The organism is Serratia sp. HNCC26DJ206 (assembly GCF_057180605.1).
In genome coordinates this window covers 1-56,115 of the sequence record NZ_JBXUGP010000017.1, presented here as the reverse complement: position 1 = coordinate 56,115, position 56,115 = coordinate 1, and the positions used below count along the sequence as shown (strand labels likewise).

59 protein-coding genes (1 of these 59 only partly in view) are annotated in these 56,115 nt (G+C 54.3%); 33 read left to right on the top strand and 26 right to left on the bottom strand.

Going from position 1 to position 56,115, the window contains the following annotated elements; all coding sequences use genetic code 11:
• From AC2A1E_RS12965 to AC2A1E_RS12940, 6 genes are all read left to right on the top strand, one after another.
• Window positions 1–652, top strand: the 3' portion of a protein-coding gene (locus tag AC2A1E_RS12965) for a class I SAM-dependent methyltransferase (RefSeq protein ID WP_484384090.1). Its footprint begins 578 nt before the window's first position; only the last 652 of its 1,230 coding nucleotides appear in the window; its start codon lies beyond the left edge, outside the window; it ends in the stop codon at window positions 650–652.
• Entirely contained in the window at window positions 649–1,140 is a 492-nt protein-coding gene (locus AC2A1E_RS12960) for a DUF2878 domain-containing protein (protein ID WP_484384089.1), read from the top strand. The genes AC2A1E_RS12965 and AC2A1E_RS12960 overlap by 4 nt, the downstream gene beginning before the upstream one ends.
• Window positions 1,137–1,652, top strand: coding sequence for a hypothetical protein (locus tag AC2A1E_RS12955; RefSeq protein WP_484384088.1), 516 nt, complete (start codon window positions 1,137–1,139; stop codon window positions 1,650–1,652). The genes AC2A1E_RS12960 and AC2A1E_RS12955 overlap by 4 nt, the downstream gene beginning before the upstream one ends.
• On the top strand, window positions 1,652–2,173 hold the full coding sequence (locus AC2A1E_RS12950) for a DUF3833 domain-containing protein (protein ID WP_484384147.1): 522 nt from the start codon (window positions 1,652–1,654) through the stop codon (window positions 2,171–2,173). The genes AC2A1E_RS12955 and AC2A1E_RS12950 overlap by 1 nt, the downstream gene beginning before the upstream one ends.
• Window positions 2,174–2,340: 167 nt before the next feature.
• On the top strand, window positions 2,341–3,270 hold the full coding sequence (yedA, locus tag AC2A1E_RS12945; RefSeq protein ID WP_484384087.1) for a drug/metabolite exporter YedA: 930 nt from the start codon (window positions 2,341–2,343) through the stop codon (window positions 3,268–3,270).
• Window positions 3,271–3,341: 71 nt separating this feature from the next.
• Complete coding sequence (locus AC2A1E_RS12940; RefSeq protein ID WP_484384086.1) at window positions 3,342–3,518, top strand: hypothetical protein; 177 nt, start codon at window positions 3,342–3,344, stop codon at window positions 3,516–3,518.
• Between the two features lie 5 nt (window positions 3,519–3,523).
• Here AC2A1E_RS12940 and AC2A1E_RS12935 read toward each other — a convergent pair whose 3' ends face one another.
• The 7 genes from AC2A1E_RS12935 to AC2A1E_RS12905 all read right to left on the bottom strand — a co-directional run bounded on the left by AC2A1E_RS12935 (window position 3,524) and on the right by AC2A1E_RS12905 (window position 10,239).
• Window positions 3,524–4,306, bottom strand: a complete 783-nt coding sequence (locus AC2A1E_RS12935) for a phosphate/phosphite/phosphonate ABC transporter substrate-binding protein (RefSeq protein WP_484384085.1) — start codon at window positions 4,304–4,306, stop codon at window positions 3,524–3,526.
• Window positions 4,307–4,311: 5 nt separating this feature from the next.
• The gene (locus AC2A1E_RS12930) at window positions 4,312–5,064 is read right to left on the bottom strand and encodes an ABC transporter permease (protein WP_484384084.1); all 753 of its coding nucleotides are present in this window, start codon (window positions 5,062–5,064) and stop codon (window positions 4,312–4,314) included.
• A complete protein-coding gene (locus AC2A1E_RS12925; protein WP_484384083.1) occupies window positions 5,061–5,996 on the bottom strand; it encodes an ABC transporter ATP-binding protein in 936 nt (311 codons plus the stop codon). Before AC2A1E_RS12925 ends, AC2A1E_RS12930 begins: the two co-directional genes overlap by 4 nt.
• Entirely contained in the window at window positions 5,996–7,144 is a 1,149-nt protein-coding gene (locus tag AC2A1E_RS12920) for an ABC transporter permease (RefSeq protein ID WP_484384082.1), read from the bottom strand. Before AC2A1E_RS12920 ends, AC2A1E_RS12925 begins: the two co-directional genes overlap by 1 nt.
• 62 nt (window positions 7,145–7,206) lie before the next feature.
• Window positions 7,207–8,130 carry a glycine betaine ABC transporter substrate-binding protein OsmF gene (gene osmF / locus AC2A1E_RS12915; protein ID WP_484384081.1) on the bottom strand — a complete coding sequence of 308 codons (924 nt, stop codon included), beginning with the start codon at window positions 8,128–8,130 and terminating at the stop codon, window positions 7,207–7,209.
• 29 nt (window positions 8,131–8,159) lie between these two features.
• Window positions 8,160–9,215: a fatty acid desaturase gene (locus AC2A1E_RS12910; protein WP_484384080.1), complete on the bottom strand. Its 1,056-nt coding sequence runs from the start codon at window positions 9,213–9,215 to the stop codon at window positions 8,160–8,162.
• 118 nt (window positions 9,216–9,333) lie between these two features.
• Complete coding sequence (locus AC2A1E_RS12905) at window positions 9,334–10,239, bottom strand: LysR substrate-binding domain-containing protein (protein ID WP_484384079.1); 906 nt, start codon at window positions 10,237–10,239, stop codon at window positions 9,334–9,336.
• A 140-nt stretch (window positions 10,240–10,379) separates the two neighbouring features.
• Here AC2A1E_RS12905 and AC2A1E_RS12900 point away from each other — a divergent pair, with 140 nt between their 5' ends.
• The 3 genes from AC2A1E_RS12900 to AC2A1E_RS12890 are packed head-to-tail and all read left to right on the top strand — an operon-like array spanning window position 10,380 to window position 13,498.
• Entirely contained in the window at window positions 10,380–11,024 is a 645-nt protein-coding gene (locus tag AC2A1E_RS12900) for a hydrolase (protein ID WP_484384078.1), read from the top strand.
• Window positions 11,025–11,069: 45 nt separating this feature from the next.
• On the top strand, window positions 11,070–11,615 hold the full coding sequence (locus AC2A1E_RS12895; protein WP_484384077.1) for an antibiotic biosynthesis monooxygenase: 546 nt from the start codon (window positions 11,070–11,072) through the stop codon (window positions 11,613–11,615).
• 11 nt (window positions 11,616–11,626) lie between these two features.
• Entirely contained in the window at window positions 11,627–13,498 is a 1,872-nt protein-coding gene (locus tag AC2A1E_RS12890; protein WP_484384076.1) for an amidohydrolase, read from the top strand.
• Window positions 13,499–13,533: 35 nt separating this feature from the next.
• Here AC2A1E_RS12890 and AC2A1E_RS12885 read toward each other — a convergent pair whose 3' ends face one another.
• The 3 genes from AC2A1E_RS12885 to AC2A1E_RS12875 all read right to left on the bottom strand — a co-directional run bounded on the left by AC2A1E_RS12885 (window position 13,534) and on the right by AC2A1E_RS12875 (window position 15,714).
• On the bottom strand, window positions 13,534–14,664 hold the full coding sequence (locus tag AC2A1E_RS12885; RefSeq protein WP_484384075.1) for a Gfo/Idh/MocA family protein: 1,131 nt from the start codon (window positions 14,662–14,664) through the stop codon (window positions 13,534–13,536).
• Window positions 14,665–14,892: 228 nt separating this feature from the next.
• Window positions 14,893–15,516 (bottom strand): glutathione S-transferase family protein, encoded by a 624-nt coding sequence (locus AC2A1E_RS12880; RefSeq protein WP_484384074.1) that lies wholly within the window; start codon window positions 15,514–15,516, stop codon window positions 14,893–14,895.
• 9 nt (window positions 15,517–15,525) lie between these two features.
• A complete protein-coding gene (locus AC2A1E_RS12875; protein ID WP_473190597.1) occupies window positions 15,526–15,714 on the bottom strand; it encodes a DUF1127 domain-containing protein in 189 nt (62 codons plus the stop codon).
• Window positions 15,715–15,889: 175 nt separating this feature from the next.
• Here AC2A1E_RS12875 and AC2A1E_RS12870 point away from each other — a divergent pair, with 175 nt between their 5' ends.
• Complete coding sequence (locus AC2A1E_RS12870; RefSeq protein WP_484384073.1) at window positions 15,890–17,347, top strand: aminotransferase-like domain-containing protein; 1,458 nt, start codon at window positions 15,890–15,892, stop codon at window positions 17,345–17,347.
• Between the two features lie 34 nt (window positions 17,348–17,381).
• Window positions 17,382–17,882, top strand: a complete 501-nt coding sequence (locus AC2A1E_RS12865; protein WP_484384072.1) for a 2-thiouracil desulfurase family protein — start codon at window positions 17,382–17,384, stop codon at window positions 17,880–17,882.
• On the opposite strand, the gene AC2A1E_RS12860 is transcribed toward AC2A1E_RS12865, so the two are convergent.
• Window positions 17,879–18,298, bottom strand: coding sequence for an NUDIX hydrolase (locus AC2A1E_RS12860; RefSeq protein WP_484384071.1), 420 nt, complete (start codon window positions 18,296–18,298; stop codon window positions 17,879–17,881). The two genes, AC2A1E_RS12865 and AC2A1E_RS12860, sit on opposite strands and share 4 nt — an antisense overlap.
• Window positions 18,299–18,413: 115 nt before the next feature.
• Between AC2A1E_RS12860 and sseA the strand changes: the two genes are divergently transcribed.
• A complete protein-coding gene (sseA, locus tag AC2A1E_RS12855; RefSeq protein ID WP_484384070.1) occupies window positions 18,414–19,259 on the top strand; it encodes a 3-mercaptopyruvate sulfurtransferase in 846 nt (281 codons plus the stop codon).
• A gap of 12 nt (window positions 19,260–19,271) precedes the next feature.
• On the opposite strand, the gene AC2A1E_RS12850 is transcribed toward sseA, so the two are convergent.
• Window positions 19,272–20,141, bottom strand: coding sequence for a LysR substrate-binding domain-containing protein (locus AC2A1E_RS12850; protein ID WP_484384069.1), 870 nt, complete (start codon window positions 20,139–20,141; stop codon window positions 19,272–19,274).
• Window positions 20,142–20,246: 105 nt separating this feature from the next.
• Between AC2A1E_RS12850 and AC2A1E_RS12845 the strand changes: the two genes are divergently transcribed.
• The gene (locus tag AC2A1E_RS12845) at window positions 20,247–20,810 is read left to right on the top strand and encodes a DUF4865 family protein (RefSeq protein ID WP_484384068.1); all 564 of its coding nucleotides are present in this window, start codon (window positions 20,247–20,249) and stop codon (window positions 20,808–20,810) included.
• A 32-nt stretch (window positions 20,811–20,842) separates the two neighbouring features.
• Window positions 20,843–21,382 carry an N-acetyltransferase family protein gene (locus tag AC2A1E_RS12840; protein WP_484384067.1) on the top strand — a complete coding sequence of 180 codons (540 nt, stop codon included), beginning with the start codon at window positions 20,843–20,845 and terminating at the stop codon, window positions 21,380–21,382.
• Here AC2A1E_RS12840 and AC2A1E_RS12835 read toward each other — a convergent pair.
• The 3 genes from AC2A1E_RS12835 to AC2A1E_RS12825 form a co-directional block, all read right to left on the bottom strand.
• Complete coding sequence (locus AC2A1E_RS12835; RefSeq protein WP_484384066.1) at window positions 21,357–22,295, bottom strand: cation diffusion facilitator family transporter; 939 nt, start codon at window positions 22,293–22,295, stop codon at window positions 21,357–21,359. The two genes, AC2A1E_RS12840 and AC2A1E_RS12835, sit on opposite strands and share 26 nt — an antisense overlap.
• A gap of 189 nt (window positions 22,296–22,484) precedes the next feature.
• Window positions 22,485–22,949: a YehS family protein gene (locus AC2A1E_RS12830; protein ID WP_484384065.1), complete on the bottom strand. Its 465-nt coding sequence runs from the start codon at window positions 22,947–22,949 to the stop codon at window positions 22,485–22,487.
• The gene (locus AC2A1E_RS12825; RefSeq protein WP_484384064.1) at window positions 22,946–23,221 is read right to left on the bottom strand and encodes a hypothetical protein; all 276 of its coding nucleotides are present in this window, start codon (window positions 23,219–23,221) and stop codon (window positions 22,946–22,948) included. The genes AC2A1E_RS12830 and AC2A1E_RS12825 overlap by 4 nt, the downstream gene beginning before the upstream one ends.
• Before the next feature lie 363 nt (window positions 23,222–23,584).
• On the opposite strand from AC2A1E_RS12825, the gene AC2A1E_RS12820 reads away from it, so the two are divergent.
• Window positions 23,585–24,943, top strand: coding sequence for a pectate lyase family protein (locus AC2A1E_RS12820; protein WP_484384063.1), 1,359 nt, complete (start codon window positions 23,585–23,587; stop codon window positions 24,941–24,943).
• Window positions 24,944–25,054: 111 nt separating this feature from the next.
• Here AC2A1E_RS12820 and AC2A1E_RS12815 read toward each other — a convergent pair whose 3' ends face one another.
• Complete coding sequence (locus tag AC2A1E_RS12815; protein ID WP_484384062.1) at window positions 25,055–26,512, bottom strand: tagaturonate reductase; 1,458 nt, start codon at window positions 26,510–26,512, stop codon at window positions 25,055–25,057.
• 193 nt (window positions 26,513–26,705) lie between these two features.
• Between AC2A1E_RS12815 and AC2A1E_RS12810 the strand changes: the two genes are divergently transcribed.
• Window positions 26,706–27,611, top strand: a complete 906-nt coding sequence (locus tag AC2A1E_RS12810; protein WP_484384061.1) for a GntR family transcriptional regulator — start codon at window positions 26,706–26,708, stop codon at window positions 27,609–27,611.
• A 102-nt stretch (window positions 27,612–27,713) separates the two neighbouring features.
• Here AC2A1E_RS12810 and AC2A1E_RS12805 read toward each other — a convergent pair whose 3' ends face one another.
• The 4 genes from AC2A1E_RS12805 to AC2A1E_RS12790 form a co-directional block, all read right to left on the bottom strand.
• Window positions 27,714–28,241, bottom strand: a complete 528-nt coding sequence (locus tag AC2A1E_RS12805; protein WP_484384060.1) for a cysteine hydrolase family protein — start codon at window positions 28,239–28,241, stop codon at window positions 27,714–27,716.
• Window positions 28,242–28,361: 120 nt separating this feature from the next.
• Window positions 28,362–29,465 (bottom strand): suppressor of fused domain protein, encoded by a 1,104-nt coding sequence (locus tag AC2A1E_RS12800; RefSeq protein ID WP_484384059.1) that lies wholly within the window; start codon window positions 29,463–29,465, stop codon window positions 28,362–28,364.
• A 92-nt stretch (window positions 29,466–29,557) separates the two neighbouring features.
• Complete coding sequence (locus AC2A1E_RS12795) at window positions 29,558–30,433, bottom strand: oxygenase MpaB family protein (RefSeq protein WP_484384058.1); 876 nt, start codon at window positions 30,431–30,433, stop codon at window positions 29,558–29,560.
• Window positions 30,434–30,451: 18 nt separating this feature from the next.
• Window positions 30,452–31,750, bottom strand: a complete 1,299-nt coding sequence (locus tag AC2A1E_RS12790) for an SLC13 family permease (protein WP_484384057.1) — start codon at window positions 31,748–31,750, stop codon at window positions 30,452–30,454.
• Window positions 31,751–32,233: 483 nt separating this feature from the next.
• Between AC2A1E_RS12790 and AC2A1E_RS12785 the strand changes: the two genes are divergently transcribed.
• The 3 genes from AC2A1E_RS12785 (at window position 32,234) to AC2A1E_RS12775 (ending at window position 35,599) form a co-directional block, all read left to right on the top strand.
• A complete protein-coding gene (locus AC2A1E_RS12785) occupies window positions 32,234–32,818 on the top strand; it encodes a hypothetical protein (protein WP_484384056.1) in 585 nt (194 codons plus the stop codon).
• Window positions 32,819–33,051: 233 nt separating this feature from the next.
• Complete coding sequence (gene amyA, locus AC2A1E_RS12780; RefSeq protein WP_484384055.1) at window positions 33,052–34,542, top strand: alpha-amylase; 1,491 nt, start codon at window positions 33,052–33,054, stop codon at window positions 34,540–34,542.
• A gap of 205 nt (window positions 34,543–34,747) precedes the next feature.
• Window positions 34,748–35,599, top strand: coding sequence for a PA4780 family RIO1-like protein kinase (locus AC2A1E_RS12775; protein WP_484384054.1), 852 nt, complete (start codon window positions 34,748–34,750; stop codon window positions 35,597–35,599).
• 46 nt (window positions 35,600–35,645) lie between these two features.
• Here AC2A1E_RS12775 and AC2A1E_RS12770 read toward each other — a convergent pair whose 3' ends face one another.
• The gene (locus AC2A1E_RS12770) at window positions 35,646–36,110 is read right to left on the bottom strand and encodes a methyltransferase family protein (protein WP_484384053.1); all 465 of its coding nucleotides are present in this window, start codon (window positions 36,108–36,110) and stop codon (window positions 35,646–35,648) included.
• A 140-nt stretch (window positions 36,111–36,250) separates the two neighbouring features.
• On the opposite strand from AC2A1E_RS12770, the gene AC2A1E_RS12765 reads away from it, so the two are divergent.
• A complete protein-coding gene (locus AC2A1E_RS12765) occupies window positions 36,251–37,078 on the top strand; it encodes an AraC family transcriptional regulator (RefSeq protein WP_484384052.1) in 828 nt (275 codons plus the stop codon).
• On the opposite strand, the gene AC2A1E_RS12760 is transcribed toward AC2A1E_RS12765, so the two are convergent.
• The 3 genes from AC2A1E_RS12760 to lsrG all read right to left on the bottom strand — a co-directional run bounded on the left by AC2A1E_RS12760 (window position 37,054) and on the right by lsrG (window position 38,983).
• A complete protein-coding gene (locus AC2A1E_RS12760) occupies window positions 37,054–37,647 on the bottom strand; it encodes a LysE family translocator (protein ID WP_484384051.1) in 594 nt (197 codons plus the stop codon). The two genes, AC2A1E_RS12765 and AC2A1E_RS12760, sit on opposite strands and share 25 nt — an antisense overlap.
• Window positions 37,648–37,730: 83 nt before the next feature.
• On the bottom strand, window positions 37,731–38,636 hold the full coding sequence (locus AC2A1E_RS12755) for an EamA family transporter (RefSeq protein WP_484384050.1): 906 nt from the start codon (window positions 38,634–38,636) through the stop codon (window positions 37,731–37,733).
• 50 nt (window positions 38,637–38,686) lie between these two features.
• A complete protein-coding gene (gene lsrG / locus AC2A1E_RS12750) occupies window positions 38,687–38,983 on the bottom strand; it encodes a (4S)-4-hydroxy-5-phosphonooxypentane-2,3-dione isomerase (RefSeq protein ID WP_484384049.1) in 297 nt (98 codons plus the stop codon).
• 173 nt (window positions 38,984–39,156) lie between these two features.
• On the opposite strand from lsrG, the gene lsrK reads away from it, so the two are divergent.
• Both lsrK and yajD read left to right on the top strand, forming a co-directional pair.
• On the top strand, window positions 39,157–40,722 hold the full coding sequence (lsrK, locus tag AC2A1E_RS12745; RefSeq protein ID WP_484384048.1) for an autoinducer-2 kinase: 1,566 nt from the start codon (window positions 39,157–39,159) through the stop codon (window positions 40,720–40,722).
• Window positions 40,723–40,804: 82 nt separating this feature from the next.
• The gene (gene yajD, locus AC2A1E_RS12740; protein ID WP_076941033.1) at window positions 40,805–41,146 is read left to right on the top strand and encodes an HNH nuclease YajD; all 342 of its coding nucleotides are present in this window, start codon (window positions 40,805–40,807) and stop codon (window positions 41,144–41,146) included.
• A gap of 24 nt (window positions 41,147–41,170) precedes the next feature.
• Here yajD and AC2A1E_RS12735 read toward each other — a convergent pair whose 3' ends face one another.
• Complete coding sequence (locus tag AC2A1E_RS12735; protein WP_484384047.1) at window positions 41,171–42,097, bottom strand: LysR substrate-binding domain-containing protein; 927 nt, start codon at window positions 42,095–42,097, stop codon at window positions 41,171–41,173.
• Between the two features lie 139 nt (window positions 42,098–42,236).
• On the opposite strand from AC2A1E_RS12735, the gene AC2A1E_RS12730 reads away from it, so the two are divergent.
• Together AC2A1E_RS12730 and AC2A1E_RS12725 are read left to right on the top strand one after the other, a co-directional pair.
• Window positions 42,237–43,391 (top strand): methionine aminotransferase, encoded by a 1,155-nt coding sequence (locus AC2A1E_RS12730; RefSeq protein WP_484384046.1) that lies wholly within the window; start codon window positions 42,237–42,239, stop codon window positions 43,389–43,391.
• 34 nt (window positions 43,392–43,425) lie between these two features.
• A complete protein-coding gene (locus AC2A1E_RS12725) occupies window positions 43,426–44,208 on the top strand; it encodes an ABC transporter substrate-binding protein (protein ID WP_484384045.1) in 783 nt (260 codons plus the stop codon).
• A gap of 197 nt (window positions 44,209–44,405) precedes the next feature.
• On the opposite strand, the gene AC2A1E_RS12720 is transcribed toward AC2A1E_RS12725, so the two are convergent.
• The gene (locus AC2A1E_RS12720; protein WP_484384044.1) at window positions 44,406–45,155 is read right to left on the bottom strand and encodes a DNA -binding domain-containing protein; all 750 of its coding nucleotides are present in this window, start codon (window positions 45,153–45,155) and stop codon (window positions 44,406–44,408) included.
• 263 nt (window positions 45,156–45,418) lie between these two features.
• On the opposite strand from AC2A1E_RS12720, the gene AC2A1E_RS12715 reads away from it, so the two are divergent.
• From AC2A1E_RS12715 to vgrG, 9 genes are all read left to right on the top strand, one after another.
• Window positions 45,419–46,396 carry a type VI secretion system protein TssA gene (locus AC2A1E_RS12715; RefSeq protein WP_484384043.1) on the top strand — a complete coding sequence of 326 codons (978 nt, stop codon included), beginning with the start codon at window positions 45,419–45,421 and terminating at the stop codon, window positions 46,394–46,396.
• Window positions 46,397–46,409: 13 nt separating this feature from the next.
• Complete coding sequence (gene tssB, locus AC2A1E_RS12710; protein WP_459399319.1) at window positions 46,410–46,964, top strand: type VI secretion system contractile sheath small subunit; 555 nt, start codon at window positions 46,410–46,412, stop codon at window positions 46,962–46,964.
• An 8-nt stretch (window positions 46,965–46,972) separates the two neighbouring features.
• A complete protein-coding gene (gene tssC, locus AC2A1E_RS12705) occupies window positions 46,973–48,475 on the top strand; it encodes a type VI secretion system contractile sheath large subunit (protein WP_459402837.1) in 1,503 nt (500 codons plus the stop codon).
• A 175-nt stretch (window positions 48,476–48,650) separates the two neighbouring features.
• Entirely contained in the window at window positions 48,651–49,169 is a 519-nt protein-coding gene (locus AC2A1E_RS12700) for an Hcp family type VI secretion system effector (protein ID WP_484384042.1), read from the top strand.
• 64 nt (window positions 49,170–49,233) lie between these two features.
• Window positions 49,234–49,677, top strand: a complete 444-nt coding sequence (locus AC2A1E_RS12695) for a type VI secretion system baseplate subunit TssE (RefSeq protein ID WP_459399321.1) — start codon at window positions 49,234–49,236, stop codon at window positions 49,675–49,677.
• Between the two features lie 32 nt (window positions 49,678–49,709).
• Window positions 49,710–51,554, top strand: a complete 1,845-nt coding sequence (tssF, locus tag AC2A1E_RS12690; RefSeq protein WP_484384041.1) for a type VI secretion system baseplate subunit TssF — start codon at window positions 49,710–49,712, stop codon at window positions 51,552–51,554.
• The gene (gene tssG, locus AC2A1E_RS12685; RefSeq protein ID WP_484384040.1) at window positions 51,547–52,518 is read left to right on the top strand and encodes a type VI secretion system baseplate subunit TssG; all 972 of its coding nucleotides are present in this window, start codon (window positions 51,547–51,549) and stop codon (window positions 52,516–52,518) included. Before tssF ends, tssG begins: the two co-directional genes overlap by 8 nt.
• A gap of 17 nt (window positions 52,519–52,535) precedes the next feature.
• A complete protein-coding gene (tssH, locus tag AC2A1E_RS12680; protein WP_484384039.1) occupies window positions 52,536–55,124 on the top strand; it encodes a type VI secretion system ATPase TssH in 2,589 nt (862 codons plus the stop codon).
• 48 nt (window positions 55,125–55,172) lie between these two features.
• The coding region (gene vgrG / locus AC2A1E_RS12675) for a type VI secretion system tip protein VgrG (protein ID WP_484384038.1) at window positions 55,173–56,115 on the top strand (943 nt) is incomplete at its 3' end.

Below are 56,115 nucleotides of genomic sequence, written 5' to 3'. Positions count from 1 at the left end.
AGATCACCTGCTGGAGATTGGCACCGGTTGGGGGGCGCTGGCAGAATTTGCCGCCCGCGAGTACGGTTGCCGGGTTACCACTACGACCATCTCACAGGCGCAGTACGATTATGCCTGTCAGCGCATCGAGCAGGCCGGGCTGAAAGATCGCGTCACTTTGCTGTTTGAGGATTACCGCCAACTCACCGGCCAGTATGACAAGCTGGTATCGGTCGAGATGATCGAAGCCGTAGGTAAACGCTTTTTGCCGCTGTTTGTGAAGCGCTGCCAGCAGTTGCTCAAGCCCAAAGGCAAAATGGTGTTGCAGGCGATCACCATTACCGATCAACGCTACCAGCAATACAGCCGCAGCGTGGATTTTATCCAGCGCTACGTGTTCCCTGGCGGCTTTTTGCCCTCCGTTACCGCGTTATGCGAAACCCTGACGCACCACAGCGATCTGGTGATGTGCGATCTGCACGACATTGGCCGCGACTACGCACGCACGCTGCAAGAGTGGCGGCAGCGCTTTGAGCACCACTGGCCTTCATTGCACAGCCAAGGGTTTGATGAACGTTTTCAGCGGCTGTGGCGTTTTTACCTGTGCTACTGCGAAGCCGGTTTCCTGGCGCGCACCATCAGCACGGTACAGCTCAGCGCTGAACGCCGATGAAATTAGGAGCAGGGTTCTGGCTGACCAGCCTGGGCTTCAATGCCTACTGGACGCTGGCCATCCTCTGGGGCGAACGCGGGCTTCCTTTGCTGTTGGTCGGTGCAGCGCTGGCGCTGGCCTTCACCCCAGCCTGGCGGCGTAAATGGGTGCTGCTGGCGGCGCTGCTTGGCATTGCCATGGATGCCCTGTGGTGCCACCTCGGCCTATTCGAATTTACCGGCCAAACCGGCGTGCCGCTATGGATGTGCGCATTGTGGCTCACGTTCGCTTGCTGGTGGTCTTGGTTGCTGAGCCGGATCAGGCTGACGCTGCCAGTATTGGTGCTGTTAGGCGCAGTGAGCGGCCCACTGGCTTACACGATCGGTTGGAAACTCAACGCAATGGCACCGCTGATGGCACCGGAAATGATGATCCTCGCCCTGGCCTGCGGTTGGGCGATTTATCTGCCCGCCATCAGTTGGCTAATATTACGTAGGAGAGCACTATGAAGATACTGTTGACCCTACTGTTTTGCCTGAGCAGCCTGGCAGCACAGGCCAGCGAGTGGGCCGCGTGGCCGACGGTAGGTAGCGCCACGCTGCGCTGGGGGCCGTTTGATATCTATTTTTCGGTATTACGCACGCCAGACGGGCGTTATCGGGTAGGCAACTGGCCGCAGGCGCTGAGCATTAATTATCAGCGTAATATCAGCACCGATGAACTGGTCAAAGCCACGCAAGAACAGTGGCAGGCAATGAAAATAACGGTGCCAGTTGCGCAGCAGCAGCGTTGGCTCAGCCAGATGAGTGCCATCTGGCCCTCGGTGCAACCCGGCAGCCAACTCACCTTTGTCGGCGATCATGACGGAGGCCGCTTCTATTATCGCCCACAACCGGACCACCCGGTCCAACCGATCGGCGAACGCTTCGACGGCGCTTTCCGCGACGCTTTTCTCGCAATATGGCTGTCACCCGCGACCCAATACCCTTCCTTGCGGCAACAGTTGACTGGAGACTCATGATGAATATCAAACATCTGTTAATGGCGTTGTTGTTTTTGCTGGTAGGGTGCAGCGCAGATATCAGTGACTATCAGCACGATAAGCCCACTTTCGACCTGTTCGGCTACTTCAGCGGCGAAACCCGCGCCTGGGGTATGGTACAGGATTATCAGAACAAACAAATCCGCCGCTTTGAAGTGGTGATCCAGGGTGATGTCGTCGGCAATACCCTGACGTTGAACGAAAAGTTTGTGTATAACGACGGCGAACGTCAAACCCGCGTCTGGCGCATCATCAGAAATGAGGATGGCAGCTATCAGGGTACGGCTGGCGATATCATCGGTGTCGCGCAGGGTAACACCGCGGGCAACGCCTTCAACTGGCGTTACGATATGAACGTGAAAACCGAGAATGGCACGGTGAAATTGCACTTTGACGACTGGCTGTATCGTCAGGATGAAAAGCGTCTGTTTAACGTGACATCGCTGCGCAAGTTTGGGCTAGAAGTCGCGAAAGTGACGCTATTTTTTGAAAAACAATAGTTACTCCCAGCCCTCTCCCACCGAGAGGGCTGCCTTATGTGGCATGACTACCCAATAACGCCCCTTTCCCCACTCCTGTCGCAGGCACAAAAATGCATTGCTTATCCTCCCCACGTTAGGGTTTACTGAGTGCCCTAATAAATCACCTCCTACCGAATAAAGAACCCATGCTGAGCCAAAAAAATCGTCATCTCCTGCCATTAATTGGAGCGCTGTTCACGCTGTATATTGTCTGGGGATCGACCTATTTTGCCATTCGTGTTGGGGTTGAAAGCTGGCCACCGCTGATGATGGCGGGCATCCGCTTTCTGGTAGCGGGTATTATCCTGTTCAGTTTCCTGGCGCTGCGCGGCCACGCTTTACCAACGCTAAAACAGTGGGTTGCCGCCGGTACCATCGGCATCCTGCTGTTGGCAGTCGGTAACGGCTTGGTCACGGTGGCAGAACATCAGAACGTACCCTCCGGCATTGCCGCCGTAATGGTAGCAACGGTGCCACTGTTTACCCTGTGTTTCAGCATGTTATGGGGAATGCGCAATACCAGGCTGGAGTGGACCGGCATCGCGCTCGGCCTGGTGGGCATCGTGCTGCTCAATACCGGTAACAACCTGGTGGGTAATCCGACCGGCGCATTGCTGATTCTGCTGGCCTCGGCCAGTTGGGCCTTTGGCTCAGTGCTCAGCTCACGTATTTCACTCCCCGCAGGGCCAATGGCCGGTGCGGCAGAAATGCTGGTGGCCGGGGTAGTACTGATGGTTGCCAGCCAACTGAGCGGCGAACATCTTGATAGCATGCCCAGTCTCAGCAGCTTTTTGGCCCTCGGTTATTTGATCGTATTCGGCTCAATGCTGGCGATCAGCGCCTATATGTTCCTGCTGAAAAATGTGCGCCCGGCCGTGGCGACCAGTTACGCCTATGTGAACCCGGTGGTAGCGGTATTGCTTGGCGTCGGCTTTGCCGGTGAGACGCTGGCTGCGCGTGAATGGTTGGCTCTGGTGGTGATCGTCTCTGCGGTGGTCTTGGTCACGCTGGGCAAATACCTGTTCACCCGCTCGGCCAAAGTGCAGCGCGTTGAGGTAGCAAAAACGCCCGAGTAAGATAAACGATGATTGTTTCGCTGAAGGGGCTATAATTCTCGCTGTTCTGACTCACCTGCGAAATATAACTCATGCTGAAAAAAGCGTTCGTCATCGTCATCGCCCTATGCGCCTTTGGTTCTCTGGGCGGCGTATTCCTGGCAGGGCTAAATATCTATACCCGGTCTACTACCCCGCTTGAAACAACCCCGGCCTCCAGCGAAGCACCTGCCAGCACCGCTCCGACAGCCACTCTTCAGACCAAGTGATGGTGCTATAGCGCTATCACGCCCAGCGCTGCCGCCTGCTGTCGGTGTTCAGTGACTATCTGATAAGCCTCACGCGGCACCAGGCTGAAATCACCAATCAACAGGCTTTCGCTGGCCGGATCGCTGACCATCGCGCTGGCCGCCGCGCGCAGCAGCGCGAGTTGCTGTGGCGTTGTACCCGCTGCGGTAATCAGCGGCAATCCTGGCACCGCTGCGGTGCGGCCAATAATCTTCAGCCCTGCCACCGCCTGCGGCCGTGCGCGTTTGAGCAAAGCAAAGCTGACGCAATCGATCGCCGCAATATCCGCCTGCCCGCTGTGGATCATCTTTATTGATTCATAATGGGCACCGGAAGCGATCGCCTGCCGGAAGAACCGCCCTTGCCGCGCCAACGGCGCAATCAGCGCCAGCAGGCTGTTGTAACCGGATTGCGAATCCTGGCTGTTATAGGCCGCAACCCGGTCACGGAAATCCTCCAGCCGTTCCCCCGGTTCGTTATCTCGCACTACCAGCCAACTGCTGTAATTCGCCCCACTGCATCCTTCCACGCGATAATGGTAGGTGCCTACCAGTTGCACCTGCGGCAGCATCGCCACCAACGGATAACCGCAGGTCTGGCTCAGCAACAGATCCGGGCTCTGCCAGTGCGCCAACAGATCTTGCGGCCAGCTCAATGCCTGCGGCACCTCGGCCATCCCAAGCTGCTGCAATTTATCACGCAACGCCAGCCAGAAGGGCTCAACCTGTTGATGATTAACGCCATACATGGGCAAAGAGACTGCCAGCATTTTAGTTACCCCGCAGAAGATGACACCGCACGCCAAGTGGTCAGGTAGCGCACCCAGCGTTCGAACAGCATGTCGGTGATGATCGCCAACAGCGCCACCACCACCGCCCCTTGGATCACATAAGCCGTATTGAACCCGCTCAGCCCGATGATGATTGGCGAGCCCAGCGTTTTGGTGCCCACCGTGGAGGCGATCGTCGCCGTGCCGATATTGATGATCACCGAAGTGCGAATGCCCGCCACAATCACCGGTGCCGCCAGCGGCAGTTCAACGCGCCACAGGATCTGCCAGCGGCTCATACCCACCCCCTGCGCCACCTCGCGCGTGGCGGCCGGTACCGACTCGATCCCGGTCAGCGTTCCTTGCAGGATCGGCAACAGGCCGTACAGCACCAGAGCAATGATCGCCGGTTGTTCGCTAAAGCCCATCACCGGCACCGCAATCGCCAACACCGCCACCGGCGGAAAGGTCTGGCCGACGGCCACTACCGTTTCTACCAGCGAGCGGAACTCGCGCCCCGCCTCGCGCGTCACGGCGATGCCAGCAGTCACGCCGATCAACACCGCAATAAAACTCGATACTGCCACCAGCAGCAAATGCGCCTCGACCAGTGAGAAAAAGCTGTCCTGCTGATACACCGGCCTGTCCAGCTCGGGGAACCAGGCAGCAAACAGCCAGTGCAGATGGTTCATGCCAAACACCAGCGCCAGCAACAAGGCAAAGGTCCACGGCAGCGGATCGCGCCACACACCTTTCATAACAATGCCTTTTGCGCGATCAAGTCGCTGAAATGCAGCACGCCAAGCGCTTCACCCTGCTCGCCAATCACCGGCAGCCGTTCGCTGCCACGGGCAACAAATACCGACAGCGCGTCGCGCAGGCTCATCGCCGCCTGAATCGGCTCCCCTTCGGCGCTGCCTGGGCGCATCCGTTCGGCAACCGTTCCCAATGCTAATAGCTTGATGCCGCGATCGCTGCGGCCAAAAAAATCTCGTACAAAATCATTGACCGGCTCGGTCAGCAGCGCCAACGGCGTGCCCTGCTGCACCACCCGTCCTTGATCGAGCAACACAATGCGGTTCGCCAACCCCAGCGCCTCGTCAATATCGTGGGTCACCAGCACAATGGTGCGGCCAGATAGCTGATGAATCCGCGCGATTTCATTTTGCAAAGTCAGCCGGGTAACCGGATCGAGTGCGCCAAAAGGCTCATCCATCAGCAAGACCTCAGGATCGGCGGCTAACGCACGCGCCACGCCAACCCGCTGCTGCTGCCCGCCAGAAAGCTGATGCGGATAACGGCGACGAAAACGTTCCGGCTCTAGACTCAGCAGTTCCATCAGTTCAGTGACCCGATCGCGGATGCGCGCCCGTGGCCACTTCAAGAGCTGCGGCACGGTGGCGATATTCTCTTCCACCGTCCAGTGCGGGAACAGGCCGATCGACTGAATGGCATAGCCCATGCGGCGGCGCAGATCCTGCGGTTTGAATTTATGGATCTCTTCACCGGCGAAATAGATTTTGCCTTCATCATGCTCAATCAGCCGATTGATCATCTTTAACGTGGTGGACTTACCGGAGCCGGAGGTGCCGATCAGCACGGTAAACTCCCCCTTGGCAATATTCAGCGACAAGTCATCAACCGCCGGTTTACCCTGAAAAATCTTGCTTACCCGATCAAAGCGAATCATCAGCGTGTCACTTCCAGCAATGAAATTATGAATTTGAACAGCGAGTCCAGAATCACCGCCATGGCGATCACCGGCAGTACCCCGAGCAGCACCAGATCCAGCGCGCTGCTGAGCAACCCTTGGAACACGATGGCACCAAAACCACCGGCACCGATCAGTGCGGCCACCACCGCCATGCCCACGGTTTGTACCGCCAGAATACGCACGCCGGTGAGGAACAGCGGCAGCGCCAAGGGGAGCTGCACGCAGAAAAAAATCTGCCCACGCGTCATCCCCATCCCCCTGGCCGATTCGATCACGCTGGCGGGAACGCTTTGCAAACCCGCCACCACGCTGCGCACCAGCGGCAACAGGGCATACAGCACCAGTGCGACAATCGCCGGGGCCAGGCCGATACCGCTGATCCCCAGCCACGGCAGCGCCGCCGCCAACCCGGCCAACGGGGCGATCAGCAGGCCGAACAGCGCAATGGAAGGCACGGTCTGAATGATATTCAGCGTAGAGAAAATCGGCGTTTGCCAGCGTTCGGAGCGAAAGCACAACACGCCCAGCGGCACGCCGATCAGCAATGCCGGCACCATGGTGGCCAGCAAAATGGTCAGATGCTGCAACAGTGCCGCGTCAAACACCTCCTGCCGGTTGTGGTACTCCTTAAGCAACGAAAGCTGATCCAACTGGCCGCTGAACAGCAGCAATAGCGCAGGCAGCATCACCAACAGATTGCCCAACATGCGCCACAGGTGCGAAGGGGTAATTCGCGTCATGGCATCGGCGGCAATCAACCCGCAGAGCGCCGCCATCAGCCAGTAGCCACTGCCCCACGACGTGCGCGCCAGCGGCGAGCCCTGTTGTGCCAGCTGTTGTGCCGCATGACCACTCAGCCAAAAGATCAGCGCCAGCAATACGCTGGCCGTTAACGCCGTCAGCAACGCAGAGCGCCGCACGGGGGCCAACAGGCTGAGAGCGGCCAGTACCAATAGCGGTAACAACAGCCACAGCGCTGGGCCGTGTAACAGCGATATCAGGGAAAGACTCTTGCCAGACAGCAGGCGATTGGGGGCATAACTGAGAAACGGCAGGCCAAAGGCCGCCAGCAGCAGCATGATAAATAAGGTCAGTAGTACGCGGTTTTTTAAAGCAATAATCAAAGCGACTCCCCGCTCCATTACCCGTAGGGCCGCTTTAGCGGCCCAGTTCCTGAAAGATAAGGCTACTTAATCAGCCCTTGCTCTTTAAGGTAGTTTACCGCTACCTGTTTGGCATCCTGCCCTTCCACGGCGATCTGCGCGTTCAGTTTTTGCAGCGTTGGGCCATCCAGCGTAGCGAAAACCGGCTTCAACAGCTCGGCAATATTGGCATGCTCTTTCAACGTGGCTTCGCGAATAATCGGTGCCGGTGCGTAGATGGGTTGCACACCCTTTGGATCTTGCAGGGTTTGCAGCCCCAAAGCCGCCACCGGGCCGTCGGTGCCATACGCCATCGCCGCATTCACCCCCGAAGTCTGCTCTGCCGCCGCCTTGATGGTCACCGCCGTATCGCCACCGGCCAGCGACAGCAACTGATCCTGATTGAGCTTAAAGCCATAGGCGCTCTGGAAAGCCGGTAAAGCATCCGGGCGTTCAATAAACTCTGCCGACGCGGCCAGTTTGAATTTACCGCCAGCGTTGATCCACTGGCTGAGATCCGCCAGGGTTTTCAAATGATGCGCCTCCGCCACGTCCTGACGGACAGCAATGGTCCAGGTATTGTTCGCCGGTGCGGCATCCAGCCAGACGATATGATTTTTGTCGTAATCAAGCTTCTTCACCTTCTCAAACCCGGCGTTGGCCTCTTTCCACGCCGGATCTTTTTCGTCTGAGAAGAAGAAAGCCCCATTACCGGTATATTCCGGATAAATATCAATTTCGCCGGCGGCGATCGCCCCGCGCAGCACCTTAGTAGTGCCCAGTTGCAGTTTATTGGTGGTTTTGATGCCGTTAGCTTCCAGCACCTGCACGATGATGTTGCCGAGCAACGATCCTTCGGTATCGATCTTGGAGCCAACGCGCACCGTATCCGCCGCCTGCGCGGCACCCGCCGTCAGCATGGTCAGCGCCAAAGCCAGAAAACGTCCACGTAATGAGCTAATCGCCATGCCTGTTCCTCTTCAATTAGACTTTCCGGCTATTTCGCCGGATCGGTTGGAAAATCCTGAGCAGTACCGGCCCAGCGCGCAAGCGACAGGGTTGGCCAGCCGTTCTGCACACCCTCTGCCAAACCCACTGTAGCAAACGGATGCACCTCAACGGCAATCGGTGTAAAAGCATATTCAGCCAACCAGACGCCGTATCCCGCTACCACAAACCCCTGGCTGCGCTGGCGGTAAGCCTCTTGCTCCGCCAGATACACTTTGCGCAATCCGTACCACGGCAAGCCGGGTAAATCATGGTGCACTAAATGATAGTTCAGATTGAGGAACAGCAAGCGCCATGGCCAAGATGCTTCATTAATAACAGAACGTGCCTGCGGAGCGTCTACGGCGCGATGTTCAAAAAACGATCTGACCTTCGTCAGGCCCAGCGCCGGATAACTCACCACCAGCAGATAAAAACCAGCAGAAAGGCCGTGCGCTTGCAGCCAGAACAACATCGGTACCAGCAGCGCACCATGCACCAACCACATCGCTAATGTACGCACATTCCCCGCCAGAATGGCTCTCAGCGCGCTGATCAACGTAGATGCAATATCCAGCGCCGGGCCAAGCACCATCCGCCCAATCAGGGTATTACGTACCTTGGTCAATAGCGGCAACAATATGGGCCAGCGCTGCCACTGTGCCTGGCTGAAGTAGTAACTTTCCGGATCGTCTTCCGGCAGCGTTAAATGTTGATCGCGATGATGTTTTAGATGGGAATCGCGATACAGTCCGTAAGGGTACCACACCGCCAGCGGCAGCAGGCCAAGCAGATGATTCAGCCGCGGCCAGCGCGTCGGATGGCCGTGGATCAGCTCATGCTGTAACGACATATAGCCAGTGGTGGCGACGATCAGCAGCGGCGTACCCAACCAAGGACCCAGCAGTGGCCAGTAATGCACCACGCCAAACCAACTGCCATATACCAGCGATATGATGCCCCAGGTCGGCAATTCCAGCCGCCAGGACCATTGCCGGGCAAGCTGTTGGATCCAGGCGCGCTGTGCATCGTGCAGATAAACACTGTGTGAGTGATTTGAAGACATTTTCCGGCTCGCAGTGAGAGATTTCCCCCACTATCTGCGAACCGGTGCGACGAGCAAAATAACCAAAGTGGCAAAGCAAAGTTAAAATTTAGCAAATTGCGCCCATTATCTGTCTGCCTTACAGGCCCGAATAAATGGAGCCAACCTCGACATAAGCCTGCAAACGCTCTCGCCACCAGGCTGCCGCCAAGCCGGTCGCGCTTTCGCGCCAGCCAAAATACGCGGTATCACTGTAGCGTTCTGCCTCAACATTTTTCGCTACCAGCTGGCCCGTTTTCAGGTAAGGCTCCGCCAGATAACGCGGCAGATAACCACAGCCCAACCCGGCCAGTTGCGCCTGCAACTTGGCTTCAAAGCTGAATACCGTCAGTTGATCCTGCTCATCAAGCACATGCAGATTTTGCGGCGTATTAACACGCGAAGTGTCATGTACCACTACCGCGCGATGCTGGCGGATAGTCGTTTTTAATAACGGTTCCGGCATCGTCGCCAGCGGATGGTTCGGGGCGACGACGAAAATATATTCCAAACGCCCCAGCGGGCTGAAAGAGAAACCCGCGCGGGAAGGCGGCTCACAGATCGCACCAATAATGATATCGGCACAGCCATAAACCAGCGCTTCCCAGGAACCGGCCAGCACCTCGTGGCTGAAACGCAGCCGGGTGTGATGATGACGGTAAAACTCGTCAATCAGCGGCAATAAGCGCTCGAAGGGAAACGACGCATCCACGGCCAGGGTGAGATCGCTCTCCCAACCGCTTTCCACATAGCGCGCCTGTTGCTCCAGATCTTGCGCGGCGCGCAGCAATATCCGCCCTTTCTCCAGCATCAGCTTGCCGGTATCGGTGAATTTTGCCCGGTGCCCAGAGCGATCGAGCAACGTGATATCCAGATCGCTCTCCAGTTTCTGCACCATATAGCTCAGGGCAGACGGCGTTTTAAACAGCGCTGCCGCCGCTGCGGCAAATGAACCGTGACGCTCCAAAGCGTCCAAGATCAGCAATGCGTCCAGGTTTATTCTCACTTCGTTCCCCTGTGTATAAAAAAACTCAACAAGAAGACAAAAATTCTACGCTATCTTTGAAAACGGCATCTCCCTACCATTCATTTCACTGATACAGCATATCTGTCTTATTCACATAAATCCGATTTGGAAGGTAAATTATGTCTAAGTTTCAATTGCTTGATCCGAAAAATTCCGCACTGATTTTTATCGATCACCAACCACAGATGGCTTTTGGCGTTGCCAATATTGATCGCCAGCAACTGAAAAACAACGTGGTTGCCCTGGCAAAAGCAGGCAAGATTTTTAATGTGCCCACGATTTTCACCTCGGTCGAAAGCGAAAGCTTCAGCGGCTATATCTGGCCGGAACTGCTGGCGATTCACCCTGAAATCACGCCGATTGAGCGCTCCTCAATGAACTCCTGGGAAGATGCCGCGTTCGTGAAAGCGGTAGAAGCCACCGGCCGCAAAAAACTGGTGATCTCTGCCCTGTGGACCGAAGTCTGCCTGACCTTCCCAGCCTTAATGGCGCTGGAAGCCGGTTATGAAGTTTATGTGGTCACCGACACGTCTGGCGGCACTTCCGTCGATGCTCATGAACGTGCCATCGATCGCATGGTACAGGCTGGCGCGATCCCGGTGACCTGGCAACAAGTGCTGCTTGAGTATCAACGCGACTGGGCACGCAAAGAAACCTACGACGCCGTGATGGACTTGGTGCGCGAACACAGCGGCGCCTACGGCATGGGCGTTGACTATGCCTATACTCTGGTACATCACGCTCCGGCGCGCAGTGTGAAATAAACCTTGCCCGGCCCAAGCGGCCGGGATTTTTCAGGAGCCAGTTCCATGCCTCATCAGCAACACGTTACGCTGGTTATTACCCATCATCTGGCATTGGGTCAGGAGCAGGCCTATGAAGCCTGGCTAAAGCGCATTATGCCTGATGCGGCCACCTTTGACGGCCACCTGGGGGTAAACGTCATCCGCCCTTCCGGCAGCGAGCAGGCTTATACAATACTGGTGCGTTTCGATAATCTGGACAACTTATACCGCTGGATCCATTCCCCGCAGCGCTTGCAGTACATCGAGCAGGTCACGCCGTTGCTGCTGGGCAGCGATCATATTGAAATCCGCCCTGGTGCCGAGTTCTGGTTCACCCCTCCCAGTGCCAACGTGCGCCCACCTGCCAAGTGGAAACAGTTTTTAATCACCCTGCTGGTGATTTTCCCTTCAACCAATCTGGTGCCCTGGTTTTGGAACCAACTCTTACCCGGGTTAAGCGGCTCCCTGGCTGGGCATTTACTGAACGATGCCAGCGTGGTTGCCCTAGTGGTATTCCTGTGGATGCCGCTCGTCACGCGCCAGTTTCATCAATGGCTCACCCGCCATTAAAGGAAAACGTTATGAATCACGCAGCATCATTGATCATCATCAACGGTAAATTTCATACCGTTGATCGCGAGAACCCCACTGCTCAGGCCGTGGCGATCAAAGACGGTAAATTTGTTGCCGTCAGCAGCGCAAGCGACGTTATGCAACATGCCGGGCCAGAAACCCAGGTAATCGACTTGCACGGCCACACGGCGGTGCCAGGCCTGAACGACTCTCACCTGCACCTGATCCGCGGTGGGTTGAATTACAACCTGGAATTACGTTGGGAGGGGGTTCCCTCACTGGCCGACGCCCTGCAGATGCTGAAAGAGCAGGCGTTGCGCACGCCAAGCCCGCAGTGGGTCAGAGTGGTCGGCGGCTGGAGCGAGTTCCAGTTTGCCGAACGCCGTATGCCGACGCTGGATGAAATTAACGCCGCCGCCCCGGACACCCCGGTATTTGTTCTGCATTTGTACGATCGCGCCCTGCTGAATCGCGCAGCGCTGAAAGTGGTGGGCTATACCAAAGACACGCCAAACCCGCCTGGGGGAGAGATTCAACGTGACAGCAACGGTAACCCAACCGGCATGCTGATCGCCAAACCCAACGCCATGCTGCTCTACGCCACCTTAGCCAAAGGGCCAAGCTTGCCGCTGGAGCAACAGGTCAATTCAACCCGCCAGTTTATGCGCGAACTGAACCGCCTGGGGCTGACCAGTGCGATCGACGCAGGTGGCGGTTTCCAGAACTATCCCGAAGATTATCAGGTGATTGCGGAATTGCACCAGAAACAGCAACTGACTATTCGTATCGCCTACAACCTGTTTACCCAACGGCCCAAGCACGAACTGGAGGACTTTCAGCTCTGGACCGATATGCTCAAACCCGGCCAAGGTACGGATTTCTACCGCCATAACGGCGCGGGTGAAATGCTGGTATTTTCCGCCGCTGATTTCGAAGATTTCCTGCAACCACGGCCAGATTTACCCCAGGGTACGGAAGAGGAGTTGGAGCGTGTAGTACGCCATTTGGTAGAGCACCGTTGGCCATTCCGCCTGCACGCCACTTACGACGAATCCATCAGCCGTATGCTGAACGTGTTTGAGAAAGTTAACCGCGAGATACCGTTTGCCGGTTTGCATTGGATCTTTGACCATGCAGAAACCATATCTGAGCCTAATATCGAGCGGGTGAAAGCCCTCGGCGGCGGCATTGCCGTGCAGCACCGTATGGCGTTTCAGGGTGAATACTTTGCCGAGCGCTACGGCGCTGAAGCCACCAAGCAGACTCCGCCGGTGGCCAAAATGCTGGCGGCAGAGCTGCCGGTAGGATTAGGCACCGATGCCACCCGCGTCGCCAGCTACAACCCGTGGACCGCCTTGTACTGGCTGGTTTCTGGCCGCACGGTTGGCGGCATGGCAATGTATGACGACAGCGCACGCTTGGATCGTGAAACCGCGCTAATGCTGTGGACACAGGGTAGCGCATGGTTCTCTACCGAGCAGGGTAAGAAAGGCCAGATCAAAGTGGGCCAACTGGCCGATATGGCGGTGCTGTCACAAGATTACTTCAGCGTACCGGAAGAGCAGATCAAAGGGATTGAGTCGGTGATGACGGTGGTAGACGGTAAAATTGTCTATGCTGCTGGCAGCTTCTCCCCGTTTTCGCCACCGCCGTTACCGGTGCTGCCGGAGTGGTCACCGGTGGTCAACGTACCGGGGCATTATCGCTCGGCACCGCCAGCGGCCACCAACCGAGTGGGTATCTTGAGCCAGGCACACCAATGCTGCGGCCCTTGCGGTGTTCATGCCCATCAGCATGATATCGCCCGCCGTTCCAGCATTCCCGTGTCTGATGAGAATGCCTTCTGGGGCGCATTTGGCTGTTCCTGTTTTGCGTTTTGATGGTGTACGGGCTCAGCACGCTGGGCCCGTAGGCATCAGCCGTGATTAATCTCCAGCCAGCGGCGCTGTTCGGCAGAAGCGGCGATCGCATCCAGCACGCAAGAGACTTTCCAACCCTCGGCAAAGTCTGGCCACATTTTCTCCCCGGCAGCGATACCGTTAATCAGATCGCGGATCTCGACCGTTTTCTGATCGTTAAAGCCGATACCGTGCCCGGCACTGATGCAGAATGCGGCGTAATCCGGGTGCTGCGGCCCCACCAGAATGGTTTTGAACCCTTGGCGTTCCGCTGGCTCATCGTGCCGGTACAGTTTCAGCTCCGCCATCCGTTCCTGGGTAAAACTCAGCGTGCCTTGGGTGCCGGTGACCACATAGCTCAGGCCCATTTTACGCCCGCAGGCAATGCGCGAAGTCTCGATGGTGCCCATCGCACCGTTGGCGAAGCGCACCAGCGCACTGGCCTGATCTTCGTTCTCCACCTCACACAGCACCGCCGGGTTCTTAGGATCGGGCCGCTGTTTGATGAAGGTGTGCAGATCGCCAGAAACCGCCACAATCTCCCCCACCAGGTAATGCGCCATATTGACGATATGCGCCGCCAGATCGCCCAATGCACCCAACCCGGCGCTGGCCTTGCGGCAGTGCCAGTCGATCGGCGTACGTGGATCGGCCAAATAGTCCTCATTATGAGTCCCGTAGAAATGCACCACTTCGCCGATCTCGCCGTTGGCGATAATCTGCCGCGCCAACTGGCTGGTCGGGTTTTTCATATAGTTGAAACCAACCAGGGTTTTTACCCCTTTGGCCCGTGCTGCCTGCTCCATTTCGGCGGCATCTTGCGCATTTAACGCCAGCGGCTTTTCGCAGTACACATGTTTGCCGTGGCCAATAGCGGCCAGCGCCATCTCTTTATGCAGGAAGTTCGGCGCACAGATATCCACCACGTCAATAGCCGGATCGGCCACCAGCTCGCGCCAGTCGGCGGTTGAACGCGAAAAGCCAAACTCCGCTGCCCGTTGTGCAGCCAGTTCGGGTGTGACCTCAGCCAACATCTCCAGCACCAGTTCCCCTTTCAACGGGAACACCGTGTTTACCTGTGCATAGGCAATAGCATGGCACCGGCCAATATAGCCAGTGCCAATCAATCCAACGCGCACCTGTTTCATCACTTTCTCCTCGGCCACTCTTCGCTGACGCCACATTAATGGAATTAATTTTCTTATATTTATATATATGAAATTTAAATTTCAATAACAAGCCCACAGCAAAGTTAACCTCATATCCGTGATAGCGTTCATACAACTTGACAGGCTGCGATGTAACGGCGAACTCAATCTTGCAAAGTACATTGTAAAATAAACAGGCACCGACACTAATTGAACATTTATTTCAAATTATGCAATACCGTTGGCTCCATACAATAAAAAACCGGGCCGCTCCTGCAAACGCGCATGATAGTTCGCCAAAGCCGGATAGTCTGGCCGTTGAAATGGCGTCATCCGCCAGCGGTTCAGTGATAACCCCAGCACCACATCCGCCAATGTGAAGGTTGCGCCAGCAACGTAGGCGCGAGTCTGTGCCAACTGCTGTTCAAGGATCCCCATCAGGCGATTCCATTCCTTGCTGGCAGCAGCCAACCGTTGCGCATCCTGATATTGCGGGTCATGGCGTACCAGAGCCATAAACACATAGCGCCAGGCATTGTTAAGATCGGTAGCTTGCCAGTCCATCCACATCTCCACTCGCGCCCTGGCAGCAGGTAAAACCGGTAGCAGATCCTGCCGCCCTGCGCGCCCAGCCAGATAACGGCAGATCGTGTTGGACTCCCACAGCACCAGATCGCCATCCTTTAGCACCGGCACCAGCCCATTGGGGTTGAGTGCCAAAAATGCCGCATCCTGCGTGGAGCGAAAACCACTGCCCCAGTCCTGCCTTTCAAACGGCAGTGCCAGTTCGTGGCAGGTCCACAGCACTTTACGCACGTTAATCGATGTCGCTTTACCGAGAATTTGCAGCATATTTCCCTCTCATTTACGCCAAAAAGGTTTACGCCCTTCATGCCGCGCCTGCGCCCGGCTTAGGCCAATATCAGCCAACTGCTCATCGCTCAAGAGCAGCAGCGCTCGGCGTGTCTGGTGACGTTGCAGACAAGATTGTAACCAGCGCCATAACGCCTTGCGTTGAGCGGGTTGGCATTCGACAGATATTGTCATCATTATGATCTCCCTATGTTTATCACCTGGGTTGATGATGCAATGCCAGCCGAGAAGAATACAGATTCAACAAAGTGGTATTTTTTCCATACAAAGGCTGTTTTCAGGCCGCTGAATGGTCTAGTTTAAAACCATCTGTACCGGTTTTTTGCTGGTTAACGTAACTCTGGATATCTGTATGACACGCTACGCCACCCTGGCCGCCATTCTCAGACAACGCATCGAACAAGGGCTGTATGCCGCAGGCGAGCGCTTGCCTTCGGTACGCACGCTCAGTCTGGAGCACGGCGTCAGTATCAGCACCGTGCAGCAGGCTTATCGCCTGCTCGAAGAGCACCAGTTGGTTGAGCCACGGGCAAAATCAGGCTACTTCGTACGCAGGCCGCATCTGATCGCAGAACTGCCTGCGGTGAGCCGCCCGGCGCAGCGGCCGGTGGATATCTCGCAATGGGAGCAAGTGCTGGAGCTGATCCGTAACGAGCCGCGCAACGATCTGGTGCAACTGGGGCGCGGGATGCCAGACGTCAGCGAACCCACGCTCAAGCCACTGCTTAAGGCGCTGAGCAACACCGCCCGCCACGGCGACTTGCGCAGTTTGTATTACGACAACATTCAAGGTGTAGCCAGCCTGCGCGAGCAGATCGCCCGCCTACTGCTGGATTCCGGCTGCCAGCTTGATGCCGAACAACTGATGATCACCACCGGCTGCCAGGAAGCGATTTCCGCCGGGTTGCGCGCGATTTGCCAGGCCGGGGATATCGTCGCGGTCGACTCCCCCTGTTATCACGGCACCATGCAAACGTTGAAAGGGTTGGGTATGAAAGCGCTGGAGATCCCAACCGATCCCCTGACCGGCATCAGCCTGGAAGCCTTGGAGATGGCCTTGGAACAATGGCCGGTGAAAGTGATCCTACTGACCCCGAACTGCAACAACCCGCTGGGTTACATCATGCCGGATACCCGTAAAAGGTGCCTCTTGAGGCTGGCACAGTGTTACGACGTGGCGATTATCGAAGATGATGTGTATGGCGATATTGCCTACAGCTACCCTCGGCCGCGCACCATCAAATCTTTCGACGATGACGGGCGGGTGCTGCTGTGCAGTTCGTTTTCCAAAACGCTGGCCCCCGGTTTGCGCATTGGCTGGATCGCCCCTGGCCGCTATCTTGAACGCGTGCTGCACATGAAATATATCGGCACCGGCGCAACGGCCACTCAGCCGCAGTTGGCGATTGCCGAATTCATCCGCCACGGCCACTACATACAGCACCTGCGCCGCATGCGTATCCGCTATCAGCAAAACCGCGATCTGATGACCTGCTGGATCACCCAATACTTCCCCGCCGGTACCCGCGTCAGCCAACCGCGTGGCGGGTTTATGCTGTGGATCGAACTGCATGAAGAGTTTGATACCCTGCGTCTGAACCGCTACCTGGAAGATAAAGGGGTACAAATTGCCGTCGGCAGTATTTTTTCCGCCGCAGGCAAATACCGTAACTGCCTGCGCATCAACTACGCACAAAAACTGACCGCCGACGTTGAACGCGCAGTACAGCAGATTGGTATAGCCATTGCGCAGATTATGCTGATCCAGTCCGAGTCCGTAAAACAAGTGGACTTCAGCGCGCCAGAGTGAAAAATTATCACCATTTTCTTACCGGGAGATCGGTATGCAACCCAAGATCTTAGTCAGTGCCTGCCTGGCCGGTTTCAAGGTGCGTTATAACGCATCCCATAAAACGGTAGTCAATTCCACGCTGGAACGCTGGCAGCAGGAGGGGCGATTGGTGGTTTGCTGCCCCGAGCTGGCGGCAGGATTTTCCACACCGCGCCCACCAGCTGAAATTGCTGCCGCAGCTAACGGTGCTGAGGTGATTGCCGGTAAGGCCAGGGTGATCGACGCTGGCGGTAACGATGTGACCGAAGCCTATCTGCTTGGAGCGCATCTGGCGCTGGATACCGCACGCCTGCACAATTGCCGCTTCGCCCTGCTTAGCGATCGCAGCCCTTCCTGCGGCAGCCAGACGATTTATGACGGTTCATTCGGCGGCCAGACACAGCCCGGCAGCGGTGTTACCGCAGAATTGTTGCGCCAGAACGGCATTGAGGTTTTTTCTGAACATCAGGTTGAAAGGTTGATCGCCCGCGTAGAGGCCGCTGAACAGGCCTAGCGTTGTGCCAGATAGTCCGCCAGCCGCTGGCGCAGATGGGCAATTCCCTGTGGGTGCTGCACAAATTCAGCCACGGGCATCATTTGCCAGCGCTGCCCCTCGTCACCGAAACGGATAGCAGCAATCTGCGTTAGCGTGATTTCACCAATCATAAACCAGGTGGGTGAGTAGCCAGGGTGGATCCCGGCGTAACGTTGTTGCCACAGAATCTGGCGCGCCGGAAGCCGAATGCCGAACTCTTCCAGGGTTTCGCGCTGTACGCACTGCTGCGGTGTTTCGCCCCCTTCGCGCCCGCCACCGGGCAGATCCCAGCAGCCGGGCCACGGAATACCAGGCTTTTCGTCACGCTGGTAGACCAACACATTATCGCCGCACAGCAGTGCGATTTTCGCGCCGCCAAAGTCGTGGTCAATCATCCGCAATTACTCTCAAATTTCTATCCATCAGCATCATATCCTCTTCATCTTGCACATGTCGCCTTGGCGCTGGTGTATAGTAAAAACCCAATTTGATAACAGGCGGATAACAGCAATGAATTCTCCATTTTTGGTGACTGCGCAGTGGCTTGAACAACATATTAACGATGAAAATCTGGTGGTGGTCGACGTCCGTATGTCTCCGGTCGGCCTGGTGCCCAAAAAGGATATGCTGGCCGAATTTGAACGCGGCCACATTCCTGGCGCGGTCTATTTCGATATCGATAACGTGGCCGATAAAAATACTTCGCTACCCCATATGCTGCCAACGGCGGAAGAATTCAGCGCCGTAGCCGGTGAACTGGGCATCAGTGAACAACATACCCTGGTTTTCTATGATGAAGGCAACCAGTTCTCCGCACCGCGCGGCTGGTGGACATTCCGCAACTTTGGCGTGCAAAACGTCTACGTATTGGACCAAGGCTTAAACGGCTGGATTGCCCGTGGCAATGCGCTGGAAACCGGCGTGGCCGCTCCACAACCTGCCACCTTCAACGCCCGCTTTAACGCCGATGCAGTGGTCAATATGCAGCAGGTTGAACAAGCCATGCATGATAAGGTGCAGATCCTCGACGCCCGCGCGGCACCACGCTTTCATGCCCAAGCCCCGGAGCCCCGCCCCGGTTTGCACCGTGGGCACATTCCCGGCAGCATCAATATTCCGTATGGCGATCTGCTGGAAGATGGACGCTTCAAATCACTGGCGGCGCTTAAAAAAACCTTCCTCGAGAAAGGCGTGGATATCACCGCGCCGATCATCGTCAGTTGCGGTTCTGGCGTTACCGCCGCCGTGCTGGCATTGGGTTTACAGTCGCTGGATGCCCATCAGGTGAAATTGTATGACGGTGCCTGGAGCGAATGGGGTTTGCTGAGCGGCAACCAACCCATCGCCCAAGACTAGGTGATGCTTAGCTTACTCGCGTAATCGCTCAATAATAATCTGCGCCAATTGCCGGATGGCATCATCCGGCTGTTCCTCGGCCCGATGTAGTTTCACGCCAATCTGCTGTAGCGCGGGCAGTGCTTCAGGTGCCAATCGGGCCAACCCCGGTGGCAACCCGGCATCGGTACGCACCGTGACGCCCAATCCGGCACTGACTGCCGCCCAGATGCCGTTAAGGCTGCGGCTGGTAAAGGCAATACGCCACGGGATCCCGGCGCGATCCAACGCGGCGGTCGCCGCGCTGCGCATCAGGCAAGGCGCATCGAACACCACCAGCGGCAACGCTTCGCCGCTAGCACGCCACTGGGCCAAATCAAAGCTTGGCGCGGCGATCCACTGCATCAGGCGCTGCCCCAAATCCTGCTGAAACGGCGTACTGCTCCCGCCGTCCCAGGCCAGCGACAGATCCAACTGCCCTTTCAGCACCCAGTCGATCAGCTCCGCATTGCGAGCAATGCGCGCTTCAATACGCACCTTCGGATGCGCACGGGCAAAACTGCCCAGCACCTGCGGCAGAAAGGTTTCACCAAAATCCTCTTGCAAGCCCAAACGCACCCGGCCCTGCAAATCCAGCCCGCGCACCGCTGCCGCCGCTTCGTCATTCAGCTCCAGCAAGCGACGAGCGTAGCTCAGCAGCGTTTCGCCCGCTTCGGTCATCACCATGCCGCGCCCGGATTTACGCAAGATAGGCACACCCACCTGCTGTTCCAGCTTTTTCAAATGCGCACTGACCGCCGAGGTCGAGCGCCCTAGGCGCTCCGCCGCTTTAGCAAAGCTGCCCAGTTCAATGCCGGCCACGTAACTGCGCAAGTCGTCGAGATCGAAGGTTATTCGCCCCATGCTAACCATCCTGATTTTTCGAACCGTTTATCTTAATAATACCGATTTTATCGATAAAGATGCCGTGCCACTCTGTGACAGTCAATTGTTTTCAGGAGCACCGCCATGATCGCCATGCAATACACTTTCCCCCTGCCCGCCGACTACGATATGGGTATTATCCGCCAGCGCATCGCTGACTTTGGCCATTTGATGGACCACCATCCGCAGTTAATCATGAAAGCCTACCTTTATGCGCTGAAAGGCGAGCACGGCAACGATAATCGCTATGCGCCGTTTTATCTGTGGAACAGCAGCGACGGGATGAGTGATTTCCTCACCGGTAACGGGTTCCGGGGAGTCAGCCAGGCGTTTGGTTGGCCACAGGTGAGCCATTGGCTGCCCTGGGTGGTAAAGATGGTGCCAGAAAACCTCGCCGAAGCCCGTTACGCCACGCTGGAATGCCAGCCAATTGCTGCTTATAACGATCTCACCCTGTTACGCTCGCAGCAGCAGGCTAATCCATTGGCTTTAGCCAGCATCGTGGCGTTCGATCCGGCACACTGGCAGTTGGTCAGTTTCCATCTGTGGCAGCAACTGCCACAGCAGCGTAATGCACAGACGCAGTGCTACACGGTGGGGCATATCTCTGCGCCGCTGGATACCGCAGCGCTGAAACCGAGGGTATAATTGCCCCTCTTTCCCTTAGTATGGATACGCTTATGTTCACCGTCCGTCAGGCACAACTCGCTGATTTAACTATCGTGCGAGACGTTGGGATCGCCAGTTATATCGCCCATTTCGGTGCGCTTTGGCACAGCCAGAGCGAAATGGCGGATTTTCTCGCTAACGATTTTTCTGTCGCCGCATTGACCAAGAGTTTGCAGAGCAACCTAGTTTGCTGGTTGCTGGCTTATGAAGATGAAACTCCGGTGGGCTTCGCCCGGCTGAATCTCGACAGCCCGCTGGCGGCAACCGCCACCAGCGGCGCTGAACTGCAGAAAATCTATTTCCTGCCGGGATTTGCCGGGCACGGTTATGGCGAGCGTTTATATGCCGAAGTACAACGGCGGGCCATCGAAAGCGGGCAAACCCAGCTCTGGCTGGACGTATTGAAAACCAACGTTGCCGCTCAGCGCTTTTATCAGCGGCAAGGGATGGCGATCGTTGGTGAGAACCGTTTTACCACTGCCAGCCAATCGGTTGAACTCTGGCATATGGCGAAAACGCTGCCACTTACAGCCACTTCGGATCTTGGGTAAAAGAGATGGTCAGCCAGCGGTGAGGGCCATCTTCGCCGATGGCATCGGCAATTTTGTCGCGGATCTGATCAAACTTGTATATTCCGCTGTCTTCCATGCTCTCGGGGATCACGATGTGGATCTCAATAAACAGCCCGCGCCCCATGCGCGTAGCGTAGTTGGAATAATCCAGGAAGCCATATTCCAACGTCAGCTGCGCCATAATGGATTCGATTTTGCAATCGAGGCTGTCGGGAGCCATCTGCAAGACTTCTTTTACCGCCGCTCTGACCGTTTGTATCGGGATCGGGATCAGCACCAGGGTCAACACCGCCAGTGCAAAGGGGTCGGTATACACATTCAGGTACTCGTAGCGGGTGCCTTCCATTAGCCAGGTGAGAATAAATGCCACCAATAGCGCAGAACTGATGCACGCCGACATCAGCCAGCTTTTGGTATCCAGCGCAATCAGTTCTGACTGCACCTTTTTATTCAGCCGACGCTGCTTAAAATAGAGCATGAAACAGAAAATACTGACGGTGACGGCATACACCATCGCCCAACCCAGCTCCAATTCGCGTCCACCGTCGGCAATCCCTTTGATGGCGTTCACGAAGGCGTACAGGCACAGCAGGGTCAGCAAACTGCCGTTAAACGCCAGTACCAGCGGCTCGACATGCCAGAATCCATACTGAAAACGGCGGCTGTAGGGTTGCCCGAGCAGGCGCGATACCAGCAGTGATAATGAACACATCCCGGCATCCAGTGCAGAAAACATGCCGTCAAAAACAATCGACATGGAACCGCAGACAATGCCAAACACAATCCCAGCACTGGCAATAAATAGCGTGCAGTAGATTGAGCGTTTGAGTATTTTTTGTTCTATTTCAGTACTGTGTAGTTTTTGCTGAATATCCACTGGCGCAGTTGTCATATTATTATCTTAATTCCACAGTCATCATGCGATGTCCTACCTATTGCGCAACTAATCAAGCATAGGATTGAACCGGTATCATATGGAGTATGATCCACAAAGCCTTTACGCGCAAAAGACCAGGCAAGCGATGAACGGGCACAAAAAAAGCGCCCTCAATGAAGGCGCCTGATTCAGCAATGCGGAAAATTATGCGCCGCGGATGCGCTGGGTCAACCCTTTCAGGAAGTAACGCAGCATTTGATCGCCGCACGGGCGATAATTTTTGGAGCCTTGTTTGCGGAACAGTGCGCTCAGCTCCGGCTTGGAAATACGGAACTCCACCGCGGTGAAAATCTGGTGCAGGTCGACATCTTTCAGTTCAAACGCCACGCGCAATTTTTTCAGCACCAGATTGTTGGTGATCGGCAGTTCCACCTCAGGGGCGGGAAATTTGTCGTCCTTACCGCGCTTGAAGAACACCAGGCCATTGAGGAAATGGGCCATCACTTCGTCTGGGCATTGCTCAAAACCCGGTTCACCTTCTTTGATCAGGTAGGCCGACATGGCTGCAACACTGACGTCAAAACCGTCCAGCTTGACGATCTCAATCATCTTCGCATCGTTAATACTCAGCATGTAGCGCACGCTGCGCAGCACATCATTATTGATCATGGAATTGCCTTTAGCTTATCAACCGGGGAGGTGTAGATGTTGCCACACCTTGCATGTGCGGCAGTATAGGGATCCGGCAGGGGTTTCTCAATCGGATTTCCACCGGCCAATATCGGCTGGCCGATGAGAATTAATGTTTTTAAACCCACTCGGTCAGCGAACATGAGAGGGCGGCTTGCCGAGATCCCCCCCTGAAAGCCATAGGGTTGTTTGTAAAATAGCTTGAGTGAACACTCGTTTTTAAGCTTTTCCTCTTGACTGATCATAATCATTAATTCGTGCAGGCCCGTTTTCTGACTGAACTTAAAATAATCACTGGAGGTTTATCATTAATATCAATTAACCTGATACGCCCAAGGCTTGGTTTCATTTTTTTTGAAACAAAGCCATATTCAAAGCGAAATTAAACCTGTTCCATTCATTATTAGTCAACTATTTTCACCCTATTTACCCACCTATTTTTATTGGCTAAGAAACTTAAAAAGAAATTGGTGAAATTCATACCCATTCTTCATCGCTGACTATAATCAATTTTGGCATCGTTATCGGTAATGCAGTAATGAACAAGCATCGGTAGGCATGCCTAATAATTAGCCTGATCATATATCTTTTATTTAAATAAGGATGATTTACTAATGAATGATACTTTTGCTGGAACAAAAGAATATAACCTGACTGGCTTTGCTTATGGTAATACAGGTGGAGGAGTGATCCCAGAAACAGATCCTGCCTATATAAAAGTGTATAGCGCCCTGGATTTTGCTACGGCCATTAGAGGGCAGAACAGATATAAAGTTATCGAAATCATGAATGACCTGGATCTGGGTTGGAACGAGATCCCAGCAGAAGTGAAAGAAGTTGCTGGCAGCAAGATGGTATCACACAAAGCGCCATTGACCCATCCCGTTCTGATCCGCACTGGGGTGACTAAAATCTATATTGATGATTTTAAAAATGGCCTTACTATTTTCTCAGTCAACGGTGCCACGATAAAACATGCGGCCTTAGATATTAGACGCAGTAATAATGTGATTGTTCGAAACCTTGAATTTAACGAACTCTGGGAGTGGGATGAGAAAACCAGAGGGGATTACGATGAGCAGGATTGGGACTATATCACCCTCCAGGAAGATAATAAGGTCTGGATAGACCATTGCACATTCCACAAAGCCTACGATGGTATTGTAGACATGAAAGCGGGGACTTCCGGCGTCACAATTTCCTGGTCAATGTTCAAGAGTGACGATGGGGCTGCAAACGGTTGGGTTAGACAACAGCTCAGCGCAATGGAAGCCAACCGCTCTCAATATCCGATGTACGATTTTATTCGTAAGCAAGGTATATCTGAGGTGGATATTGCTGCTGTGGTGCAAGGGCATAAAAAAACCCACCTTGTTGGCGCTAATCCCATGGAAGCCAGCAATGCAGATCTGCAGCTGACATTGCACCACAACTACTACCACAATGCGCAGGATCGTATGCCTCGTTTACGTGCAGGTAATGCACACGCATTCAATATTATGATGGAATGCTCAAGCAACTGGGAGGTGAAGAATCTTATTCCAGCAGAGGCGGCAGCGCTCATTGCAGCCGAAGGTTTTCATTTTGATGTGATCAGCAACGGTTCACTTTCCACTGAAGGTGGTGCCCTTTTGCTTGAACAATCATATATTAATGGTGTTCGCTACCCGTTACGCAATAACCAACAGTCAGGTACTCCTCCCGCTTATACCGGCAAAATCAAAGCGGAGAACATCATGTATATATTGGGTGATCTGCGGTTTAATGGCAGCAGCGATGATCCAGATAGTCCATTGGGCCCAAATCAAGCGCCAATCATTCCATTCGCCTGGAATGGTTTCACCTCTCTGCCATACGAATATCATCCAGAATTGGTTCCTGCGATTATTAACCGGCTGAATAGCCCAACTAATGGCGCGGGTGCAGGTATCCTGATATGGGATCGTCAGGATTGGTTGCACACGAGTTATTAAACCGATCTGAAAAGCTGCTCAGCGGTGATAAAACCGGCTTTGCAGAGAAATGAGGATATAACCAACAGGAAATGACGTTAAACGCCATTTCCTGTTTCAGAAGAAAAACGCTTAATTCTTGTCGAGGCCGTACAGCGCGGTGCGCATCCCGTCTTCCAGAATCACCCGCAGATTGGCGGTCACGGCAGCGGTCAGGCCCGGCACCGCATTGAGGTTTTGCCCCCAATGATTTTCATCAGCCAACACGGTTTCCACCAGCGTGGCCAGCGGGATATCACGATGCTTCACCCCCGTCCACAGCGTGGCATAGCGTTCCAGCCAATGAGCATCATCCTGTAGCGGATAGTTACCCAGTTGCCGTTCACCACGGTAAAACGCGATCAGCGCCGCAAGCGCAAAGGTCAGGCGCTTTGGCAGCACGCCGTTCTTCTGCTGGCCAGCCAGCAATTGCGGCAGGATGCGCGTGCGGAACTTGGTCATCCCGTTCAGCGCAATGGATAACAGTTGGTGCTGAATGAACGGGTTACGGAAACGGTTCTGCACCGCTTCGGCAAACGGCAGCAGCTCTTCCTGCGGCAGATCAAGCACCGGCATGATCTCTTCAGCAATGGTGCGTGCTACAAAGTCACCCACCTGCTTATCACTCATCGCTTCACCCACGGTATTCAGCCCGGCAAGAAACGCCACCGGCACCAGCGCGGTGTGTGCGCCGTTGAGGATCGCCACTTTGCGCTCTTTGTACGGCTTGATGTCATCGACGATATGCACGTTCAAATCAAGCTGATCCAAGTGCAGCTCTTTCGCCAGCCACTGCGGGCCTTGGATCACGAACAGATAGAAATGCTCAGCGGTATCCAGGAAGCGATCCTGATAGCCCAACTGCTGTTGCAATTGCTCTTCTTCACCGCGCGGGTAACCGGTGACGATACGGTCCACCAGGGTAGAACAGAAGGTATTGCACTCATTCAACCAATCGCTGAACGCCTGTGGCAGCTCCCACTGTTGCGCATAGCGCAGCACATACTCTTTTAGCGTTTCGCCGTTATAGTCGATCAACTCGCATGGCAGCAGCACCCAACCTTTATCGGCGGCACCTGCAAAGTGGCTGAAGCGCTCATACAGCAGGCGCGTCAGTTTAGCCGGGAAACTGGCCGCAGGCGCATCCGCCAAGCGGTCTTGCGGCAGGTAAGTGATACCCGCTTCCGTGGTGTTGGAGAACACAAAGCGGATCGCCGGATCACGCGCCAGCGCCAAGTAACCCGCATAATCCTGATAAACGTTCACTTCACGGTTGACGGAGCGAATCAGGCGCGGTTCGCAAACCGCTTCGCCCTGCTCGTTCAGCCCACGAATAATAGTGGTGTACAAGCCGTCTTGGGTATTCAGCGAAGGGGGCTGATCGCTGTCGATCGGGCGAACCACCACCACGCCAGCATTCAGGCCGGTGTGCTCATTCAATAAATCAATTTGCCAGTCGATAAAGGCACGCAAAAAGTTACCTTCACCAAACTGGATAATACGATCGGGATAGTGTGCGCCAGGAAATTCTCTGCGATTCAACTGTTTCATTGTGGCTCCTTGCAACCGGTGATTATTCTCGTCCACTGGGTATTTCTGCCCCGAAGCGGCTCAGTTGGCAGCTGTTATCAATGAAAAACGGCGGGAAGGATTGCCCGATCGCCACTATTTGTGATTCAGCACAAAATAAACCGGTTTAAATAGGGTTTAAATGCGTAAAAAGTCATCCCCCGCCGAGAGCAGCGTGAGCAGAACACAAAATTTAAGACAGAACGTGGTGAATCAGATGATTGATGGCATCCTGCAAGGCCATATCCGTTCACCACTGCCTTCCCAGGCCGCGCTGGCAGAGATGTACAACATCAGCCGTACCACGGTGCGCCACACGCTGACCTATTTCTCTCAGTTGGGCGTACTGGAAAAGGTTAACGATAGCTATGTGATCCTGCGTATGCCCCAGGTTGCCGACGGCTTTGAATGCATAAACTCTTCACTGGACGATCAGGCCAAGGTCTTTGAGAGAGCCTTCTTTCAGATGATTAATCAGAAGCAGTTGCGGGCTGGCGATTCCTTTACCGAACTGCAGCTTGCTCGCACGGTTAACGTCAGCCCGGTGGTGGTCAGGGAGTTCCTGCTGCGCTTTAGCCGTTACAATCTGATCGACAACGTGCGGCGCGGCCAATGGTGCATGAAAAGGCTGGACCGGAGCTATGCCGAGCAGCTCTTTGAACTGCGCCAGATGCTCGAAACCCACGCCCTTTCACGCTTTATCAACCTGCCTGCGCATGACGAACGCTGGTTACAGGCCAAGGAGTTATTGAGCCGCCACCGCCAACTGCGCGATACCATCAGCGACAATTACCGTCTGTTCTCCCTGCTGGATCGGGATTTTCATGGGCTGATCCTGTCAGCCGCCAATAACCTGTTTTTCAATCAGTCGCTGGAAATCATCTCGATGATTTTCCATTTTCACTATCAGTGGGACGAGTCCGATCTTAAACAAAGAAATATCATTGCGATTGAAGAGCATATGGCTATTTTGAGCGCCCTGATCTGTCGCAACGATCAGGATGCGGCCCGCGAGTTACACTGCCATCTCGATACGGCCAAGCAGTCGATGATTAATTCTATTCAACAGCACATCGCCTGAACTCTTGGCGTTTTTTATCGATAAAAAACACAGTAAGTATGATCAACGGGAAACTGGGAGCAATAGCCTTACGCTACTGCTCCATAATGACCCGGCCGGGTATCAGAAACGGATCTCTTCTGCCGCAACCGCGCGGATCGGGATGCCAAAACTTTGAATATTCGACAGCGTCGCGTTGTGATGGGCGCGGATTTGCAACCCGCTGGCGTGCGGTTTGTCGTGGCTGGTGTGCGCATCCGCCGCCAGCACCACCGGATACCCCAGCCCAGCGGCGCGGCGGGTGGTGGTATCGACGCAAAACTCGGTGGAATAGCCGCAGATCACCAGTTGCGTCACGCCGTTGGCAATCAGCAGTTTGCCCAGATGAGTACGCAGGAATGAATCCGGCGTGGTTTTTTCTATGCGATGATCGCTGGCTTGCACCTGCAAATCGGGGTGAATTTGCCACGCGTCGCTGCCATGCAGCAGTTCGTCGTGCGCGGTCTGGTGCTGAATAAAAATTACCGGCACCCCGGCCTGACGGGCACGTTCACTCAATTGGTTAATTCGCCCGATAACCGCATCGGCTTCTGCCGGTGGCGGCACAAACAGCCCTTTCTGCACATCAATAATCAACAGCGCTGATTTCATGACCCTCTCCGTTAGTTTTATGCCCGCCTCATACTATGCCAAATCACGATCGGCCAGAAAGTAAAAAACCACCGGCACTCAGGCGGGTGGTTTATCCGGTGATTTTTGCACTTCAGGCGATCACGCCAGCGGCTGACGTGGGCGGAAAATGTGGTCAACCCCTTGCTCACGCAGCTTGTTCACCAGTTCGAGCCCGCCGTTTGGGGTGGCCTGCGCCCGAGCACGTTCAGTGGTAAACACCGGGCTGGCCCAGAAAATATTCACCGGATCGCCATACTGCGGCGGAAGCACCAAACGCTCATGGTCAGGGTAAAACGAGGACGAAAGCACATAACCTTCATAGCCCAGCGGAGCCACTTCAGACACCAGCGTATGCCCTTCGCCAAACCAGGTGAGCTTCGCCCAAGGCACGTGAGCAAAACCGGCCAACGCACTGGCCATCTGAATGGCATACTCTTCGGTCAGATACTGCCCATCGACGGCAATGGCCATTTCCATGCGGCGATACTGTGAGGCATCGTCATTGAACAGGATCTCCACCCACGGCATGGGCCGGATGCTGACCCCGATGGTCAGAAAATAGTAAATACCGTCGCGCTCATGCTGGGTGATGGCCATCGGCGGCCACTTGCCCTGATCGATAGCGTAATACTTCACCGAAGGGCCAAAATGCTGTGCGTAGCGCGCCTGATACTCAGTTTGCATTTTCGGCCACGGGTTGCCCTCTTCACGCTGCCAACTGCGCCAGAACTGCCGGGTATTATCCGCCAACGCATATTGGGTATTGGTCGAGGCACAACCCAGCGGGTAAACCAGCGCGCTTTCTTTGATACAACTGGCGGAATAGCACACTGAGTGATCGATATACAGGCTCCAACCGGGGATTACCGCCAGCAACTGACCGTGATACCACAATGCGGCACCATCATCGCTTTCCGCCCAGATCACCGTCAGCCCCTTTGCCTCCAGCGGCGCCTCCCCGGCCGGATTGCGGCAATACTCAGCGGCCAGCATCGGTGGCTGTCCGGCTTCCATCGCCGCGCGATCTTCCTGCAAGGGAGCAAGGCCCAGGTTACGCAGCCAGCAGGCCCGCACCTGAAAACGCTCATCCTGCTCCTCCGTAGGGTAGATATAAAAATAGGCGGCACGACTGTCTTGCTGAACCACTGCGACCAGTGTCTGGTTCTCATTACTCACTTCAGCAAGTAGGGTTGACTCGTTCATATCACCTCGATCAGATTACGGCGCAGAATAATGCTGCGCACTATACCCAAATATAGCGGTGTGGCACAGATTCTGCTGGCCGAGATGGCGCGTTAACCCGCCGTTTTCGCCATCCGCCGCATCGCCCGCGGGTAGGCGCCATTACGCACCGCCGATCGCAACACCCGCCCGACACCGCGGATCCCAACGCGTACCAGCCGCCGTTTGAGACTCCCCGGATTGTACCCCAGTTGCTGCTGCGCCCAATCAGGCAGCAGATCGATGCCCGCCTGCATCACTAAAGCACCAAACGGCCGCGCCAGCGCACTGGGAGCCGGTGCCGCCAACAGAATACGTGCCACCTCCAGGGTGCGTTCATCGCAGACCAGCTGCGGGCGCATCTGTTGCAGATAATCGGCCACCGCGGCGCAGGAAGTGGGAACCTCACGCGCGCCCAAAGCTTCGGCGACGCGGGCTGCTTCGCGGTAATACTCATCCTGTTGAGTGAGGGAAAGATGCGGGTTCCGGTAACGCAGGTGTGAAGCCAGAAAACGGCTGCTCTCGGCCACATGCACCCAGGTCAGCAAATAGGGATCGCTGGCGGCATAGGGCTCGCCACGGCTATCCGCGCCCTTGACCTGCAAATGGATGGCTTTAACCTTGGCGATCAGGCGTTCGGCCTCCGCCGTCGGGCCAAATGTGGTAACAGAGATAAACTGGCTGGTGCGGCGCAGGCGGCCCAGCATATCCTCGCGGAAATTGGAATGATCCCAGACTCCGGCCAACGCCAGCGGATGCAGCATCTGTAGCAGCAGCGCGCTGACGCCACCGCACAGCATTGAGGTAAAGTCGCTGTAAACCTGCCAAGTCACCGACTGCGGGCCAAACAGCCCTGGATCGCCGGGCGGGTGCTCAAAATCGACTCCGCCGAGTGCCAGCCCGGTCAGGCTGAGCACCTGTTTTTCAATCGCAGCGCGTAGCATTTCCATCCCACCGCCCTTCTCTGTTCAGCCCATCCAGCCCAATAATCTGAACCACAGGTAATCCAGCGGCACCAGCAGCCCAAAGGTCAATGCAGCCAGCAGCAGGCACAGCTTCAATCCTTCACGCGGCGGCACTCTGCCCATGCCCATCGCCACCACGATCGGCGATGCCTGATACGGCAGCAGCGGCGTGGCGTAACCGATCACCTGCGTCATCAGCACCGTGATCAACGGCAGGCCGCTGCCATCCGCCAGCACCTGCGCCAATGGGGTGAACAAGGCAGGTACACCGTTGGCCGTCACAACAAAATTCAGCAGGGTGGTGATGCCAATCAGTGACGCAAAAGCGACGAATGGCCGATCCGGATTTTGCGGTATCACGCCCAGCAACGCATTCCCTAACCAATCACCCAGCCCGGAATGGCTCACCAGCGCCGTCAGCCCGAGGATCCCCGCCACATAAATACAGGTGCGGATGTTGGCCCCGGCAGCAAATTGCTCACCGGTCAGGAAACCGATGCGCGGTAACAAACAAAAACAGGCAGCGGCCAGGCCAATCCAGGCCGGAGCAATACCATGCCAGCGATCGGTGAGCCACAGCAATACCGTGGCCAACAGCAACAGGATTAACCGCCACTCCGCCGTGCTGAGCGCGGTTTGCTCCGGCATTTTCTCTACTTTCTGCGGGGTAGCAGGGAACAGCCAACAGATACACAGCGTCAACAACACGCCCTTTGCGACCCCAAGTATGGGCGCATGCAGCATCAGGTAGGCAATATAGGTGAAGTGAATGCCGAAGGCGCTTTCTGCCGCCCCACTCATCACCAGATTAGGCACGTTGGCAGGCAAGATGCTGGCAGACAGCTGGAAAGTGCCAAAACCCACCGCCAACGCCAAACCAAAGCGGCCACGTGAGCCTTCCACCAGCCCGGCGCGTTCCGCCAACGCCATAATGATTGGCATCAGCAGGGTAATGCGCCCCATATTTGATGGCATGACAAATGCCAGCGCATAGCTGATCGCCACCACGCCGCCCACCAAGCGTAACCAGGAACCGGCCAGATGAGGCAAAATGCCGTTGGCGAGCCGGTCGGCCAACCCGGTTGAGCGAATGGCGGTACCCAAAACAAAGCCACTCAACACCAGCCAAAATGCCGAAGAGGCAAAGCCCGAAAACACCACACCGGCGGGTGCCAGTTGTAACAGCATGACTACGGCAAAAAACAGCAGCGCCACCAGGTATTCCGGCAGACGGGACGTCGCCCACAGCGCGATCACCACCAGGGTGACCAGCGCAGAAACTCCCATCGGGTGCCACATCATGCCCGTTACTCCCTGTTTACGTTGTTCTTTTGTTATCAATAGGTTGTATATTTACACAAGGACAACGGCCGTTCGGTGAAGGCGCTCACAGTTCGACGAGCCATACTGCTTCATATTCGGCTGTGTCCTTCGAGTGGTTATTGTAAGGAATACTTAGCTGCTGAAATCAATCAGAATGGTATTAAACACGTTACCAGGCACCGAGTAATCTTATTTTATAAACCCCATATTGACAGCACTCTATCTTTAATGCCAACGTAACTAAATAAATACGCTCATTCAGACAAGAGAGAATCGTCTTAGACAGAATTCATTAGTCAGTAATATTACTTAATGGAGAATGCCTAGCAGATTAAGTCGAAATAATATAATAGGACAGTAAAAACCAAATAGTGGAACTGGTGGTATCAAACATTCTGATTTCACCCCTTCCAAAAATTGATAAGGATTAATTAATTTTTATTATAATTATAGGATTTTATTATGAATGCGAGGTTTTTTTTAAACTCCCTTTTGCTTCTCTCTTTAAGTTACCTTTATTGTGGCGACGTAAGTGCGGTCAGTACAGGCACACTTACGGTGAAATTTGGTCAGACAACGGAGGATTCATATAAGGAAAGTCACCCTAATGCCGTAAGAATAGGCTTTAATAAAGACCTGAATGGTAATATCTACAAGGAGTCACCTAACGACAATAAGGATGTACGTAGAGACATCGTTTTTGAAGACCTCGGAAATGTTTATGTCTTGTTTGATCATAATAAGGATTTAATCGCGTTAGAAATGCAATTTAAAAGTGATTACTTTGGTATTCTCAGTACCACTCTGACTAAAAAATACACTGAGATCATAAAGAAGAAATCACTTATCGGCAGCAACTATATGGAACTGTACAACGATGGTGTTTCTATTTATCTGGTAACACCGTCTTACTTCTCAAACACCTCGTTATTCTTTGTAAGGACCAAAGAGAAACAGGAACTGTTAAAAACCATCCCCAATAAAATGCTTGAAAACGAGAATAAAATTCTGGATTTCATCGTGAAAAAATGTTTTCCTCTGCGGTAGCGCCATTAAGCAGGCCAACATACCGCCGCTAAAGCCAGATAACATTACGCGTGGGCCATATAGATAAAGAGTGCTTTACCTATGGTGCAAATGCTCTTATCTCACCCGGCGTAATAACCTGGTGCTGCCAAGTAGCCATGCGCTTATTCCCCTTTGACCTAAATTAGCTCATGCTAAAGCCTGATAGCGGTTTTTGACCGCGCTTATTTTCTGGCTAACTGGGATGCTGGCTCATGACAAAAAAAACCACGCTGCTGCAATTTTTCCACTGGTATTACCCCGGTGGCGGTAAATTGTGGCAAGAGACCGCCGAACGGGCACCCGCTCTGGCCAAGTTGGGCATCACGGATCTCTGGTTGCCACCGGCCTATAAAGGGGCTTCCGGGGGTTATTCGGTGGGTTATGACAGCTACGACCTGTTCGACTTAGGTGAGTTTGAGCAAAAAGGCACCCGTGCCACCAAATACGGTGACAAACAGGCGCTGGTTCATGCCGCCACCGTGCTGCGTGATCAGGGGATACGGGTGATTCACGACGTCGTGTTCAACCACAAAATCGGCGCCGATGAAAAAGAATTAGTGCATGTCTATAAGGTCGATCCCAATAACCGTAACAATATCGCCGACGAAGGCATCGATGCGCTGGCCTATACCCGTTTCACCTTCCCTGGGCGAAAAGGGGCTTACTCTACCTTTATCTGGGATTACAAATGCTTCAGCGGTGTCGATTACATCGAACAACCGCAAGAAAAAGGCGTGTTCAAGATCGCCAATGACTATGGCGATACCGGCTGGAACGATCAGGTTGACGGCGAGAAAGGCAATTTTGATTACCTGATGGGGGCCAACGTAGAGCTGCGCAACACCTCCGTCGCCGAGGAACTGAAATACTGGGCACGCTGGCTGATGGAAACGCTGCCCTGCGACGGGTTCCGTTTGGATGCCGCCAAACATATCCCGGCCTGGTTCTTTAAGGAGTGGGTCGATCATGTGCGCAGCGTGGCGCAGCGCGATCTCTTTATCGTGGCGGAGTACTGGTCACACGATCTGGCGACCCTGCAACAGTATTTGGATCTGATAGATGGTAAAGTCATGCTGTTCGACGTGGCGCTGCACCTGAAATTCCATCTGGCATCGAAACAGAGCGATCGGTTCGATATGACGCAGATCTTCACCGATACGCTTACCGCCGCCGATCCGACCCATGCGGTGACAATGGTCGCCAATCACGATACTCAGCCGTTGCAGGCGCTGGAAACACCGGTCGAACCCTGGTTCAAACCGCTGGCCTATGCCCTGATCCTGCTGCGTGAACAAGGCGTTCCCTGCGTGTTTTATCCGGATTTGTACGGGGCCAGTTATACTGACAAAGGTGATGACGGCGGTGATTATCATATCCAGCTCCCCGTCATCCCTGAGTTGGAGAAGCTGATCCAGGCGCGCCAGCGTTTTGCCAACGGCGCGCAGATAGACTATTTTGACGATAAAAACTGCATCGCCTTCAGCCGCAGTGGCACCGCCGAAGCCCCTGGCTGCGTGGTGATACTGACTAACGGGGTAGCAAGCAGCAAAACCATCGCCTTGGGCGAAAATTTTGCGCATAAATCCTGGCGCGACTTCCTCGGTAACCGTCAGGACAATATCATGACCGACGAACAGGGTAACGCAGCCTTCCCGGTCAACGGTGGCAGCGTCAGCCTGTGGGTATTGGCAGAATCAATGTAAACTCTGGCCGGTGTGGCAGTATTTGATATCATACCGGCAGTAAACTCACTTTTGCCTTTCTGGTCTATACCCAAAATAATTCGAGTTGCTTGTAGGCGGCAGAGCGCGGCCAACACCCAAGCAACTTGAAGTATAAAGGGTATAAATACGGTATCAGCATAAGCAAAACCATTCACACCAGAGCCTAAATAGGGTACAAGGCTGCATGAAAATTCCAAAACGACTCCAGCCATTGGTAGATGATGGTTTAATCGACGATGTCATCCGCCGTTTGAAAAGTGGCAAAGAAGCCGACGTATTTATCGTGCGTTGCGGTGAAGAGATCCGCTGCGCCAAAGTGTATAAAGAAGCCGAAAAGCGTAACTTCAAGCAGGCCGTGCACTACCAGGAAGGCCGCAAGGTACGTAACAGCCGCGATGCGCGCGCCATGAATAAAGGCTCCAAATTCGGCCGCCAGCAGCAGGAAGAAGCCTGGCAGAACACCGAAGTGGATGCGCTCTACCTGCTGGCGAAAGCCGGCGTGCGCGTGCCACAGCCGGACATCTGTCTGGACGGCGTGCTGCTGATGGAGTTGATCACCGATGACGAAGGCCTGGTGGCTCCGCGTCTGAGCGACGTGACCTTAACGCCTGAACAGGCGCTCAACGATCACGCGCTGATGATGAACTATGCGGTGCGCATGCTGTGCGCTGGCCTGGTGCACGGCGATCTCTCCGAGTTCAACGTGCTGATGGATAAAAACGGGCCGGTGATTATCGATCTGCCGCAGGTGGTGGACGCGGCTGCCAACAATCATGCCCAAAGCATGTTCGAGCGCGATATCAACAATATGACCCAGTATTACGGCCAATATGCGCCGGAACTGCTGGGCAGCAAGTACGCTAAAGAGATTTGGGCGCTGTATCAGGAAGGGAATCTGACGCCGGAAACCGAACTGACCGGTAAGTTTATCGAAAGCGACAAACGCGCCGATGTCGGCTCGGTACTGGACGAAATCCAGGCAGCCAGCGATGAACATCAGCGCCAGTTGCTGGCGCGTAACGAAAACGAAGAGTAATCCATTCCCCCCGGCAAACCGCCGGGGAGTTTCTGCCTGAGCAGCGTCACAGCCAGCGCCGCACCCGCTGGCAAAACGCCGCATACTCAGCCCCGAAACGCGTACTGAGAAACGCTTCTTCACGCGGAACTTGCACCTTGTGCAGATAGATAAAGAACAGTAACCACCACAGCCAAACGCCGATGCCTCCCAATAGCACAGCCCAAGCGGCCAACAGCAGTAACTGCCCCAGATAGATCGGATTGCGGCTGAAGCGGAAAATACCGCTGACCAGCAGTGCATTAACCTGCTGCGGTTTTTCTGGATGCAGCGTGGTTCCTGCACGGAAAAAATGCAGGCAGGCGCTGAACGTGATGGCTATAGAGGCCAGCAACAGCACAGCGGCCCCCAACAGGGTGGGAAGATGCCACTGCCACCCCTCAGCAGACAGGCTACGCGTGCCCAACATGCCCGCAGCGCAGGCCACCAGCACCACCGGCGGCAGAGTCAGCCAGTGAGTCCATTTTTTCATTGTGTCGCATTCCCTATATCCAGTGAATTTGAAGAGACTTACAGAAATACGCCTCAAAGATTAACATGATCATTCCCCTGCCCTGGCACTTTAGGCTATAACAGTTCACACCTCTCCAGCCGCCAAGGAAAACAAACTGCATGGCCGATCACTCCCCGCAATTCTGGCGCGATCCACACCTGCCATTTGTTGAAGCGCGTGCCATCGCCGATGGCCGTAAAGTTTGTTACGCAATGCACAGCCATGAGTTTTTCTCTATCGGCGCCATTACTGCTGGCACCAGTAGTTACCTCAATGGTGAACAGCGTCTGGAGGTAAAAACCGGTGACGTGGTGATCATCAACCCACAGCAAGCGCACGGCTGTAACCCGATTGGCGATCGGCGCTGGGCTTACATCATGTTTTATATCGACACCGATTGGTTCGCCAGTTTACAGCAGGAAAATGCGCGCGATACGCAACAAGGGTTTACCCCATTGACTGCCATTGCCAGCCAGGATCCGATCTTATTCACCGGCCTAAATCACCTTTATGCGTTGCTGATCGATCCGCTGCGCAGCCACTTGGAAAAACAGATCGCGTTGGTGGATTACTTCAGCGAACTGCCGCTGCGCCTGGAAAGCGCACCAGCCTTGGCGCTAGAGATCAACCCCAAGCTGGAAACGGCCGCCGCATTTATCCGCACCCACTGCACCCAATCGCTGACGCTGGAGGCGATCTGTCAGGCATCAACCTTGTCGCCCTCCTACCTGATCCGCGCATTCAAGAAGCGCTATGGCATGACGCCGCACGCCTATCTGGTCAATCAGCGCATCCAGTATGGCCACCGGCTTTTGAAGCGCGGCTTCCCCATCGCCGCTGCCGCCAGCGAAAGCGGCTTTGCCGATCAGGCGCACTTTCAGCGCACCTTCAAACAACTGCTGGCGGCCACACCCGGCCAGTATCAAACCCCTTCGGCCAATAAATAACAGGCGCTGGCCGCCAACAGCAGCGCCATCAAACGGTTGAAACGCTGCACGTTGCGCGCACTTTGCAGCAGGCCGCTGAGCATCGCACCGATATAGGCCCAACAGGCCACCGAAACGTAGCAAATCACGAAGTAGATCGCCGCAAACTGCCACAGCAACCGCAGCTCACCGTCACCGACAAACGCCCCCATGCTGGCCACCGAAGCCAACCAGGCCTTCGGATTCAGCCATTGCAACAACGCACCATGCCAATAAGAAGGCGCCTTTTGCCGATCGCCCCGCCCCAGTTGCCCACCGTCAGCCGCAAGCTGATAGGCCATATAAAACAGAAAACCCACGCCAGCCCAGAGGATCACCCGCGTCAGCCCCGGCCATAGCGCCAATAGCTCATGCAAACCGAGGCCGATCAACACCAGCAGCAAGGTAAAACCCAGCGTAGCACCGGTAACATGGCGCAGACTGGCGTTAAAGCCAAACTGTGCCCCGCTGCTGAGCGCCACGATATTCACCGGGCCGGGAGTAATGGAAGAGGCCAGAGCAAAGGCGGCCATAGAAAGATAAAGCGTCATATTCAGCACCTGTAAAAAATTCACAGGTGCCAGCGTGCCGCTTCTCAGCGAGAGAGTATTGAACGGAATTGCCCTGCTGCCGATTATTTTCTGGCAGCCACTCGCCAACGCGGCAAGCCGAAGGTATTCACCGCCATTCCCATCAATACCAGCAGTGCTCCGCCAATTTGCAAGGAAGACAGCGCCTCTCCCATCAGCAACCAGGCGCTGGCCAACCCCACCAGAGGCACTAACAGCGCCAGCGGTGCCACACGCCAGGTTTCGTAACGCGCCAACAGACTACCCCAGATGGAATAACCCAACAGGGTGGCAGCAAACGACAGATAGACGATCACCGCAACGCTGCTCATTTGTAGATGCAGCAAACTGTTAAGCACCTGCTGGCGATCGTCAAACAGCGCACTACAGACCAAGAACGGCACAATCGGGATCAGCGCGCTCCACACCACCAGCGGTAAGATCCCCTGTTGTGGAAATATCGCCATGATCTTTTTGTTGGTAAGGTTACCGATGGCCCACGAAAATGCCGCGCCCAGCGTCAACAATAATCCGGCCAAAGGCACCGCAGACGCCCCCTGATTACGCAGGCTGGCCTGTGCCAGCAACAGCATCCCCAAGGTAGCAACTACCATTCCGATAACCTGATGCACGCGCAGCCGTTCGGCAAAAACCAACATTCCTAACAGTAACGTGAAGAAAACCTGCGCTTGTAGCACCAGCGAGGCCAGCCCCGCAGGCATTCCCACCTTGATGGCACAAAAAAGAAAGGCAAATTGCCCAAAGCTCATGGTCAGGCCATAGAGTGCTAACCATTTCCATGGCAGTTTGGGTTTGGGCACAAAGAATATCGCGGGAAACGCCACCAGTAAGAAGCGCAAGCCAGCCAACAAAAACGGCGGCATCCCCTGCAAGCCGTATTTGATAATGACAAAATTCATCCCCCAGATAATCACTACCAGCAACGCCAACAACCGATCGCGCAATGTCATCCCTACCTCACACCTTAAAGATCGTAGCGTATTCTTATGTTTTTCCTGGCTTAAGTCACCGGCATTATGCCAATAAAGCTGGTTTTCTTACGCGGGCCGGTCATCAAGGCCTCCAGCTTTTCCACGCACAACAGATAATGTGGCGTTTGCTTGTGAGCGGCCACCGCCTGTTCATCCTTATAGGCTTCGTAGATATAAAACCGCGTCGGCACCTGTTCATCGCGCAATACGTCAAAGCGCAGGTTACCCGGCTCATTGATAGCACCAAGATGATTGGCGCGGAACACCTCAAGAAACTCGTCAACCTTATCCTGCTTAACGTTAATCTCCACCAACGTAACGTGCATAACTGCTCCTTTTCTCAACCTTGCCGATAAACCAACCCTAGGGCGGATTTACACCCGTTGCCTCTCTCTGGCGGCAATTTTGCAGCACAGCTCACAGATCGTTGCCACGCAGCCACCGCATCCCTGAGGAGCGGCATCTATAGTTAAGATCTGAACCCCTGAGAGTGTGAACTATGCAGAACTATTTGATGGCACTGGACGCAGGAACAGGCAGCATTCGCGCGGTGATTTTTGATCTGGCGGGCAACCAGATCGCGCACGGCCAGGCGGAATGGCAGCACTTGGCGGTAGAGGGGGTTCCTGGGTCGATGGAGTTCGATCTTGCTCATAATTGGCAACTGGTTTGCCAATGTATCCGTCAGGCATTGCAGCGCGCCAATGCCAGCGCACAACAGATCCGCGCCATCGCCTGCTGTTCGATGCGCGAGGGGATCGTGTTGTATAACCGCCAGGGTACACCCATCTGGGCCTGCGCTAACGTCGATGCCCGCGCCAGCCGTGAAGTCAGCGAACTGAAAGAGCTGCATAACTTCACCTTCGAGCAAGAGGTATACCACTACTCCGGCCAGACGCTGGCGTTAAGCGCCATGCCGCGCCTGCTGTGGCTGGCCCATCACCGGCCAGATATTTATCGCCAGGCCGCCACCGTGACGATGATCAGTGACTGGTTGGCCAATATGCTCAGCGGCGAACTGGCGGTCGATCCTTCCAACGCAGGCACTACCGGCATGCTGGATCTGGTCAGCCGCAATTGGCGCACAGAGCTGCTGGACATGGCCGGTCTGCGTGCCGATTTGCTCTCACCGGTGAAGGAAACCGGTACGTTACTGGGTCAGGTGACCGCCAAGACGGCGCAGCAAACCGGCCTGCTGCGCGGGACCCCGGTAGTGATGGGAGGCGGAGACGTGCAGCTTGGCTGCCTGGGGTTAGGTATCGTCCACCCAGGGCAAACGGCGGTGCTGGGCGGTACGTTCTGGCAGCAGATCGTCAATCTGCCGCAGCCGATCACCGATCCGGACATGAACATCCGCATCAACCCGCACGTGATCCCCGGTATGGCGCAGGCAGAATCCATCAGCTTCTTTACCGGGCTGACCATGCGCTGGTTCCGTGATGCCTTCTGTGCCGAAGAAAAACTGCTGGCAGAACGGCTCGGCGTGGATGCCTACAGCCTGTTAGAAGAGATGGCGGCACGCGTACCGCCGGGGGCTTATGGCGTAATGCCGATCTTCTCTGACGCGATGCACTTTAAAACCTGGTATCACGCCGCGCCGTCGTTTATCAATATGTCGATCGACCCGGAGCGCTGCAATAAACAGACGCTGTTTCGCGCGTTAGAGGAGAATGCCGCGATTGTTTCCGCCTGTAATCTGGCGCAAATCGCCGCATTTTCTGGCGTGCAGCCGCGCTCATTGGTGTTCGCAGGAGGGGGCTCGAAGGGGAAACTGTGGTGCCAGATCCTCAGCGACGTCACCGGCCTGCCGCTGCAAGTACCGGTGGTAAAAGAAGCCACCGCGCTGGGTTGTGCCATTGCCGCAGGTGTCGGTGCTGGCCTATACGAATCGCTGGCAGAAACCGGCGAACGGTTGGTGCGCTGGGAACGTGAATATCAACCCAATAGCGCCAACCACGCGCTTTATCGCCAGCAAACCCTGACCTGGCAGGAGGTGTATGCCGATCAGCTCACGCTGGTCGATCACGGCTTAACCACCTCGCTGTGGAAAGCGCCAGGGTTATAATGGTACGAAGCGGCCCACGCTCGGCAATCCGACCGTTTGTGATAATATTAACCGTAACTTTGTTCTCAACAGCAGGCATCACATGGCATACATTCCAAAAAACTACGCGAAGCTGGAAGTGGGTTATCGCGAAAAGGCGTTGAAGATTTTCCCGTGGGTATGCGGGCGTTGTTCGCGGGAATTTGTTTATTCCAACCTGCGTGAACTGACGGTTCACCATATCGATCATGACCACAGCAACAACCCGGAAGATGGCAGCAACTGGGAGATGTTGTGCCTGTATTGCCACGATCACGAACACTCCAAATACACCGAAGCCGATCAGTACGGCTCAACGGTTATCGCTGGCGAAGACGCGCAGAAAGACGTTGGCCTGGCGACACATAACCCGTTCGCCAATCTGAAAGCGATGATGAAGAAGTAGCGGCTGACAAGCCTCTTTACCCTGTCAGAGTAAAGGGGCCATCGGGCGGTACTTTTCCAATCTGGCGCGGCTGGCCTGCGCCTCTTCCCCAAGCCAATCCACCAGTTCGGTCAATGCAGCGGGTATTACCGCGCGTTCAGGATAAACCAGATAGTAGGCCGCGCCGCTGAGCACGCTAAGCGGGAACGGCGTAACGATGCGGTTGGCCTGAATGTCCTCTTCCAGCAGGCAGAGATCGCCAATCGCAATGCCAAACCCTTGCAACGCTGCGCTCGTCGCCAGATCGAGCGTATCAAAATGCTGTGCTTTGGCGGAAGGCAACGCCTCATGCCCGGCCGCTTTCAGCCACAGCAGCCAATCGCGGCGATCGCGCGTTGGGTGCAGCAGGGTTTTCTGCGCCAGATCGGCGGGCACCGGCGGCCGATCCAGCGCGGGCAGATAAGTGGGTGTACAAACCGGGGTCAGGATTTCGTCAAACAGATGCTGCACCACCAGCCGTTTTCTCTGCGGTTCACCGAACACCACGGCGGCATCAAAATGCTCGGTGCCGAAATCTACGCCGTGCGATACCGATGCGGTCAGTTCGATATGCATCTCCGGCCGCTCATTCTGTAGGCGGATAATGCGCGGCAGCACCCAGCGCATCGCGCAGGTCGGGCATTTAATCCGCAGCGTGCCCGGTTGCGCTCCAACACGCACCAAGGCTTCACCCAGTTGTTCCAACGCCTGTTGTACCGGCGTCAGCAACAGTGCGCCCTGCGCGGTCAACACCAGCCCACGCGCTCTGCGGCTAAACAGCGGATAGCCCAATTGCTGCTCCAAACCGAGGATCTGACGGCTGACCGCGCCCTGCGTCAGATGCAGCGCCTGCGCCGCGTGGGTAAAATTGAGGCGCTGCGCCACCACCACAAAAGTTTTCAGCACGTCCAGCGACGGCAGCGATATCTGCATACATTAACCCCTTTATTAACGCAAAATCTCTGCTCAGGCATGAGAAAAACACATGGCTGGCATGACGAACTTTCTCTTGTTCGCCGATCCTAACTCATGCTTAATCATTCCACACTTCATTCTTTTCCCGGAGCCCATCATGCAGAGCGCCTGCTCTCAACGCTCGAAACTGCCAGACGTCGGCACCACCATTTTCACCGTGATTGGCCAACTGAGTGCCGAACACCAAGCCTTGAATCTGTCCCAGGGCGCACCGAATTTTGCCTGCGATCCGCTACTGGTGGAAGGTGTTGCCCAAGCCATGCGCGCAGGTCATAACCAATACGCCCCCATGAGCGGCGTAGCCGCGTTGCGTCATGCTCTGGCAGAAAAAGTTGAACGCCTGTACGGCGCGCGTTATGACGCTGATGACGAAATCACCGTGATTGCCAGCGCCAGCGAAGGGTTGTATTCCGCCATCAGTGCGCTGGTGCACCCTGGCGACGAGGTGATCTATTTTGAACCAGCCTTCGACAGCTACGCGCCGATCGTTCGCCTGCAGGGCGCGACACCGGTCGCCATCAAGCTTTCGCTGCAAGATTTGCAGATCGATTGGGATGAAGTCGCCGCGGCGATCAACGGCAAAACGCGCATGATCATCGTCAACAGCCCGCATAACCCCACCGGCAGCGTGTTCGGCGAACATGATATCGAACGCCTGACCGCGCTGACGCGTAACACCGACATCGTCATTCTCTCTGATGAGGTCTACGAGCACGTGGTGTTCGACGGTGGTATCCACCACAGCATGGCGCGCCACCCGGCCTTGGCGGAACGCAGCGTGATCGTTTCGTCGTTCGGTAAAACCTACCACGTCACCGGTTGGCGCGTGGGTTATTGCATGGCACCGGCGGCGCTGATGGATGAGATCCGTAAAGTGCACCAGTTTATGGTGTTCTCTGCCGATACCCCGATGCAGTATGCCTTTGCCGCCGCGTTGAATAACCCGCAAAGCTATCTGGGGCTGGCAGATTTCTACCAGCAGAAGCGCGATTTACTGGCCAACGCCTTGCAGAATTCGCGCTTTGAATTACTGCCAAGCTATGGCAGTTTCTTTATGCTGGCTCGCTTTAGCGGCTTTTGCAGCGAAAGTGACAATGACTTTGCGGTGCGTTTGATCCGTGAAGCCAAGGTGGCCACCATCCCGCTGTCGGCGTTTTACAGCGATGGCACCAATACCGGCATTATCCGGCTGAGTTTCTCGAAAGATAATGACACCCTGCTGGAAGGCGCTCGCCGCCTATGCCAGGTGTAATCCATTGATTTTTGACCATGGGAAAAAGGCATTGATGAAAAAAACATTGAACACGCTGATCGCTGCGGGCTGCCTGTTGGCGGCTGGATCCACCTTTGCGGCAGAAAACAACCTGCGTTTTGGTATTGAAGCGCTGTATCCGCCGTTCGAATCCAAATCTGCCAGCGGCCAGTTGGAAGGGTTTGATATCGATCTGGGGAACGCCGTGTGTACCGCCGCAAAACTGAAGTGCAGTTGGGTAGAAACCTCGTTCGACAGCCTGATCCCAGCGTTGCAGGCGCGTAAGTTCGAAGCGATCAACTCAGCGATGAACATTACCGATCAGCGCCGCCAGGCGATTGCCTTTACCGATTCGATTTATCAGGTGCCTAACCGGTTGATCGCCAAAGCCGACAGCGGCCTGCTGCCAGATGCCAAATCACTGGCAGGCAAGCGCGTAGGGGTATTGCAGGGTTCGATTCAGGAAAACTATGCCAATGCGCACTGGGCTCCGCAGGGTGTTGACGTGGTGTCTTACCAAGACCAGAACCAGGTGTATCTTGATCTGACCTCTGGCCGCCTGGATGCCACGCTGATCATGGCCCCTGCCGGGCAGAGCGGTTTCCTGGCACATCCGGATGGCAAAGGCTTTGCCTTTGTCGGCAATGCGGTGCAGGACGACAAAATCCTGGGCGAAGGGATCGCTTTCGGCTTACGTAAAGACGATGCTGCGCTGCTGAAACAGCTGAACGAAGCCATCGCCAAAGTGAAGCAGCAAGGTACCATTACCGAGCTGTCGAAGAAGTATTTTGGTGATATTGATGTGACGGTGAAGTAGACATTTACGCCTGAACGGAACGGTGTGATACCTCGTCACCTCCTTTGCGGGGGCTGATGAGGTGTCGACGGTTAAAACCGGAGGGGTAATATGGAGCACTGGCAAAAAAACGGGGTTCAACGTTGCCGAATCCCCCCAATGCAACAATCAATGTACAAATTAAAAGAGGCCATCCTTAGCCCATAGGGTATGACAGACTAGATATAATCAAGATAGCCGTTGTTAATCAGATTATTTGCTTTTTTCAACCGATAGCGAATGTTGGCCCGGAGCCAACTATCTGATGACCATTCATTTTTCACCAGTTCCTCACCAAATATTTCTGAAGCGATGTCTTTATGTGTAAGTCCTTGTTTTATATCATCAATAAACTTCAGAAAAACCAGGTAACTTTTTTCTTTTTCATCGAAATCATCGGGTTCATCGATTTCGCCTCGGTTATTAATAATGCTTTTTATAATATCAATATTCTTGTTTATCGTATCAGTTTGCAAACTCAACGGAATGTACAAAAATAAACTCGCGTTATCATTTAGCATGGTATTACTGTCAGTAAAAAACTGAAAGTAACCGTTGTCATTAAATATTTTTATACAGAGTGTGCCATCCCGCAGTCTGAGTTTACGTTGATGCACGCCCGGTTTATTGGCAATATGGCTCCAGGTAAAATCACCACAGGTACTGAGTGCCAATCGAATAGATCGTTTACTCAACCGGATAGACCAAAAAACGTCTATCGGATCCGGATTCTCAGGATCCACATACTTCATTAAGCCCCATTTTCTTTCAGCACTCAGATCTACAACCCGTTGGGTTCTTATTGCATCGCCAAATATTTCATTTTCATCAGCACGCTCTTCTTCCTTAGCTAATTTCCAATCACTGATGTATTGAGGATTTCTTCTCAGGCATTCCCAAGCAAAATCAGTATATACTTTTTCTTCCATAGTGACATCCTTTGATTTGAAATATCCACTTCAAGCCAAGCATAGTAATGATTTGATAGTTTTTTATTGAAAGGGTGAAAAAATAAAACCTGGATTTTATCCCTACACATAATCCAATCAGGCGCTACCCTAATTAAACCTATTCGCCCCTAACAATATAAGAGTTAATGTTCTAGCCTCAACCCAGTATATACAGGAAGTTTCTCAAAATGCATGCAAGTCACCAAGAATTAGCGCATAGCAATAAAAGGAGTGGTGAGAATATGGATAATACATTTACCCCCAATTTATTCGGTGTTGAATTCGATCCATTATACAGCGAAATAGAGGCTACTCTTGCACAGCAGGATGAATCCGCCGATCCGTTGTCCATGCCGAATGAGCCACCCAAAATCAACTGGCCGCTGGTTGCTGAACAATCAGGAAAACTGCTTGAGCAGTACTACGATTTACGGGTCGCGCTATGGTTAATCAGAGCAGATATACAGCAGGAAGGTGTATATGCGTTATTTCGTGGCTTGGTCAGTCTGGATGAACAGATCGCCAGAAATCAGGACGCCATCTATCCCATTTCGGAGGAGAGTCCAGCAAACAGTGGGCATGCAGCCGCACTGGGCTGGTTATCGACTGCACAATGTATTGCAGAGTTGAAGTCCGCACGCTTAACCTCGGAACATTCTTGTAACTTACAAGAGTTATTCAATACCGAATCTACCACCGATGAATCAAAAAGTACTCAGTTGGCAATATCCACACAATTAGTAACGATTAATCTTTACTTTCAACAAAACGGTCGCCCCGATTTATTAGAGCAATTTATTACCATCGCGGAAACAGTAAAAAGAATTGAAGATTATGCCAACCAGTATTCCGAAGGTTACCAATTAGATTGTGATCAACTTCATATCTTCCTAGCTAAATGTATTACGTTTTTTTCACAGTCAGCATCCAATGGCAATAGTACTGACATCAATCATATGGTGACCTCTTTTGCCTTGCCGTCAAAAACAATGCTCAACGCTGACAATACAAATATACGCTCGCGTCAAGAGATCATACTTATGCTCGATCGCATTCTAGAGTATTTCAAACACTACGAACCCAGCCATCCCGCTCCGATATTTATACGCCGTACCAAGCAGATGATTGGCATGGATTTTATTTCTATCGTAGAAGACCTGCTTCCTGATTCTGTGATGACTTTACAACAGTTTACCGGAAAATCATCCCCAGTGATTTAATGAGGACATCGAGATGGCCAAAGATTCAAGTTCACAAAAGTTTATTGGCAGAAATAACGCCCCTCGGGTGCAAATAGAGTATGACGTCGAAATTTATGGTTCCAATAAGAAAGTAGAGTTGCCATTTGTCACCGGCGTGATGGCCGATCTTTCGGGCCACCGTGATAAACCGCTTGCCGCTATCGAAGAGCGTAAATTCCTGACGTTTGACCAGGATAACTTTGACGCCCGCATGCGCGCCATTAAACCACGGCTCAAATTCTATGTGGATAACACACTGAGCGACGATGAAGAACTGTTGGATATCGAACTTGAATTCGAATCGATGGATGACTTTTCGCCGGGTGCCGTTGCTCGCCATATCCCTCAAATGGAAAAACTGCTTGAAGCTCGAACGCACTTGGCTGAACTGATTACCTATATGGACGGCAAGGCCAGCGCGGAAGAAGTGGTTAAGCGACTGCTTGAACAACCCGATTTCTTACAGCGCCTGGCTGTTGATGCCCAAAGTACCGTGACGAGCCTCAGCAAGGACTTGGATAACGAAGCCACTGAGGGGGATGAATAGTGGAAAATATGCAACAAGCACCTGCCGATAGCTTACCGGACGTTGAGGTAGCCTTTGTTGACAATGAGTTGGACGAAATCCTTAAACGTTCATTCCGCCCGCGTACCGACGAGGCTTCTTTTGCGGTACGCAGAGCAATAGGGACGCTTGCCGCCTACGCCAACAAAGGCAAAGTCAAGGTCAGCCGGGATGTCGTTCTGACCATCGAATCCTTGGTTGCCGAGATCGATGAAAAACTCTCCGAGCAGATGAACCATATTCTGCATCATAAAGAGTTTCAGAAACTCGAGTCCGCCTGGCGTGGCTTAAGCTACCTGGTGGATAACACCGACGCCAACGAAACGCTAAAAATCCGCGTGCTTAATATCAGCAAGGATGAACTGGCGAAAACGCTAAGGCGCTATCGAGGTTCTGCCTGGGATCAAAGCCCGATCTTCAAGCAAATCTATGAACATGAATATGGCCAGTTTGGTGGCGAACCCTTTGGTTGCATGATCGGCGACTATGAGTTCGACCACAGCCCACAAAGCGTCGCCCTGTTAACGGAACTGGCCAAAGTCGCGGCCGCCGCGCACTGCCCTTTTATCGCTTCCGCCTCTCCCACCATCATGCAGATGAACAATTGGCAGGAACTGGGCAACCCTCGCGATATTGGCAAAATTTTTACCACGCCAGAATATGCGCCCTGGCGCCGGTTGCGTGAAAGCAATGACTCCCGTTATCTGGTGCTGACGTTGCCACGTTTCCTTTCACGTTTGCCTTATGGCTCTAAAACGTTGCCAATCGATGATTTTGCCTTTGAAGAAGTGGTCAGCCCCTACGCCATTGAAGATTTTACCTGGGCCAACGCGGCCTATGCCATGGGGGTCAATATCAACCGCGCTTTCAATGAATACGGCTGGTGTTCGAGGATCCGTGGCATCGAATCCGGCGGTTCGGTCGAGGAACTGCCTGCCTATGCTTTCCCGTCTGACGAAGGGGGGTACGAACTGACCTGCCCGACTGAATTAGCGATTTCCGATCGCCGTGAAAATGAGTTGTCCAACGCCGGTTTCTTACCGCTGGTCTACAGAAAACACTCAGATTTTGCTGCATTTATCGGCTCATGCACGCTGCATGCGCCCGCCGAGTATGAAGATCCTGATGCGACAGCAAACGCCAAGCTTTCCGCACGTTTACCTTACATTTTCGCCACCTGCCGTTTTGCTCATTACCTCAAATGTATCGTCCGCGACAAGATCGGTTCGTTCCGTTCCCGCGATGACATGCAGATTTGGTTGAACGACTGGTTGATGAACTACGTTGACGGCGATCCAACCATTTCCACCGAAGCCACCAAGGCCAAGAGGCCGTTAGCTGCTGCAGAAGTCCATGTTGAAGAAGTGGAAGACGATCCGGGCTTTTACCGGGCTCACTTCTACCTGCGCCCGCATTACCAATTAGAAGGCATGACAGTGTCTCTGCGGCTGGTCTCAAAACTTCCATCCAGTAAGGAAGGCAAAGAAAAGTAGCGGCAAAACCAAACCGGGCTCCTAAAAAACGTGGTTGATGAGCTTAGAACTGAATATGGCATGCAGACGGGAATACCCCCAATCCGTTAAGGAGGTGAAGTTTTATTTAAATTAATCAATGTATTGATAAGAAATACCCATCCAACCTTAATGACATTAATTCAGGAGTGAAACAATGGCAGCGTTAGTGGATTACTTTCTAAAAATTGAAGGGGTCGAAGGGGAATCTCCCGATCAGAACTATGCCGGCTGGATCCAATTGCAAGCTTGGCAATGGTCAGAAGAGAACGCGGGTCGCTGGGGTTTTGGCAGCGGTGGTGGCTCCGGCAAAGTCGAGATGAAAGATTTCGAATTCCGTATGGTCAGCAACAAAGCCTCGCCAAAACTGTTCCTGATGTGCGCCACCGGCGAACACGTTCCACAGGCCAAACTGGTCTGCCGTAAATCAGGAAGCGGTCAGCAGGACTTCCTGACCGTCACCTTCAGCAACTGTCTGGTTTCTGCTTTCAAAACCGTCGGCAACCTGCCGCTGGGCGTGGGAGAAAAACTCGATACCGATACGGTCCTGCCAACCGATGTGATCAGTCTGAACTTTGCACGCATTGAAATTGAATACAAAGAACAGAAGAACGACGGTTCGATGGGCGCGGTGATCAAGTCAGGTTACGACCTGAAACTGAACTCCCGAATTTAGCAATACTCACCAGGCTGCTCTAGAGTCTAGGGCAGTCTTTCCACTGTGCTTGGGAAGGCTAATCATGACCATTTCGACCCCGATACTTTTCGACAAACTGAGCCTGCGCCATGAGCATGTTCGCCTGCCGCACTGGCGCGAAGTGCTGTTGCGGGATATCGAGTTTTTGCTGAATGACTCGGCTCACAGCGCCGCGTTGAAACTGGGGCCTCATCCTCATTGTGAAACCTCCGTCATCAATTACGGCCTGCCTTCCTTAAGCCAGCAAGTTCCGATGAATACCGATCTGATGGAGCTCGCACGTCATATACAACGCATTATCGCCACTTTTGAATCCCGTCTTGATCCCCGTTCGATCAAGGTGGTTCCGCTGATAGACAAAGACCACACCTGGGTATTGGCCATTCTGTTTGATATTCACGCCAAGTGTAATTTGCCCGGTGAAGAGCAACTGATGAACCTACGCATCGCTCTCGACTACTCCTATGGAATGGTACGCGTTCTCTGAACAACACAGACCGATAAAAGGAACAGGCCATCATGCTCAGCGAACGTTTTCTCGCTTTATACAACGAAGAGTTGCGCTATCTGCGTGAGGATGGGCAACGCTTCGCACAAATGCATCCTCAGGTCGCACAGCACCTTGGGCTGCACGTTGATGGCGTGCTCGACCCTTTCGTGGAGCGCCTGCTGGAAGGCACTGCTTTTCTCAGTTCCCGCATTCAGGAGCGTCTAAATAATGAAAATCCAGAATTCGCCCTGCAAATGTTGGGACGCCTGGCCCCCTTGTGGTACACCCCGTTACCGTCCATCGCGACCATTGCGATGACGCCCGACCTCACCTCTCCTCAGTGGCATTCGCACGTTACGCTGCCCAAAGGAAGCCGGGTCACGTTAAGCGATAACTCGCTTAACCAGCGACGCGCCAATTTTTCTACCGGCCGTGATCTGAAAATTCAACCGATCACCATTGAACATGCCAGCTGTAGCAACACTCCCCCTGCGCATTTGCCCCATGCCGTGGCCAACCAGCTAAGCGACGGGCAGGCACATCTGGCGCTACGCCTCACGACTCAGGGCGTCGTCTCTTTGTCCGAATTGGATCTTGCTCCGCTGAACCTGACGCTGGCGGGCGATATTGTGCATTCGAATCAGGTGATCACCACGCTGCTCAATAACACCCTGCACATTGTCGTCTGGGCAAAAACAGAAGATCGTCCGCTGATAACAGTGCTCGATAAAGCGCAACTGCGCCAAGGGGGGCTAAACGAGGACGAAGCCTTGCTGCCCACCAATATCAGTGAGCTGCCGGGCAGCCGCCTGTTGCGCGAGTATTTTGCTGCGCCTTCGCGCTTTTTCAGCCTTGAATTACACGGGCTGAATGACTTTTTAAAACAGGGTGAACGGGTACATGCTTTCGAAATCCTGTTCGTCTTAAACCAGCGGCCACTCCATTTGATTGATCGGGTCAACCCACAGGATTTCCGGCTGTTTGCTACCCCGATAATCAATCTCTATAAACGTCGCTGTAGCCCGGTGCTTGTTAACCATGAACATATTGAATACCCGATCATTGTCGATCAACTCAATCCGCGCCTGTATGAAATTCACCACGTACTGAGCGTCAACGGGCTGCTGACCGATGGCGGCACTATGCCTTTTTCGCCCCTCTACGGCCATGGACGCTTTGAAGACGATGACAACCTGGGCGGTTACAGCATCCGGCGGCGGCGCGAATTCAGAGAGAAAAACCATCAGAAAGCGTCACCGATGCCACATGACAGCCTGTTTATCTCCCTATCTCCCGGCAACACTGGCTTTGATATCGACCGCGTAAAATCGCTGTCGATCGAAACCATGGTCTGTGAACGTCATTTGATACCGAGTCAATTACAGCATTCACAGTTCCAACTGGATATCGCCCTGCCGATTGGCCCTATCGAAATGCTGCGTTCGCCTTCCCGGCCGCAGGGCGTCCCCGATCTGGACCAAGCCTGGCGCGCACTACAGCTGATTGCCAATAATCCGCTACGTTATGCACTGCCGGAAGTCAAAGACTGTTCTTCACTGCTAAAAGACTGGTTATCACTGTTTTGCCAATTCGGTGATGCCAGCCAACATAAACGCATTACCAGCCTCAACCATGCCAGCATCAGTCACAACTTCGAGCGTTACACCCTCCCCGGCCCCATTGCCTGGGGGCGCGGAGTAAAAGCCACTCTCGATCTCAACAGCCACCACCACAGCGATAAGGGCGTTCAGCTGTTCGCCAGGATCCTGCATCACGCGCTCTCCGAATATTGTGAACTGGGGCAGACCCTGCGGATGCACGTCAACGTTGACGGCGAAACCTTCGCACAATGGGAGCCCATCAGCCATGTCTAGTACACCGGCATTGATCGTTGGCCTCTCCGCCAGTCAGGATTTCTTCGAACTGCTGCGCCGTATTGAGCGGGCAACACCACAAGAACCGCGTCTGGGGACTTCGGGCGCGCGTAGTCATCGGCAACTGAGGATCGTCCAGCCCGCAGATATGGCCTTCGCGCCCCGTGAGGTGGCCGATGTCAGGCAACGGCCAAGTAACAATGGCAACGGGCCACTGGTGACGATCTCTTGCCGCCATTTTGGGCTGTTCGCCCCCTATGGGCCGTTGCCTATCCATGTAACGGAACACGCGCGTAATGAATCCTTGGCCAAGCGAAATCAGGCTTTTCAGGATTTTGCCAGCATCCTCAGCCAACGGATGGCGATCCTGCATTACCGCTCATGGGCGCAGCTAAACGTTGCGGTAGGACACGATCGCTCCGCAGCTAACCCGTTCCTGCACCATATACGTCAAATCGCGGGTGTCACCTCTAAACAGGCGCTGACACCACACGTCGCGCGCGTTCGCACGCTGTTTCCTGGTGCTTATCTGCCGGGACGCGGCTCACTGCAGAAACTGCAGGAAATCCTGACGCATTACTTTTCCGTATCCATCAGCCTCGAGCCCCATAAGGGATTGTGGATCGATGATTCTCACAACACAGAAAACCAGAGGATGGGAAAGCTGGGAACAACGCGGATGGGTCGGCGTTTTTTCGATGTTCAGCACAGCCTGGTCGTCAACATTGGCCCGGTCTCTGAGCCCGACTATCTCAATTACCAACGAGGCAGCGAGCGCCTGCAAACCCTGGTGCACCTGTGCCATGACTTCGTGCGGCACCGAATGGTACTGGATGTGAATTTGCTGATCCAGACCACCCCCGAGATGGCCTGCCGTCTCGGTAAAGGCAACCTTAGCCGTCACTGCTGGTTAAAACCAGGTTCGGCTTTACGTATCCAGTCCCTTTATAGAACGGCGACTTAACTTCAGGAGCGATAACGATGTACCAGCGTGAACGTCTTTTTAACCAGCTCGGCGCCTTCGCCTATCAAACCTTCGTTGAGGCAACCCGGCTATGCCGCAGCTACCGACACGAATACGTCGAGCTTGAGCATTGGCTGAAAGTCTTGGTGGACCAACAGAAAGGGGATGTCCCTGCTCTCCTGACTCATTACGGGCTTAATCAGGCGGCCATCGCTGCACGGCTGGACAACATCATTCAGCACATGCCGAACAGCAATACGGCGGTGCAGGATCTTTCCTCACGGTTGGAGTCTGCCGTGGAGTCCGGTCTGCTGATGAGCAAAGTGATGGGGAGCCAGCGCTCGATCCGTACCGCGCATATCCTGCTCGGGCTGCTGCAAGATACACAGCATCAACGCTGGCTTTATCGCCTGTGCGATGAATTTAAAAAACTGCCCATTCCGCAAATTGCCCAGGAATATGAAGGCCTGCTGCGTGATTCGATAGAACACGAAGATGCGCTGCAAGACGATATCATGCAGAGCACCGCCCCCCTCGGCAAGCAGACAGCAGAAGGCCGCGCGGCGCTGGATAAATGGTGTATCGATCTCACGAAACAGGCAGTAGCCGGTGAGATCGATCCCGTCATTGGTCGCGAGACCGAATTACGTCAGATGATCGATATCCTGTCACGCCGCCGCCAGAACAACCCCATTCTGGTGGGGGAAGCGGGTGTGGGGAAAACGGCCGTAGTTGAAGCGCTGGCCAGAAAACTTGCCAGTGGTGATGTGCCGCCGCTACTGCGTGAAGCCCGTCTGCTTTCACTCGATCTCGGCCGCATGCAGGCAGGAGCCAGTATGCGCGGCGAATTTGAGTCGCGCCTGAAAGCGTTGATTGATGGCATCAGCCAGTGTGATACGCCCATCATCCTGTTCTGTGACGAAGCCCATACGCTGGTAGGGGCCGGCGGGCAAGCGGGAACCGGTGATGCAGTCAATCTGCTGAAACCGATGCTGGCCAGAGGTGCGCTGCGAATGATCGCCGCCACCACGTGGTCGGAATATAAACAGTTTATTGAGCCGGACTCGGCGCTCACCCGCCGTTTCCAGCGGGTGCTGATTAGCGAACCGAATGAGCCTACTGCGGTGGATATGCTACGCGCCATCGCCCCCCATTTTGCCAAGCATCACCATGTGACTATCCGCGACAGCGCCATTCTGGCGGCGGTGCGTCTGTCATTGCGTAACCTGCCTTCACGCCAATTACCGGACAAAGCCATCAGCCTGCTGGATACCGCCTGTGCCCGCGTGGCGCTAAGCCAACATGCCCAACCCCAGGCCATCGAGCAGTTGGCTGCCCGGCTTGGCGTACTACAGACAGAGCGTCTCTACCTGCAAAGAGAGCATCAATTGGGCGCCGCCGTTGATGAACGGTTAGCGGAAGTTGAAGAGACGATCCCACGGCTGGAAGATGAGTTGGCAGTGCTACGCCAACGCAATCAGCACGAACAGGAATTGGTTAAAGCCTTATTGCCGGATGAGAGCTCGGGCTACGTGATTACCGATCATGCTCGTTGGCCAGAACTGGTGGAGTTACAGCAAGATACCCCGCTGGTTTACCCGTGGGTTGATGAACAGACCATCGCCGAAGTTCTGTCTGACTGGACAGGGATCCCCAGCGGCAAAATGTTACAAGACGACATTGAATGCGTGCTGAATCTTGAACAACACCTGGGGAGCTGTATTTTCGGGCAAGAAAACGCCATCAAGGAGATCGCTCAGGCCATCCGCATTGCGCGAGCCGGTATTCAGTCACAGGAACGGCCTTTGGGGATCTTCCTGCTGGCGGGGCCGACAGGCACCGGCAAAACAGAAACCGCCAACGTACTGGCAGATATGCTGTATGGCGGAGCCCACAATCTCATCACCTTCAACATGAGCGAATTCCAGGAAGCGCACACCCTGTCAACGCTGAAAGGTGCCCCTCCGGGCTACGTCGGCTATGGCAAAGGCGGCAAGCTGACGGAAGCCGTGCGACGCAAACCTTACTCGGTGATCCTGCTGGACGAGTTTGACAAAGCCCACCCCGATATCCACGACGCCTTTTACCAGGTGTTCGACAAAGGCTGGATGGAAGATTCGGAAGGCCGCATCGTCAGCTTCCGACAGTGTTTCATTCTACTGACCTGCAATCAGGGGGCGGACGAAATTGAACAAGCCTGCCTGGCCGACAGCGCCATCAAGCTTTCAGCCCTGAAACCCATCCTTTACGGCGCCTTACTGCCCCGCTTTGCTCCGGCGCTGCTGGCGCGGGTCAATATCATCCCTTATCTGCCGCTACAGCAAAGCGCTCTGGCGCAGATCGCCACCCATTATCTCACGCGCCTGCAACAGCGCCTGGCGAAAGAGCTTGATGCCACGCTGTTAACCGAGGGCGATATTCCTGCGTGGATCGCCGAACGGATTTCAAGCCATCCGAACCGGGGCCGCGCCGTTGAAGAGCTGCTGCGCCAAACGGTATTGCCCGCGATCGGCAACGAAGTATTACGACGACAGCATGAGGCCAGCCCACTGAAAGAAATCAGGCTGATGATCGAAGACGCCAACCTGAGTCTGGAATTTTCCTGATCGCGACTCATGGCCATCACGTAACCATTATTTGAAAACGAGGTCGTTATGCCTTTAATCGAAATAGAAAATGAGTTGTTGTCAGGGTTTGATGCTTTCCCTCTCAGCTTTACCACACAGGAGCGGCTTTCGAAGAATCCGGTATACAGCCTGGAATTTCAGGCTACCGATTCAGACATCGATCTGGTCAGCCTGCTGGGCGAGATTATCAAGGTCAGAATCGAACTGCCTGATTCTGCCGGTTACCGAACGTTCTTCACTTATGTGGTGGCGGGCAACGATGAAGGTCAGCGGCAGAATCAGTTTGTTTATCGGCTGGAGCTAAGCACCTGGCTGTGGTTCCTGATGCAGAACCGTAACTGCCGGATCTTTCAGGACCTGAATATCGTCAGCATTATTGAACAGATATTTACCCGCTATAACTTTGCCGACTACCGCTTTGAACTGGCAGATAGCTACCCGCTGCGCGAGTATTGCGTGCAGTTTGCCGAAACCGACTTCGACTTTATCAACCGGCTGCTGGAAGACGAAGGGGTCTGGTATTACTTCGAGCATAGTGATGAAAAACACACTCTGGTGATTACCGATCGGCAGCAGTTTGCCGCGCTGGAAGGCAACTATGCCCAATTGAGCTTCCTGCCTGACAGCGAGGAAATGCGCGCTATTCGCGAAGGCGTGCAACGCCTCCAGCGCTCGCAGCGCATCCATGCCAGCGAAGTTGTCCTGCGTGATTTCGATTTTCTCAACCCACGTAATACCTTGCAGACCCACATCGAAGAAACCCGCCAGCACCTGCAAGGGGTTCCTCTGGAATGGTATGACTATGCCGCTGGCTATACCGACACCCAGCACGGCGAAAGCATTGCCCGTCTGCGTTTGGAGGCAATGCAAAGTCACGGTCAGCTGCTTTCCGGTGAGAGTAACGCCATCGGCCTGATGGCAGGAAAGTCGTTCTCACTGGTACAACACCCAGACAATAGCCGCAACCGCG

Coding starts and splice junctions, on each gene's coding strand:
- AC2A1E_RS12940 (WP_484384086.1), top strand. CDS start 3,342: ATGCTGAAAAAAGCGTTCGTCATCGTCATCGCCCTATGCGCCTTTGGT.
- sseA (WP_484384070.1), top strand. CDS start 18,414: ATGAATTCTCCATTTTTGGTGACTGCGCAGTGGCTTGAACAACATATT.
- AC2A1E_RS12695 (WP_459399321.1), top strand. CDS start 49,234: ATGACCATTTCGACCCCGATACTTTTCGACAAACTGAGCCTGCGCCAT.
- AC2A1E_RS12885 (WP_484384075.1), bottom strand. CDS start 14,664: ATGAAACAGGTGCGCGTTGGATTGATTGGCACTGGCTATATTGGCCGG.
- AC2A1E_RS12875 (WP_473190597.1), bottom strand. CDS start 15,714: ATGATGACAATATCTGTCGAATGCCAACCCGCTCAACGCAAGGCGTTA.
- AC2A1E_RS12800 (WP_484384059.1), bottom strand. CDS start 29,465: ATGAACGAGTCAACCCTACTTGCTGAAGTGAGTAATGAGAACCAGACA.
- AC2A1E_RS12730 (WP_484384046.1), top strand. CDS start 42,237: ATGCAGAGCGCCTGCTCTCAACGCTCGAAACTGCCAGACGTCGGCACC.
- tssB (WP_459399319.1), top strand. CDS start 46,410: ATGGCCAAAGATTCAAGTTCACAAAAGTTTATTGGCAGAAATAACGCC.
- AC2A1E_RS12825 (WP_484384064.1), bottom strand. CDS start 23,221: ATGATTATGATCAGTCAAGAGGAAAAGCTTAAAAACGAGTGTTCACTC.
- AC2A1E_RS12725 (WP_484384045.1), top strand. CDS start 43,426: ATGAAAAAAACATTGAACACGCTGATCGCTGCGGGCTGCCTGTTGGCG.
- AC2A1E_RS12840 (WP_484384067.1), top strand. CDS start 20,843: ATGTTCACCGTCCGTCAGGCACAACTCGCTGATTTAACTATCGTGCGA.
- AC2A1E_RS12700 (WP_484384042.1), top strand. CDS start 48,651: ATGGCAGCGTTAGTGGATTACTTTCTAAAAATTGAAGGGGTCGAAGGG.
- AC2A1E_RS12950 (WP_484384147.1), top strand. CDS start 1,652: ATGAATATCAAACATCTGTTAATGGCGTTGTTGTTTTTGCTGGTAGGG.
- AC2A1E_RS12790 (WP_484384057.1), bottom strand. CDS start 31,750: ATGATGTGGCACCCGATGGGAGTTTCTGCGCTGGTCACCCTGGTGGTG.
- AC2A1E_RS12760 (WP_484384051.1), bottom strand. CDS start 37,647: ATGACGCTTTATCTTTCTATGGCCGCCTTTGCTCTGGCCTCTTCCATT.
- AC2A1E_RS12785 (WP_484384056.1), top strand. CDS start 32,234: ATGAATGCGAGGTTTTTTTTAAACTCCCTTTTGCTTCTCTCTTTAAGT.
- AC2A1E_RS12795 (WP_484384058.1), bottom strand. CDS start 30,433: ATGGAAATGCTACGCGCTGCGATTGAAAAACAGGTGCTCAGCCTGACC.
- yedA (WP_484384087.1), top strand. CDS start 2,341: ATGCTGAGCCAAAAAAATCGTCATCTCCTGCCATTAATTGGAGCGCTG.
- AC2A1E_RS12815 (WP_484384062.1), bottom strand. CDS start 26,512: ATGAAACAGTTGAATCGCAGAGAATTTCCTGGCGCACACTATCCCGAT.
- AC2A1E_RS12860 (WP_484384071.1), bottom strand. CDS start 18,298: ATGATTGACCACGACTTTGGCGGCGCGAAAATCGCACTGCTGTGCGGC.
- AC2A1E_RS12805 (WP_484384060.1), bottom strand. CDS start 28,241: ATGAAATCAGCGCTGTTGATTATTGATGTGCAGAAAGGGCTGTTTGTG.
- tssG (WP_484384040.1), top strand. CDS start 51,547: ATGTCTAGTACACCGGCATTGATCGTTGGCCTCTCCGCCAGTCAGGAT.
- amyA (WP_484384055.1), top strand. CDS start 33,052: ATGACAAAAAAAACCACGCTGCTGCAATTTTTCCACTGGTATTACCCC.
- osmF (WP_484384081.1), bottom strand. CDS start 8,130: ATGGCGATTAGCTCATTACGTGGACGTTTTCTGGCTTTGGCGCTGACC.
- AC2A1E_RS12770 (WP_484384053.1), bottom strand. CDS start 36,110: ATGAAAAAATGGACTCACTGGCTGACTCTGCCGCCGGTGGTGCTGGTG.
- tssH (WP_484384039.1), top strand. CDS start 52,536: ATGTACCAGCGTGAACGTCTTTTTAACCAGCTCGGCGCCTTCGCCTAT.
- AC2A1E_RS12925 (WP_484384083.1), bottom strand. CDS start 5,996: ATGATTCGCTTTGATCGGGTAAGCAAGATTTTTCAGGGTAAACCGGCG.
- AC2A1E_RS12720 (WP_484384044.1), bottom strand. CDS start 45,155: ATGGAAGAAAAAGTATATACTGATTTTGCTTGGGAATGCCTGAGAAGA.
- AC2A1E_RS12870 (WP_484384073.1), top strand. CDS start 15,890: ATGACACGCTACGCCACCCTGGCCGCCATTCTCAGACAACGCATCGAA.
- AC2A1E_RS12935 (WP_484384085.1), bottom strand. CDS start 4,306: ATGCTGGCAGTCTCTTTGCCCATGTATGGCGTTAATCATCAACAGGTT.
- AC2A1E_RS12820 (WP_484384063.1), top strand. CDS start 23,585: ATGAATGATACTTTTGCTGGAACAAAAGAATATAACCTGACTGGCTTT.
- AC2A1E_RS12930 (WP_484384084.1), bottom strand. CDS start 5,064: ATGAAAGGTGTGTGGCGCGATCCGCTGCCGTGGACCTTTGCCTTGTTG.
- AC2A1E_RS12960 (WP_484384089.1), top strand. CDS start 649: ATGAAATTAGGAGCAGGGTTCTGGCTGACCAGCCTGGGCTTCAATGCC.
- lsrK (WP_484384048.1), top strand. CDS start 39,157: ATGCAGAACTATTTGATGGCACTGGACGCAGGAACAGGCAGCATTCGC.
- AC2A1E_RS12910 (WP_484384080.1), bottom strand. CDS start 9,215: ATGTCTTCAAATCACTCACACAGTGTTTATCTGCACGATGCACAGCGC.
- tssF (WP_484384041.1), top strand. CDS start 49,710: ATGCTCAGCGAACGTTTTCTCGCTTTATACAACGAAGAGTTGCGCTAT.
- AC2A1E_RS12835 (WP_484384066.1), bottom strand. CDS start 22,295: ATGACAACTGCGCCAGTGGATATTCAGCAAAAACTACACAGTACTGAA.
- AC2A1E_RS12830 (WP_484384065.1), bottom strand. CDS start 22,949: ATGATCAATAATGATGTGCTGCGCAGCGTGCGCTACATGCTGAGTATT.
- yajD (WP_076941033.1), top strand. CDS start 40,805: ATGGCATACATTCCAAAAAACTACGCGAAGCTGGAAGTGGGTTATCGC.
- AC2A1E_RS12755 (WP_484384050.1), bottom strand. CDS start 38,636: ATGACATTGCGCGATCGGTTGTTGGCGTTGCTGGTAGTGATTATCTGG.
- AC2A1E_RS12895 (WP_484384077.1), top strand. CDS start 11,070: ATGCCTCATCAGCAACACGTTACGCTGGTTATTACCCATCATCTGGCA.
- AC2A1E_RS12845 (WP_484384068.1), top strand. CDS start 20,247: ATGATCGCCATGCAATACACTTTCCCCCTGCCCGCCGACTACGATATG.
- AC2A1E_RS12715 (WP_484384043.1), top strand. CDS start 45,419: ATGGATAATACATTTACCCCCAATTTATTCGGTGTTGAATTCGATCCA.
- tssC (WP_459402837.1), top strand. CDS start 46,973: ATGCAACAAGCACCTGCCGATAGCTTACCGGACGTTGAGGTAGCCTTT.
- AC2A1E_RS12765 (WP_484384052.1), top strand. CDS start 36,251: ATGGCCGATCACTCCCCGCAATTCTGGCGCGATCCACACCTGCCATTT.
- AC2A1E_RS12850 (WP_484384069.1), bottom strand. CDS start 20,141: ATGGGGCGAATAACCTTCGATCTCGACGACTTGCGCAGTTACGTGGCC.
- AC2A1E_RS12775 (WP_484384054.1), top strand. CDS start 34,748: ATGAAAATTCCAAAACGACTCCAGCCATTGGTAGATGATGGTTTAATC.
- AC2A1E_RS12890 (WP_484384076.1), top strand. CDS start 11,627: ATGAATCACGCAGCATCATTGATCATCATCAACGGTAAATTTCATACC.
- AC2A1E_RS12900 (WP_484384078.1), top strand. CDS start 10,380: ATGTCTAAGTTTCAATTGCTTGATCCGAAAAATTCCGCACTGATTTTT.
- AC2A1E_RS12735 (WP_484384047.1), bottom strand. CDS start 42,097: ATGCAGATATCGCTGCCGTCGCTGGACGTGCTGAAAACTTTTGTGGTG.
- lsrG (WP_484384049.1), bottom strand. CDS start 38,983: ATGCACGTTACGTTGGTGGAGATTAACGTTAAGCAGGATAAGGTTGAC.
- AC2A1E_RS12880 (WP_484384074.1), bottom strand. CDS start 15,516: ATGCTGCAAATTCTCGGTAAAGCGACATCGATTAACGTGCGTAAAGTG.
- AC2A1E_RS12865 (WP_484384072.1), top strand. CDS start 17,382: ATGCAACCCAAGATCTTAGTCAGTGCCTGCCTGGCCGGTTTCAAGGTG.
- AC2A1E_RS12955 (WP_484384088.1), top strand. CDS start 1,137: ATGAAGATACTGTTGACCCTACTGTTTTGCCTGAGCAGCCTGGCAGCA.